Here is a 57,671-nt window from a genome sequence, read left to right on the forward strand (position 1 = left end):
ATAGACATTTAAAATATCGCCATAGAACAAGAAGAAACCATGTAAAAGTCCAAATACGAGTAATGCTGCCATCCTTCTATATAACACTGGAATAAAGTTACCACCACGACCTTTAATATTTTCGGCCATTATGGCTAAACCGAAGCCAAATAAAAACGCGAATATCGGATAAAATGAGTTATGAATAAAAATAATATTTAACTTATATAACCACTGATCAAGCGGCGATTTAAAATACACTAAAGGATTCGTATAAACTTCATTCATATGGAAGCCCACGATATTCATAAATAATATCCCGATAATACTCATACCTCGAAGTATATCAAGGCTATCGATACGCTTATTCATTTAACTTTTTCACAACTTCACTTTTTAAGTTTAACTGACCAAAGCCATCCACTTTACCATCAATGTCATGACCATTTTCTGGTTCGATAATACGGATACTTTTTACTTTCGTACCTTTCTTAATGACGGATGAAGTCCCTTTAACCTTTAAATCTTTTATAATAGTAGCACTATCTCCATCATTTAAAATATTTCCTACACTATCCTTTATAACCGCTGTCTCTTCAACTTCAGGATTAATCGGCCATTCATGTGCGCACATTGGACATACATAATTTAAGCCATCCTCGTATGTATATTCTGAACCACATTTCGGACAATTTGGTAAACTCATTATTTTTCCTCCTATTAATTAACGTATGGTATACCTTCAATAACTAATAATTCTATCTTCATATCTAAACCACCACTGAAACCAGTGAGCTTACCGCTCTTTCCAATTACACGATGGCAAGGTACTACAATCATAACAGGATTTGCACCAATTGCACCACCGACAGCACGAATCGCTTTCGGGTTATCAATCATCTCACTGATATCACTGTAACTTCTTGATTCACCGAATGGAATTTGTAGCAATGCATCCCAGATTGATTTCTGAAATTCAGTACCATGCAGATCAAGCGGCCAGTTAAAGTGCTTTAACTCACCTTGAAAATAACGTTCGATATCTCTTATATACTCATTATTTTTCTCATCAGCAGGGTAACCTGTTACACGCTCTGCATCAGGAATAAATCGCTTGATATGATGATCAACATATTCTGTCGTGTCATCATTTGCAAAGAAGATAACACCTAAGTCGCTTGATGCTAATACGTAACCGCGTTCATTAATATCAAACTGACTAATATAAATATTCATATTACGCTCCTTTTAACGGTGAATTCGAACCAAAAGCAGGACGCTCCATATCAACATGTGGAATTAAATCGACAAAGTAGACGTCAGATACTGTGTTAAATCCGAAACTACCGTAAAATCTTTCTAAATGTGCCTGGCCTTGGAGATGCATGTTTAAATAATGATGATGTGTATCAATATATTGTAACGCCTGATTCAATAGTTCTTTAGCAAGACCCGTACCACGGAAATCAGGATGCACGATAACACGACCAATATGCACCGTATCCGCTTCAGGAATAATTCGCGCATACGCAGCAATTACACCATCAACCTCTTTATACATATGTACGCATGATAAATCCTTCTCATCGATTTCTTCATAATAGCACTGCTGCTCTACGATAAAAGTATCTACCCTAAGTTTATATATCTTGTAAATCTCCAAAGGTTTAAGCTCTTCGTATAATTTATAATGCCACATATCCCTCAACCCCTTTATATGTTTATTTGATTGTATTATAAGGAAAGAAAATAATAAAGTTTAAATAGAAAAAGTCCGATAATTTTAGTATATCGGACTTGTTTTTTGAATTTACTCGATTATGGTGTACGTCTTGTCCGATTTAAGTCATATATCGGACTTGTTTTTTGAATTTACGCGATTATGGTGTGCGTCTTGTCCGATTTAAGTCATATATCGGACTTGTTTTTCCCATTTTAAGACTTTGCGTTCTTATATAATAAAAAACCTATCCCATAAATGAAAAATACCAAACATAAAACGATTGAAAATGACATGACCGAAAACATTTCTATTCTCATTGCGATAGCGTATAAAATAAATGCGATTGGTACATAAAATAATAATATAGGCAGCATTAACGAGTTATATTGATTTGCAATTAATTCGTCTCTCTCATCAGTAATCTTAGTATCTAGACCACCAGGATTCTTCTTATACTGAATATAAAACATGACACCCCATCCAATAAAAGCTCCTAAAAGTGATGGCCAATATTGTTCTATATTATATAATTGATCTGGTCTTTTGAAATAGTTGATGAACATCGTTGTAAGTACCAATATTACAAGATACAAAAGAAAATAATGAATCTGTTTACGAAGCGTAATACCTTTTTTCATTTTAATCCTCCTCCAGTTTAAATAGCGCATCAATTGGTACATCGAAGTACTGCATAAGCTTTAAAGCAAGTTCTAAACTTGGATTATACTTATGATTTTCTATTGCGTTAATCGTTTGGCGTGTAATATCTAGATCCTTGGCCATTTGAACCTGAGAAATATTACGTGACGTCCGATGTTCTTTAATATAATTGATAACGATGGTGATCACCTACTTAAGTGTAAAGATATCTTTACAGATAATATACAATAATTAACATCATATGTAAAGATATCTTTACACAAATTTTCCAAAAAAAATATCCCTCACTAATATTCAAGTGAGAGATAATTGAAATTAATATTAAGTTCTAATTAGAATCTGTAGTATCCATCAACTGATCCTGAGATGTATGATACTGCACGTTGACCGATTCCTGCTGATGGGTTTAAAGCATCAACCATTTGTCCACCACCGATATAAACTCCTACGTGGCTGTAGTTGTTGAAGAATACTAAGTCACCTGGTTGTGGATTTGATACTTGTGTACCAGCTGCTGCTTGAGCATAAGTTGTACGTGGAATTGATTTACCCATTGCTGCTAATACTTGTTGTGCAAATGATGAACAGTCAACTGCTGATGCAGAGTTTGCACCATATACATATGATTTTCCTGCTGCAATTGATAATGCTACTGAAGCTACATCATTATTTACAGCTACTGAAGTTGGTGCTTTTTGTACTACTCGTGTGCTTTCAGTTACTGCGCTTGTAGAAATGTTTGAAATTGTATTATTTGTGTTATAAGTATTAAAAGTGTTATTTACTGTTGATGTTTGTGCAACTGGTGCATCGTAAGTGTTTGTAGGTGCAGAGTATGTTGATGTTTGAACTGGTGCTGAATATGTAGAAGTTGTAGAGATATCAGTTCTTAGTTCTGCTGCTGCATCTGCTGAATTCGTCGGTGCTAATGTTGCTACTGTCGCTGCTGTCGTTAATGTTAATAAAGTTTTCTTCATAATGTTTAATTCCTCCAAGAATTGTTTATATATTAGTATAGTATTTAATTAAATGATTTAATTCGTGATTTTGTCGAACTCGATACAAAATTTCAACTCGTCGTAATCACATGTCCAACTATAACATGGATAAACATGAAAAAGTGCGATGTAAATGTTTTGTTAACGAAGTGATATAATTTTTCAAACCTTGTAATATTATTAACTTTGTCGAAAATCCCATACCTATAGTATAGAAAGAAGCTATTTAAATATAGAATTTGTAAACTTTATCCAAGAATATTACGAAACTTTAATTCAAAAAAGCGCACTGTAACATTGTTGTTACAGTACGCTTTTACACGTTTCTTGTATCATTACTTATTACATTAATATTCTAGACCCTATTATTTAGTTCAAAGTTTATCAGATTTTCTTACATTTACTGAAATGCTTCTGCATAAATAACAGTTCCTTGTATACCTTTTTCTTTAACTTCTTCTGATGCTCTTACCATAAATACATCATCTGGCACTTCAAACGGGGCTTTAATATGATAAGTTGATGCTTTTATAAAACCAAATTTAGTGTAATAACTAGGATGACCTAATATTACGACGGGAACTGATAACGGGATCTTTGATAATGTATAATGCATCAAAGCAGTCCCTATACCTTGTTTTTGATAATCAGGATGAACTGATAATGGTGCCATCGCCAAACCATCATATTCATCTATTTTTATTTTTGAGTACATAATATGTCCAACTATCTTATTATCTATTGTTGATACTAATGTTAATTCTGGTATATAACTATCTGATTGCATTAATTCTTCAACCAATGTATGTTCCTGATTATCACTCATCGGTTCATTTTCAAAGGCTAGTTCTGTTGTATACATGATATCTTTTAAATCTTGCAAAGTAGCCTGTCTTATTTTCATATTATTACTTCCTATACTTTTTATTTAATACGATCAAAATAATAATCATTGTAAAAGGCATAATAAATTCATATTGTGGTGCTGTCATACGTGTAATACATGAAATAGCTGCAAATATTATAAATGTATACCCCATATACAAATATAACTTTCTATAATTCTCTTTTTTGTATTTCGTATTCACATTCGCATTAACAATTTGTTTACTGAGATATATCAAATATCCTCCCATCGCTAACATTAATATGTACATTAAATAATTTAAAATCATTGTGAAAATCTCCTTTCCTTCTATTATAATGCAATAATTTTATATAACAAAAAATACACCACATTACGTGATGTATTTTAAACATAAGTTATTAGAATCTGTAATATCCTGTAACTGTTCCGTAGAATCCTCTGATTGAACGTTCACCAACACCAGCTCTAGGGTTAAGTGCGTCAACCATACGTCCGTTACCGATGTAAACTCCTACGTGGCTTCCACCGTTGAAGTAAACTAAATCACCAGGTCTTGGATTGTAAACACGTTTCCCTGCTGCCATTTGTGCATAAGTTGTACGAGGGATTGATTTGCCCATTGCACGCATAACTTGTTGTGCAAAAGCTGAACAATCTACTGCGTAACGGTTGTTTGCACCGTATACGTATACTCTGTTCGCTGCGATTGAACGTGCTACTGATGCTACATTATATGAATTGTATTTTTTGTATTTTTTATAAGTTGTCTTTTTAGTTGCTGCGTCTGCGTCATGCGTTGGTACCGATGTGAATACTACTGCTGATGTAACTGCTGCTAATAATAATTTTTTCATTATATATATTTCCTCCAGAATTTTCTTTTATAAGTTTGATTGTCTGTGTGACTTCTTGAGATAATCATAACACCGTAAATTATCGAAATGTGCATTGTAATAGACTTGTTACATAACTTATACGTTTTATGACACAATGTTACAAAATTGCATTAGACTTTGTAACATTCGTAAAAGCCTGATATGACAAGCTTTAATGGCATTTACTAATTAAGATTGATTCATTTTCTGAGATTAAATATTACAAAATGTAATATAAATATGATGTTTATTTAGATTGATTTCAATGTCCAAACTGATTTTTTGCAATATTTAATTACTATCGTTTATAATTATGTAAGCACTATCATTAAAATAACTGTTAAATATGGGAGGAAAAAACATGAGTAACATATTAAAAGAACAATATGGTTTATTTATTAACGGAGAATTTGTTGATGCAGAAAACAAAGAAACGTTAGAAGTTAAGAGTCCTGCAACAGGTGAAGTTTTAGCGCATATTGCAAAAGCGACTACAGGAGATGTAGATAAAGCTGTTAAAGCAGCTGGTGAAGCTTTTAAAACATGGAGACATACAACAAGCACAGAGCGTGCTGCTTTATTAAATAAGATTGCAGATATTATGTATGAAAATAAAGATGATTTAGCAATGATCGAATCTATGAACTCTGGTAAAGCGATTCGTGAGTCAGCAAATATCGATATTCCAATGGCTGCCGATCACTTCCGTTACTTTGCGGGTGTAATTTTAGCAGATGAAGGTACAAATAAAGACTTAGCTGAAAATACTTTAAGTATTATTCGACATGAACCTATCGGTGTTGTCGGGGCAGTTGTAGCATGGAACTTCCCAATGTTACTTGCTGCTTGGAAACTTGCACCTGCATTAGCTGCTGGTAACGCTGTTGTTATTCAGCCATCTTCATCTACACCACTTTCTTTATTACATTTAGCAGAGTTAATTAAAGATGTATTACCTAAAGGTGTATTAAACGTATTAAGTGGTAAAGGTTCAGAATCAGGTGATGCAATCTTCAATCATGAAGACGTTGCAAAAGTTTCATTCACTGGATCTACTGAAGTTGGTTACGGTGTAGCAAAAGCTGCAGCTGAACGTTTAGTACCTGCTACTTTAGAGTTAGGTGGTAAATCAGCGAACATTATCTTTGATGACGCTAATATTGAGCAAGCCATTGAAGGTGCACAATTAGGTATTTTATTCAACCAAGGTGAAGTATGTTCAGCTGGTTCAAGACTTTATGTTCAAGAAGGCATCTATGATGAATTTGTTGGTAAATTAAAAGACGCTTTCGAGAAAATCAATGTCGGTGATCCATTAGATCCAAACAATCACTACGGTTCTCAAACTGGACAAGCTCAAATCGATAAAATCGAAGAATACATTGAAATTGCGAAGCAAGAAGGATTAAACATCGTTACTGGTGGAGAACGTTTAATGGATAATGGACGCGATAAAGGTTTCTTCTTCCCTCCAACAATCATTGAATTCGACGACAACAAATCACGTTTAGTTCAAGAAGAAATTTTTGGACCAGTAGTTGTTGTTTCTAAATTCAAAACTCAAGAAGAAGTGATCGAGAAAGCAAATGATTCAATCTACGGTTTAGCTGGTGGTATCTTTACTTCTAACATTAACCGTGCATTACAAGTTGCAAATCAAATGGATACTGGTCGTATCTGGATCAACACTTACAACCAAATTCAAGCTGGCTCACCATTCGGTGGATACAAAAAATCAGGTATCGGTCGTGAAACATATAAAGAAACTTTACGTCACTATCAACAAGTTAAAAATCTATACATCGATTATTCTGATGCAGCAAAAGGTATCTATAAATAAGTTAGTTTAAAATGAAATGTCCCGCTACAAATTTGTAGCAGGACATTTTTTCATTTTATTTAGTAGTAAAGATTTGTACAGCGTAATAGTAGTTACGTTGTTTGTTAGTGTCATATGCAACTTTCATTGCGATCGAACTTCTTTTGAAAGTTGGACGTAACATATTTGCTCTATGATCTTTAGATTGTTTCCATTGATTAAACATTAACTGCGCTAAATATTTTTCATTCGTTGATGGCGTTTTAGTACTTTTAATGCTACGTTTCATAACATTCTCACCTTTAATGATCGGTTGAACAGATTTAGGAAACGCTGTTTTAAAAAGTGTACCATCTGGACGGTAATGAGAGAATACTTTTGTTACTTCTTCTGCTCTTTTATTCGTACCAGTTTTAATCTTTTTATCGCTGATGTATTTAATAGGCGCAACACCGTTTGCTTTTCTTTCTTTATTGATAAGCTTTAATAACTCAACATTCAAACGGTAGTTACTTAATTTGTTACTCGTATTAAATTCTGAATTTGTCGCAGCATCTGCTGATTTTGGAGCAACATAAGATACACCCGAGAATAGAATTGCACTTGTAAGTGAAACTGATAATAATTTTTTCATTATAAATCTCCTCTTTTGATATGTATAATCTGAATACATATTATATCCATGAGAATAATATTACTTTAATTAGAGTAAATGTACAATGATAAAGTATATAATTTAAAAATTTATAAAAAAATATCATACAATATTAAATAACGAAAATAATATAGATTAATATATTAGATTATTTTTCATCTTTTCCGGATTCTCCAACTATCCGGAAATGTTGGACTAGATTTTATGTTTATTCCCTTCATCTTTTCTGGATTCTCCAACTATCCGGAAATGTTGGACTATTTTTTATGCTTATGCTTTTCACCTTTTCCGGATTCTCTTAGTATCCGGAAATGTTGGACTAGATTTTATGTTTATTCCCTTCATCTTTTCCGGATTCTCTTAGTATCCGGAAAAGATGAAACGTTAAAATCCTAAAAATCATATTCAATATAACAAGTTGATCTTGCTTCACCTACTTTTTGATAGTGCTTCGATAAAAAATATCGTATCGTCCTTTCATTTAAACCTGTCCATTTGGCAATTTCAGTCGTTTTAGCCCTTCCTTTCTTTATCGCTGCAATGGCATCAAATGTTCTTATCATCACTTCTTTATTCTTCTCTTTATGACCACAACTGCAAATAAAATATTGTTTCTTAAACTTATGAATCATCCCAAGCTTTCCACATTTACAGCATTTTATCCCCGGTTTCATCTGATCAAAATCATAGTAATATATCTCCTCATGTTCAGAATCATTTTTATGCTGTTCGACCAATATATTTGCAAAACGCTGCATCTCTGAATTAATATGCTGATAACGCTTAAGATGATTCACTATTTTATGTACATCAAAATGAAAATTTATATCTTTACTTCCCGGAAAATTCCTTAAATCCAATGTATCATTGATAAATATGATCTTACTAATTACATTAAAGTGAAAACCATTCTCCTTAACGATTTGTTTCAATTTCTTATGTCCCTTCATTAATGAAGAAACAAGATCTTTTTCCACATATCCATTCTCACTCGTAAATATGCCATCTTCATAATCATATCGGCCACTAAAGTTCTTCACATCAAAATGAAATACAGTATCTTCAGTTATAACGATAAAGTCATATTGTATTTCACCAGGCATTTCTATTCTGATATCCCATAAGATAATAATATTTTCTATATCGCTTATTAGATGAAGAAACTTTTCTTCACCTTCTAATCCTTTCCTATAATGTGATAATGCCAGGTAGTCTCTTTTCTTAAAGAATAAGCGCTGATCAACTTCTAATAAATATGATATATACCTCGATGGATGATGTGACTTGAGTAACATTTTAAGCCCTCCTTTCGCTCATCATATAAAGGAAAGAAATTGTGTGCAAATTGCAGCAATTCAATAATTGTGCATCTTTCAACGCAGAAAATGAATTTTGGAACAAATTAAAAAAGAAACTGCAGCACTTTCGTTGCAGTTTCTTAAAATTAGCATTTCATTCAAATTTTTTAATGGCTACATTGTTTATGCATATCAATAACCATACGACCTTGTATTTTACCGTCATGCATTTCTTTAAATACATCGTTCACTTCATGTAGACAACGTGTTTCAACAATCGGTACAACTTTACCTTCTGCACCGAATTCAAATGCTTCACGTAAATCTTCACGTGTTCCTACTAAAGAACCAACGATTTCAATACCGTCTAATACAGTTTTTACGATTGCTAAATCCATTGTTTCTGGAGGTAAACCAACACACACTACTTTACCAGCTGCACGTACACCATTGACTGCCTGATTGAACGCTACTTTAGAAACAGCTGTAACAACTGCTGAATGAGCCCCACCAACTTCATTTTGAATCCATTCACCGGCATCACCATTTGTAGGATTAAAAGTTAAGTCTGCGCCAACTTCTTTCGCTAATAGCAATTTATCATCATTAATATCAATCGCGATTACTTTGGCATTAAATACATTTTTCGCATATTGAATCGCTAAGTTTCCAAGTCCACCACAACCGTAGATTGCAATCCATTGCCCTGGTTTAATGTCAGCTACTTTAATCGCTTTATAACAAGTAACACCTGCACACGTAATACTAGAAGCTTGAGCAGGATCTAATCCTTCCGGTACTTTTACTGCATAGTCAGCTTTAACGATACATTGTTCTGCCATCGCTCCATCTACTGAATATCCGGCATTCTTCACTTCTCGACAGAATGTTTCTTTACCGTTGACACAATACTCACAATGTCCGCATCCTTCATAGAACCAGGCAATCGATACTCGGTCCCCCACTTTAATACTTGTTACATCAGGCGCTACTTCCTTTACAATACCGATACCTTCATGACCCACTACCGTACCAGTAACATCACCAAAATCACCTGCTGCTACGTGTAAATCCGTATGACATACACCACAATATTCAACATCTACTAATGCTTCGCCTGCTTTAATCGGACGTAATTCTTTTTCTACAACATCTACATATCCCTTATTTTCTTTGCTGACTACTGCTGCTTTCATTGAAATCACTCCTTAAATATATTATTATCTAAGTTCATCATATCACTATTTTAATATAGTTGATTGTGATTTAGTGAACAATATGTGAAAGTATATAAGCAATATTAAAGATATATTACTTACAAACAAAATAAAAAGTTTAAATAAATTACTTTCTTCTAAAATCATTTCAAGTATGGTAATTTGATGAAAAGGGAGTGAAAATATGTATAAATTTCAACCAATGACACTTACAGATGCTAAAGAAATATTAACATGGCAATATGATTCACCTTATGATTTCTACAATATCATTAATACTGATGAAAACCCTGCAGAAATATTGAATAATACAATTCGTACTAATCATTTCTATAGTGTGTATCAGCAAAAACTTATCGGACTTATAGAATTACATCACAATAAAAATACCTGTAAACTCGGGCTTGGACTTAAGCCAGAATATACAGGTAAAGGTTATGGTGAAACTTTCGTCAGAGAGGCAATTGCGTTCATTCAAACGACATATCCAGAAACTACTATTATCGAGCTTGCAGTTGCTACTTTCAATGAACGTGCGATTAAAGTGTATGAACGATGTGGTTTCGAAGCACTCGACTATGAACTTATGGTAGCTCACGGTGTATTACATGAATTTCTGAAGATGCGAAAAATATTAAATAACATCTAAATGATGTTCTTTGATCGGTCTTTTCTTCTCAAGCTGGGTACTCACGATGCTTGCTAAAAGTTGCTGAAAAAACATCCCAAATGCAACTGGTAAGGCAACTTTAGGCGGAAAATAAGTTGTCGCAACAATAATTCCAGTAGAAATATTTCGCATGCCACATAAAAATGTAATACTGACATGACGTGCATAACTACATTGCATAAAGTGACTCATCACACTGCTAATCACATAACCGCTCACTACAACAACGAATACAACCGCAATGATAAAAACTAATTCTATCGAGAAATCTTTCATATACGGTGCAATCGCGCCACCATTGACAAAGATAATACCAAACAATGCAAGCCTACTGAAAGGATTTAGGCTGTTACCAATCTTATCAGGCACTTTGCCATGACTCACTTCATTGATGACAATGGCAACTATTGTTGGAACGACAATCATCAATATGAGATCCATGATTAAGTCATTCGTATTAATCTTCACAGTTTCACCTGAAACAATATGCATCGTCAAAGGAATGATCACCGGCGCTAAAAATGTATCAAGCAATACAACAGCTAAACCTAATGGTAAGTCCCCTCGACCAACATTTATCCAGATGATGCTCGTAACACCTGTTGGTACACACATCAACATCACAAAACCAATCACAAGTAAATGATCATCAAAAATTAGATTGGCAATGAGATAACTTAACACTGGCATAATCAAATGCAGAACAATCATACAAAACAATATGTCTTTCGGTGCTTTGTAGAAAATATTTAAATCACTAAATTTCATCTTCATACTGCCGGCAAACGTCATAAAAGCAAATAAATAAGGTACTACTATTAAAAAATGATGCCCAAATTCATCGAAAATGACACCTAAAGATAAACTAATTAATGTAAGCAAAGCGATATTTTTCTGTAAAAATTTATTCATTAAAGCAATCAACGATCTTCTCCTAAAATATTTTTTATTATCTATCATTTATTATAAAAATCTGGGTATGATAAAAATGTAGCACAATATATAAATGAGCTGATAAATATGGTAACATTCGAATACATCTTCTATATTGTTCTTTGCATTATCGGCAACATAATATTTATTAATATCTTTAGAAAATTTATTCGATTTATGAATGACAAACATATTCATTCAAATAATACAATATTTGATGGTTCTGCTAGTGCTTTATCTTAATCAAACGCCATTGATAACGACTGCAATGATTCATCTTTATTCGACGCTGGATATGAATCATGCGGAGGAGATGGTGGTGGGTACTAAAATCATCAACATTAGTATAAGGCAATGCCAAATCTGACATTGCCTTATCTTTATTTATTTCTCTTTTAAACCTAAAGTTTTTGCAGTGTTTGCATTAATTTCTTCAAATAGATCTTTGTGCTCTGCTAATTTCAAGCCATAGGATGGAATCATCTTCTTAATTTGAGGTTCCCATTCAGGTATTCTATCTTTAAAGCATTTTTCGATCACTTGTAACATAACATATACCGCAGTAGAAGCACCAGGAGAAGCACCAAGTAAGGCTGCAACACTGCCATCTTCAGCAGTAATCACTTCAGTACCAAATTGTAGTGTACCTTTACCACCATCTTCAGTTTCTTTAATGACTTGCACACGTTGACCAGCAACAACGATTTCCCAATCTTTCGATTCTGCATTTGGAACAAATTCACGTAACTCTTCCATACGTTGTTCATGTGTTTGTAATACTTGAGAGATTAAGTATTGTGTTAATTTCATCTCTTTACCACCAGCTGACAACATGTTTGTTATGTTTCCTGGATTTACTGATGCTAATAAATCTGTATATTTACCCGTCTTTAAGAACTTTGGACTAAATCCAGCGAATGGTCCAAATAATAACCCGCGTTCACCATCGATATAACGCGTATCTAAATGAGGCACTGACATCGGTGGCGCACCAACTTTAGCTTTACCATATACTTTGGCTAAATGTTGTTCTACGACTTCCTGATTCTTACACACTAAGAATAAACCACTTACCGGGAATCCACCAACGCCACGAGCTTCAGGAATCTTTGTCTTTTGTAATAATGGTAATGAATGACCACCTGCACCGATAAAGACAAATTTAGCATTGTGGATTTCTGTTTGTTTACTATTTTGATCATATACTTTTACATTCCAGCTGCCATCTTCAGCACGCTTAATGTCTTTTACTGTATGTTCGTAGTGTGTCACTGCACCATCAAATGATTTCATCACATCAAATAAATCTTGTGTTAATGCACCGAAGTTTACATCACTTCCTGCTGCCATACGTGTGATAGCAATACGCTCACTCGGATCGCGACCTTCCATCATTAAGGGCACCCATTCACGCATCTTATCATGATCTTCAGTTAACTCCATACCTTGGAATAATGGATTATCTTTAAAAGCTGCTAAACGATTCTTTAAGAAACGAATATCGTCTTCACCTTCTACAAAACTTAAATGCGGTACCGACATAATGAAGTCCTGAGGATTCTTTATTTTACCTTCATTCACTAAATAAGACCAGAATTGTTTAGATAGTTGAAACTGCTCATTAACATTCACAGCTTTATCGATATTGATATTCTTATCTTTATCTTCAGTCGTATAGTTTAATTCACACAATGCAGAGTGACCAGTCCCTGCGTTATTCCATACGTTCGAACTTTCCAAACCAGGTGCTGAAAGTTTTTCAAATACTTTAATATTAATTGCCGGATCAAGTTCTTTAAGTAATACACCTAAAGTCGCACTCATAATCCCACCACCGATTAATATTACGTCAGTTTGTTTAAATACTTTTTTCATTTTATATCCCCCAACACATCTATAATATATTTCCATTATAGACCTTTTTTCATCATTTGTAATACTAGTATAATGAAAATCCAAAAATATTGTAACCGTATTCATTATTTTATTATTATTTCTTCAAATATTATATGTTTGAACCCTTAAAAAAAGACCTCAATCAATGAGGTCTTCAAAAATTATATCTTCTTTCTTAAATCGTCTTTAGGAACTGTAATTTGAATCGCAACAAAAGAAATGATAGCCATTACTGCATTAGCGAGTATTCCGATCATCGCACTCGTTTCTAACCCAAACTTCATACAGAAACTATAGATTGCCATACTAATCGCGATACCAAATGCGCCACCTAAAGCTGACGCCATCTTATAAATACCTGAAGCAACCCCTACTTTTTCTTCTGGAGCTGTTGCAACTGCTGTATCAGTAGAAGGTGTCGCATAAAGACCGAGCCCTAAACCAAATAAACCAAAGCCTATTACACAGCTTATGATATATATATTCTCCGGTAAGAATGTAAGTGAAATCATCACGATACCAACAAATACTATTGCAGAACCAAGTAACATCGGTTTTTTAGCACCCATCTTCTGTAATAACTTCTCACCCACGATAATCATCGACAATACTGTTACCACATATAAAATTGAAAGCATACCAGTCTTACTTGAAGAAAAGCCTAAACCTTCCTGAATATATGTATTCGCAACAATCAATGTGCCTGCAACTGCATTTAATAAAAAGTTTGAAATAACAGCGCCTAAATATGGTTTATTCTTAAATAAATGAAAATCGATCAACGGATTGATTTGACGTTTCTCAATCATTATAAATGCAATAAAGCTCACGATACTTAAAATAATCAGTCCAATAAATAGAGGTGATGTAACACCAAGCGTACCCCCTTGAGTAATCACGATGTTTAAACTTAACAATAGAACGATTAACGTGATTAAACCAATTAAATCAAACTTCATATCGTTCGGTTCATCAGATTTTGTTTCCGGTGTACCATGAATTAAAATCATCGCAATAATTGAGAAGATAATAGAAATGATAAATATCCATTCCCAGCCAAAGTTCTTAGCAATCATTCCACCAAAGAAAGAACATAAACCAGAACCACCCCAAGAACCAAATGACCAGTAACTCAGCGCTCTTTGACGATCTTTATCATCATAATATGCCTTAATAATAGACAACGTTGCCGGCATGATACATGCAGCAGAAATACCTTGAATAATACGACCAATTAATAGAAAAGCTGTCATATGTGTTGCAATCATGATAAATGATCCAATGATACTTAATATTAAACCAATCTGCGTCATCTTTACGCGACCGACTTTATCCGCTAAGCCTCCTGCACCAACGACAAGCATCCCAGAAAATAATGCTGTTAAACTGACAGCAATATTTATAACATCAAGCGTACTGTTAAAATGATGCTTCAAATCTAAAACGACAATAACAAGTGACTGGGCAAATAACCAATATGTTAATATACCAAGTACGATACCTAAAACTAATTTATTACCACCCTTATAAGGTGTATCCATGCGAAAGACTCCCTTTTTACTTTTTATACAGTTAATTTATACCCACATTTTTATTATTTTAGCATAATATCATGAAAATTTTTTCTGAAAATTTAGTTTAAAGGATAATGAAGTCTTATAAAACTTTTATCTATTACAACATATGTTTGAATATATGAAAGAAATAACTTACGATTAAAATAGCGTAGCATAACGATGTATCAAACTCTGAAAGGAGCAAAAAATGAATCCATTAGAACATATTCAGCAACCGCAACACACAGCATATTACGAAAAAGACATTTTACTGAACCTAACCTTCACATTTACAACGAACAACCGTATCTTCTTTCCAAACGGCAAACATAAAGATCTGTTCAATCATAACTACAAGTTTGATATCAGTATTAAAAGCCCAGTTGATGCATATGGACTCGCAATAGACTTCTTTCAAATAGAACGTGACTATAACGAAAAAATTGCACCACTATTAAATGCACCCATCCTCAACGAATCACTACCAGAAATGAATACAACTGTGGAGAATATCGCTTATTTCATATGGGAACAATTTGAGAATATACTCGATCAAACATCTGCAGTTCAAGCTTTGACGTTATACGAAACAGAGAATCACAGTGTCACATTAGACAAAAATTAAAAAAGCACTACGGATATCAAATATTATCCGTAGTACTTTTAAAATTATTTGTCGGCAATGCACAATAATATAATAAAAATATAAATCTTAGACCAAAAAATAAAAAAATGATAGGTAATATTATTTCATCTTTAAATAATTTAATGTCAGAAAAAAAATATAGTAATCCATAAATCATGAAAACTACTCCAAAAAACATATAAAAAATATTGAAGTATTTATATATTTTTGAGTCTTTTCCTACATCAATCATCCTTCTTTGAATAGCACTATATATAGGTATTAATACTACCGGCATTACTATCATAACAAACAGCAATGTTCCAAGTATGTTGTCTCGAATCTTTAGAATCAAAGTCAAATGCATGTTTAATAAATCTCAGATAGGATTGCATCACATTTCACCTCTATATTAATTAATAAATAATAATATTATTTATTTAACTCTTTCAATGAATTATAACCGTTATATCGATTACTAGGCAGTGTGCAATACCACAATATAAAAATGATATAGCTCGAAAATACCATCATCATATAAGCATTGAAATGACTTATTTCTAATAGCTTGATATTAAAAAATATTTTTAATAAATAAATTAAAGCCCCAACTAATAATAATATAGAATATAAAAATCTCATACTCTTAAACAAAGACGAGTTAATCCCAACATCATTCACTCTTCGCATCGCAGCACTTGCTGTTGGCCAGATAATTATCATAAAACCAACTAAAAATAAAAGTAGCCAGACTAAAGAAAGAAAGAATTGATTTGCAAATAAAAATGCAAAGATACTAGTATAAACAACTAGTATTACGAACTGTATTAACATGGAAGACCAAAATTGAAAGCGTGTGTCTCGTTCGTCATTTTCAAAAGTAAGATTCCAAAACCTTCTATATGCTTCTCCCATTTAACCCACCTCTTTTTATTGTATTAACAATATTATACAACGCCTAAAAAAAAAGTAAATACAGTTATCAGAAAAGACTGAAAATAATACAGCTAAAAAAAGACGCACTCTCGCACGCCCTTCATCACAAAAGCTATAAATTAAGTATCTCTTCGAGTACTTTTGCGATACCATCGTTATTATTATCATCCGTTACAATATCAGCAACCTGCTTTAAATCTGGATGCGCATTTCCCATGGCAACACCGATACCTGCATCTCTAACCATTTCCATATCGTTTAGTTGATCGCCAAATGCAATGACATTGTCTTTAGCAATATTTAATCCTTCACAAATATGGTCGAGTGCACTGGATTTATTTACACCTTTAGCAGTAATCTCTAAATAAAATGGTGTCGAACGAATTGCACCAAATGTGTCACCACAGATTTCTAATATTTCTTTATCAATTTCATCTATACGCTCAGAATCTGCTGTAAGTAAAATCTTCATTGGATCAAAATCAAGTGTTTCATGTAAATCATGTGTAAGATTAAAATTAAGTCCATGATCACGATATTCATGAATGACATATTGATTATCTGCATCGTTTGCATATAAATCTGTACCGTTATCAACGATGTGGATAATGTTTAAATGCGCAATCGCTTTTAAGAAATCTTTAGCGTCCTGATTCGTTAATGACTGCTTGTATTTCACTTCATTTGTTTCAATATCTATGACCATACCACCATTGTAAGCGCCGATTATGCCATGATGTTTATCTAACTCTAACTGTTCTATCTCAAATTTAAACCCTGTTCTCGGGCGTCCTGATACAAGGGCTACCTTAATTCCATTTTCCTGCGCTTTCATCAGCACTTTTTTCGTTCTTTCTGTAATTGTTCTATCATCAGCTATTAAGGTCCCATCACAATCTAAAGCAATTAGTTTAATATCTTTAGCCATAAATACACACTCCTATTTGAAAATAAGGATTTTGACAATTGTCAAAACCCTTATTGTTTTAATTATAGTTCTTCACCATTTGTTGCGATCACTTTTTTGTACCAGTCGAATGATTTCTTCTTACTACGTTTCATTGTACCTTTACCTTCGTTGTCACGATCAACATAGATCATTCCGTAACGTTTCTTCATTTCCCCTGTTGTAAATGATACAACGTCAATTATTCCCCAAGGTGTGTATCCTAGTAAGTCTACACCATCTTCTAATACAGCATTTTTAACCGCTTCAATATGTGAACGGAAGTACTCGATACGCGTATCATCATTAATTGAACCATCTGCTTCAACCGCATCAATGGCACCAAATCCATTTTCAACGATAAATAATGGAATTTGATATCGATTATATAGCGTATTTAGTACATAACGTAATCCAACAGGATCAATTGCCCAACCCCAGTCAGATGACTTAATATGTGGATTTTCTACACCATTCGATAATCCTCCATTAACAATATCACCGGTATTATCATTGTGAACATCGTGCTTAACCGTTGTAGACATATAATAACTGAATGCTAAATAGTCCACTGTACCCTGAGCTAAGATTTCTTCATCACCAGCTTCAATCGGTAGCGAAACACCTAATCGTTCTAGTTCTTTTAATGCATAGGCTGGATACTTACCTCTTACATGCACATCCGGGAAGAAGAATCTTTCACGGTTAGCAATTTCAGCAGCCATAATATCTTTCGGATGACATGAATATGGATAAACAGGTACATGCGACACCATTGCGCCAATTTTAAAATCAGGATTGATTTTCTTTCCGATAATCACTGCTTTTGCACTTGCTAATAATTGGTGATGCGCTGATTGATACATGACTGCACGAGCATCTTCTCCTGGTTGTACTTGAATACCAGCATTCGTCCATAAGAAAAGTGGGTTATTAACGTCCATCTGGTTATTGATTTCGTTAAATGTCATCCAGTACTCAACTTTATCTTTGTATCGATTAAACACAACTTCCGCAAATCGTGCAAAGAAGTCTACTACTTCACGACTTCTGAATCCACCATATTCTTTCGCTAGGTGTAAAGGTATTTCAAAATGACTTAATGTAATGACCGGTTTAATATTATGCTTTAATAATTCATCAAAAACGTCATCATAGAATTGAAGCCCTTCTTCATTCGGCTCTAACTCATCGCCTTTAGGGAAAATACGTGTCCATCCAATTGAAGTACGTAATACTTTTAGTCCCATTTCAGCAAACATCGCAATATCTTCTTTATAATTTGAATAGAAATCAATCGCCTCATGGTTCGGGTAAAATTCATTATCTTCAACTTTATCTGTAATTCTACGTGGTACACCATGTGCACCTGCTGTTAATACATCAACAACTGATGGACCTTTGCCACCTTTGTTCCAGCCACCTTCAAATTGATGTGCGGCAAGTGCGCCACCCCATAAAAAGTCTTTGCTTAGTTTCGTCATTTTAAAATCCTCCTATTTAATAATTGTTATCATTCCATTTGAATTTGAAACCGACGTATTTGTATTGTCAATAATGACATCATTGTAGTTCATTGTATTTGTCACAACAACTGGAGTTACAGTTGAATAACCTTTTGATTCAATTGCTTTTTTATCAAAATGAATTAATGGTTGTCCAATTGAAACTTTATCACCTTCGTTTACTAAAAGATCAAAATGTTCACCTTTTAATTCAACAGTATCTAAACCAACATGTATTAAAACTTCAACACCATCATTACTCTTTATACCTATTGCATGTTTTGACGGTGTTGTCATAACAATCGAACCTTCAACTGGCGAAGATACAATACCTTCTGAAGGGTCTATCGCAAAACCTTTACCCATTGCACCACTATTAAATACCGGGTCTTTAACTTCATTCAATGGAATAAATTTACCTGATAACGGAGAAACAACCACTTGTTCTAATGATTCAGTAGTAATAATGTTATCCTCATCCTCATTATCTTCTGGTGTATCTAATTTCGTATCAACAACTTTAGCTGTATCTTCACCATAACCAAACATCATAATTAATACAATCGGTAAAATAATCGCAATTGCAACGCCAATACATATTCCGATAAACGATGATGGGTTATCTTTACTGATACCATTTACAATTGTTAACGGTCCAGGCAATCCAGCATAAACGTAATAGTATGGATTAAAGAAACTTGCTACTACCGCACCAACAGCTCCTGATATACAACCTATAATAAAAGGTTTTTTAAATCTCAAGTTAATACCATAAATAGAAGGTTCAGTGATACCAAAAATACCAGTAATACCTGCTGATAATGCAACTGATTTTGTTTCCTGAACTTTTGATTTTAAGAATACACCTAATACAGCACCAACCTGCGCAATAACAGCGATTGTTTGATAAGCTTGGAAAGAGTCACGACCATAGTTATCGAAGTTAGCAAGTACAACAGGTGTAATACCCCAGTGAACACCAAAGATAACAAACACCTGCCAAAATGCACCAATAATAATTGCAGCTACTATTGGTAAATTCTCTGCTAAATAGTTATATCCATCAGCTACACCATTTGCAAATAATGTTGATAATGGTCCGATTAATAGTATTGTTAAAGGAACCATAATTACCATACACATTAACGGAACAAATAAAGATCTTACAACCTCTGGGAAAACTTTATTAAAGAACCTTTCAACATAAGATAAAATCCAAACTAAGAATAATGGAGGTAATACTGAAGAAGTATACACTGTTTGTGAAAGTGCAATCCCCATAAATGTTATCTTTTCTCCTTCAGCAATACGTCCTGCAATTTCAGCCCAAGTAGGACTTACTAAAGCCATAGCACAAACAACAGCAATATAAGTATTGACTTTAAAATGTTTAGAAGCAGTTAAAGCAATGAAAATTGGTAAGAATGTGAATGGTGACCATGAAATAAAGCTAAATACTTCATAAGTTCCCGTCTTCGCAAAAGCTGGCCATGCTAAGTTAATTAATATTAAGATACCTTGTAAAATCCCCGCTGCTGCTAAGATATAGATGAAAGGTGCAAATACTGCAGACATTGTAGCAATGACTCTGTTAAGAATCGATCCTTTTTGCATGTTTTCCTCTGTATTATCTTCTACATTTGTAATGTTAGTAAATGCATCATATACTTCACCAACATGTTGTCCGATTACGATTTGAAATTGTCCGCCGTTCTCAACTACCGTTATAACTCCAGGCATTTCTGACACTTTCTTTTTAAATTCAGGATTCGAACGCTTTAATACCAATCTTAAACGTGTAGCACATCTGGCCACATTTACAATGTTTTCTTCTCCACCCACTGCACCTAAAATATCATGAGCGAGTTGTTCATAGTTTCTCACTTGTTTTGCCATAATATCATCTCCATTTGATTACGTTCTAATTTATTATACATTTTCATTTTAATTGAACCGGTTCAATTAAACAAGTGCGAAATAATATAAATAATGTATAATTAGTGACAAGTAGATATTTAGGAGTGTTAGATTTGAACAAATATGAAATTATCGCAGAAACTATTCAACAAAGTATATATGACCAGAAATTAGAACAAGGGACTAAATTACCAAACGTTGAATCACTCATGAAACAGCATAACGTTTCAAAAAGCACCATCACAAAAGCGCTCGATACACTTGAGAAACGTGGCGCAATATTTCAGCAGCGTGGAAGCGGGATATTTGTAAGACGTCAACGTCGTGAAGGATATGTCAGCTTGCTTACAAATAGAGGATTTACTGCAGATTTAAAGGAATTCAATATTACATCTGAAGTTCTGAAATTAGAAAGAATGAAAGCAGATGACGAAGTAAAGTTGAATCTGCATCTGGAGGAGAATGAAGAAGTTTATTACGTAGAACGTTTGCGAAGAATTAATAACGATATTTTATGTATTGAAGTCTCTTACTTCCCGGTCAAACTTGTTCCATATTTGAACAATGAAATTGCTGAAGGATCAATCTTTAATTACTTAACAGATGCTTTAAAGTTTAATATTAGTTTTGCTGATATTTATATGCATATTGATGAACTCAATGACATTGATGCTATGAAACTTGAACTGAAAAAAGGTAATCCTGCGCTGTTTTTAGAACAAGTTGTCTATCTTGCAACAGGTGAGCCATTTGATTTCTCAAAGATTACGTACCACTATAAACATTCGAAGTTTTTTGTACAGGCTACAAACTACTAAATATACATTTTATGTTATAATGGAATAAAAATGTAGAAGGTGGTAATGTTATGGCTTGGTTTGAAGCATTGGTATCCATCGTAATTAGTCTTGTTCCTATTCTCATAGTCTTTCTTATCCTAATGGATGGATACAGAACGAAATTAAATTCAGAGAAGATTATTGCACAAAACGAAGAAATCATCGCTTTATTGAAGCAAAATAATAAAGGTGGAGGACAAACATTATGATGAGTATAACAGGATTAGTCTTTTCCTTGTTAACAATTCTTCTCCCTATAGTATGTATTATCCTAATTGTGAAGTATATCTATAAAAATTATCAGAATACATCACAGTTAATTAAACAAAACGAAGAAATCATCGCTCTACTGAAGCAAAACAGACAGGATAAATACTAATGAAGTGGATTGGAGTACCTGTAATGTCTATCCTATACATCCTTATGTATTTATTGCCTGCTCTTATCATCGGCTTCGTATTATCACATATTTATAACACGCGTCAGAATACGAAGTATATCATTAGACAAAATCAAGAAATGATTGAACTGCTTAAAGACATTAAAAATCAATCAAATATAAAATAAACACGCACAACCACGATGGTTGTGCGTGTCTTCATTATTGGATTGATATTAATATTCGCTCCCCTTTTTAAATGAAAATACACATAACATATAAAAGAAATAAATAATCGGCAGCAGTAAAATAACGTAGAATATTATTTCTACCCATATCACATCCTCAGGTAAACCTTGCCCCATAATCGCAATTAACAGAATATAGAACATATAAAATAATGGAAAAAATCCAATAAGTACTGCATGAATACCCTCAATCTTTAAATCATTACATCTACGTATCATTAATGAGATGAGCGGAATTAAAAACACGACTACAATCAAAAGATGATAAAACTGCCAGTTTAAATCGAATAACATCTCAAACAAAGGTGTCTTCAAATTAAATCCCAGTTTCGGTAATCCAAGCATCGGACCAATCGTAAATACTAAGATGATACATAAGATGTGTGGCCAGAATCCCATATTAAATTCAGTTCTGTTTGAACGACCTTTGAAATTAAAAGTATTTTTCCAGAAGTTGATATAAGCATCCACGGTATCACTCCTCTATTTCAATTTTTCACGAGACTATATTAGTCTATGTATTTCGGATCTTCACCATATTTATTCGGACCACGGGTACCTTCAATACAAGCCATAATAAATAATACAATTGCAAAAATAATTATAAGAACGTTCAGAACGAGAATAGATATAGCCAAAGGTCCATTGAACGAGAATAATTGTTCAACCGAATAAAAGTAACCTAAGATGGTTAAAGGTATTGATAATACTGAAAAAATGATGCAGTAAATACCATTAACATTAATATCTTGTAATCTGCGACAACCTAGTGCCATACCTGGAATGAATGCTACCCAGTAAAATAAATCGCCTATAATAAAATTATAAATATCAGCAAGATTGAATTTTTCTTGAGTAATAATATCTAAAATTAAAAATATCGCACCTACTAATAAAAATATTAATAAGTGTCCTAAACCAGATAACCAATACTCTCTTCGACGTGAACGTCCATTAAATTTAAATCCATTCACCCAGAAACTGATGACAGCATCTTTCATCGACATTGCTCTTTCCATAAATAACCACTCCTTTTATATTATTCTAGCATTGAAAAGAAGCAGTGAACCTTAAATTTACCTTAAAAAAACCTCTACCGAAATTGGTAGAGGTAAGAATAATTTTGTTATTTAGTTAATTGCATTGGTAATTATTCAGTAAGTTTATTGTTCTTGCTCTATCAGCTTAATATACATCTTCTCTTTATTTTCTTTCTTGTTACCTGAATATACTTCAAATTCCGCTTCTAATCCTTTATCAATTTCCTTAATATCCTTTAGTTTCATCACACCGTCTTTATAAATCGGATTACCAGCAAGTTTTATGGACATCTCTTGCTCATCATAAGTCACTGTTCCTTTGCGCGTTACTTTACTTTCATCGGATGAAAAGATCACTTTTTCATCGTTGAATGTCACATATCCCATTGTAACGAAATCACCTTTTGAACCGACCTTGGCAACATATCGATTACCATCTACTTCCTGCTTTAACCCACCACATGCAGCAAGTAAGATGGTTAGTATGACCAATAACATTATTAATACTTTCTTCATCTATTTTTCCTCAAATCTCAAAACTTTATTTAGATGTATTTACCCTTACTGACGTAATACAAACAGTAAAAAATCATCCTATAAAACCTTAAATTTACCTTAAATTTCAAGTGATTCTCTATATTTTTACAGTTTTTCGTCTTATACTAAAAGAAAAAAGAAAGAAGAAAGAAGGAATATTTTATGAAAAATTTATTAAAAGTCGGAATTGCTTCAACACTTCTACTAGGTCTAACACCTGCAGTCGCTGATGCTAAGACCCCTGTGAAGTCATCAACGAAGGCTGTTGAACCTTATTACAAATGGAATGGTTACACAGGTTACAGCCACAAATTCGTACTGGATAAAGATTTCAAACGTGCGTTACTGAACTCTAACGTAACGGTAAATGGTATGAAAGTAACTAAGAGTGTCACTGCTAAACAAGCTGATCCTGCGCTAATGGCCTTAGCAAAATACAATGAACATAAAAAGTTCAACAGCAAATTATTAACAAAGAAATATGACACACTTGGTCTTAAAGCAGGAAAAGAATATTTCGTTATTCAGATGCCTGTACAAAAAGGAAAAGTTTCATTAGCACAAATCAAGAAGTTATACGGAAAATGTGAAATCGGGGAAGGTCAGCTAAAAGATAGTAAGACTAAAAAATTCTATACTGAATCTTATGTTATCAGAACAAAATCTGGTTCAGCAGAATTCCATTTCGATAAAAATGAAAAATTAAATAAAGTATATATCCTTTCTACAACTACGATTAATTTTGGATATTAATTTTTAACAGCTGCTATTTGGCAGCTGTATTTTTTTGATAAGATAATGTTCAAAGTGAATTCATATTTGCCATATCAACAAAATCGCTGTATACTTTAAATATTCAGAAAATTCTAACAAAGAGGTGATTATTATGTTTCACATACTACCAAAGCGCACAAAACTCAGCCTATGGACCTCTACTGCACTATTACTTGTATTTGTAATTTACTTAATCGGATTTTTCTTTCACGATCATGTATCATTAGCACTTTATTATATCGCTTTAGTACCAATTCTTATTTATACAGATTATGTCGCTTCTGTTTCGAAATATTTAATAAAGATCAATGACACTGCAAATATTATTACATGGGAGCATAGAAAGTTACTGTGGTTTACAGTGCTCACTGCTTCATTTGTGTTAGGAATTTTTCTTTATCAACTTGAACATTATAATGGCTTTGGTCAAGTTATACATGCTTTCGTTGCAATCATTTTAGCGCTTATAAATATCTATGAAATCATTAAATTTTTCAAAGCACAGCACCGATACAGTTAAAAACACCTATCCTTTTGGATAAGTGTTTTTAATTTATATAATAGTTATACGATGAAGAAAAATTTTTTATTTCTTTTTATTTAATGCTTTCTCTATCTCAATAATCCTATCTATCATCAGCTGTGCCGCTTCTGTATCACTGATATGTTTTGGAATGATGGTAAATTTATCTTTCGGGATTTCACTTTCGTAACCCTGAACATATTGCTCCTCTATAAAACAATGAGACATAAGCTGCAATGCTTCCTTACTAATAAATAATTTATTGATATACAATACACTTTTACAATCATAATTATTACCGAAGCTTGCCATCCTCTCAATCGTGTCATTTTCAACATTTAAGAAGAATACTAAAGTATCCGTATCATAGGCATCAAAAATGTAATCAAGGTCCCAGTCATCTAACGTATATGTATCATAGTCATCAAATTGATTGAAAAAGATATCTTATTCTGCCAGATAATCTTAAATAAAAATAATGATATTTACACTCTTTATTCATGGCCGATATTTTCGTTTTATCGGCCATCATTTTATCAAATCGACTGAAAATCAAAATTCATGGCCGATAAATTCAATTTATCGGCCATGATTCACTCAATCACTATATTTAAAATTATTCAATTATCCGCTGACGGCACTCTTAACAATTCATAACGTTCACTCACTAACTCGTACCCTTGTCTTTGATACATTTCTCTCGGTGAGTCATTACCGTCAGCAATTAAGATAACCCGCTTATCAACTTGTTCTGCATAATGCCATATTGCTTGTTGTAATGCTGTTCCAACGCCCTGCTTACGCATTGCATCCAGCACGTAGAAGTCATCTATTTCCACATACTGTCCACTTTCCACCGCTTCAACTTTACCTGCCGGAAATCCATGCTGATACCCAACAAACTGCAGGATTTGCGAATTTAATAAATCACGTCGATGTGTGCGCTCTTTCAGATCAGCAAATTCCTCACCATACTCTAAGTCCCCTTCACGACATATTTGAAGAAAGTCCAGGAATACATCATCATCGTTTAATACTTGAACAACTTCAATCTCTGTATCCTTTGATTTCGGCATCTCTTTCAATAAATAAAGCTCCATCTTTTCAACAGTAAATCCTAAAGCCATTGCTTTCTCTTTTAACTTATCATCAAGCACTTTATTCTCAGGAAATATAAACAGTGCATGTTTTTGTCCACGTTGTTCATGAAATGTCTTTTGCGTTTCATAGTCTGTCAAAAATATATCAACATCCGGCATCACTTTATATTGAAAGTAATTGGCATAATATTTAACAAGCTGGCTCGGTGTGTGGTAATGAATATATCTTTCGTTTTCTTCAAATACGTCAGCGTCATTATGCGTATTTGCAAAACTAGGTTGAATGACGTCTTTGTTTATATTTTGATCTCCCATGTTATTCTCCCTTTATCATTTTATATTTATCATACTAAAATATACTAAAAAAGACCCGTATCATCTGCGATACGGATCATTTTGCTGATAAGGATTATAGTATCTATCTTGCCCTATTGCTTTCGGATTTGGTCCCCATTTATTTGTTCCAGGTTCAGAATCTTGAGCACACCACACGATGCACCATATAGCGAGTACTAAATTTACAACAAATGCAAAAAGTTGAAAAACAAATGATAAAACAGATGGGTCTTGTTGGTTTCCAAAGTTATTAATGATCATACTAATCCAGCTTAAAATCATCGGAACTAAATAAAATAATAATGCCCATTTACCACTTCTACCGGTATCATGTAAGCGTCGTACGAGTAAAGATAAGTTGGGTATTATTAATACAAGACAAATAAGTAGGAAGAACATTAATCCCATAAAACCAAACACACTTAAAATACCAAGTGAAGTATAAGCATCATCAGGTGCTGCGGCAACTGCTGCTGTACCAATAATAATTGTAAATACAACAAAAGCAATAAAGAAAAAGAAATACAAAACAAGTTGCGTAAAGAAAGGCACCCAGTACTCTTTTCTACGTGATCGTCCAGAAAAATTGAAATAATTTGACCAGAAAAGTGCAGTCGCTTTCCAAAAAGACATCGGTTGTTCGTACATCGTTATCCCCCTTTAATAAGAATAACTTAAGTATAATTAAAAAATACAATTTTTTGAAGTATGAAGACTTCAACAGGACTCTTCCTTTTATAACCATTTCAAGATATAATATACATAAAAAGTAAACGAGGTGCGTTATGACTAAGAAGATTTCTTTTAAAATCCTCATGTTCACATTATTCTATCTCGTCTTAATGATATGGATGATTAATATCGAAATATATAAAGATCTCATATTACTTTCATTTATGATTCTTTATTACTTTACTTCAGTAAGACAATTAATTGCTGAGTATAAAACTAAAATGATAGATCCTGCCAACAAAATAGCAATTCATAAAGCAAATATGGTTAATTTTCGTAATAATATTATAGAAAGTACCATAATCTTTATTATTTACGGAACAATCATTTATTTTAGACATGAACCAGATTTATTTCTCAGTCCATATTTCATGATCATCTTTTATCCTGCAGCTAACGTATTTGCTCAAGGTGTGCGCTACTTTATGGAGAAAGAAGAACTTCAAATTGCACTGAACAAAAGAAAAACCACTTCATAATAGAAGTGGTTGATGTTATTTATCCTGATCTTCTTTACTAACCTTCTTCTCACCAGGCTGTAATTCAAGCTGATCTTTAACCTTTTCGTTCATCTCACCATCAATAACTGATTCTGGCATGACTTCACGTCTGTTACTTGTAGTATCTTTATCAACGTTTGACATCTTCATCGCCTCCATATTTTGATAGTTAACTATACCCTTTAACTGTTAACTTATGCTTAATATATTTAATAAATCTATTATTGATATTTCCTTAAAATCTCCTGCCATTTAGCTTGTGCAGCACTATCGCCTGAAATTTTGAATTGTACTCCAGGAGGGTATTCTCCTCTTGTCCCATTATCATCATACTCACCAAATCCTCATGAGAAACATGCTTTCTCATAAGGTAAGATCAGTTCATAAACCTTTCCATTATCAGCAAGTAAGTATTTATGAATATTTGTTCCTTCTTTCGCATCTTCACTATAACCAACAGCTGTAATTGTACTATCCAATTCACGTCCACCTGTTTCACCATCTTTTCTCGTATAGAAGGCTACACCGCTAACTGCATGAATTTTGAATCCATCGAATCCAGGATTATCATTATTTTGAGTAAGTATCTCTCCATCAGGTGAGTCTGCATACCAATCACCACGACCAGCAGTGCCAACACTTTGTAAACAAATTCAAATATCACAAATGTTATAATATGAATATCATTAACTACGGAGGTCACTCAAATGGATTTTAAACAGCGCGCGGTAGAGATGTTACATGAAACATACGGAGCTGAAGCTAACTTTCGAGAGGGTCAACTGGAAGCGATATTAGCGGTAGTAAATAAACAGAAGACGCTGGTGATTCAAAAGACTGGCTGGGGGAAATCGATTGTATACTTCATCGCTACTAAGTTATTAAGAGAAAATGGTAGTGGTCCTGCTGTTATCATCAGTCCATTGTTAGCATTAATGCACAATCAGATCGATGCAGCAGCTAAACTTGGTTTAGATGTCGTAACAATCAATAGTAATAACAGAGATGAATGGGATGATATTTATGCACGTCTTAGTGCGGTTGATGCCATTATTGTTTCTCCTGAGAAATTATCTGATGCAAGATTTATTGAAGCATTATCACAAGTGAATGATATCGAGCTTATTGTAGTAGACGAAGCACACTCTATTTCAGACTGGGGTCATGACTTCAGACCTGATTATCAGCGTATTGTGAACCTCGTTAAAGATTTACCCGACTCAATCGCAATTCTTGGCACAACTGCAACAGCAAACGACCGTGTCATTGAAGATATTAAATCGCAACTCGGAAATCTCCAGGTATTCCGTGGTGATTTAATCCGTTCAAATATTTCGATTCAAGTGAATCCAGCACAATCGAAAGCAGAGCGACTTGCGTTCTTAGCAGCATCACTCACAGAGCATCCTTTTCTGAACAAAGAACAAGGTATCATCTATTGTCTTACGAAGAAAGAGTGTGTTTCTGTTGCACAGTTCTTAATTGAACAAGGAACCTCGGCCGCACCTTATTATTCAGGTATGCAGAACGAATTTGGAGAAGATACTAGCGTAGCTACGCTTGAAGCATTTCATAACGGGGAAGTTCGAGTGATTGTTGCGACAGTGAAGCTTGGTATGGGATACGATAAATCAAATATCGGTTTCGTCGTTCATTTCCAGCTGCCACAAAACTTAATCTCATATTATCAGCAGATTGGACGTGCAGGACGCAACGGTAAACCAGCGCTTGCAATGCTACTTCATGGTGATGAAGATGAAGCGATCATCAACTCATTTATAGAAAGTGCGAATAAAGATCCGAAATTACTATCAGAAATATTAACGCTCATTAGCCAGCATCCTGAAGGTATGTCCAGAAACGATATTCTGCCACACTTCAATATGAATGTCACAAAGCTTGGATCAGTACTTAAATACTTATTCGTCCATGAATATATATTAATGGATAAGCGAAAGTACGTCATCAATCCAGATAAACACTTTGATGCTGAAATGAATGCACAATTACAGCAGCAGTTGAACGTAACGCGTTTACAGGAACTCGATAATTTAAAGCAATTTATCAATTACGACGGTTGTTATATGAAATATATCGCTGACGAACTTGATGCACCGGATAAACAGGAAAAGTGTGGTATTTGTGCACATTGTAGAAATCGTGAATTCATAACGATGGATACAAATCATCCAATGATATCTATCGCAAGCCAGTATAAGAATAAATTACACGGGGAAATCTCACCGCGTAAACGCTGGTCGAATAATAAAAAGATTGATGAATCATTACAATTTAAAACAGGATGGACGTATACTACCGATGCATATTCACCTGTCGGTCGTAAATTTATGTATGAACGCGATATTAATCAGTTCTCAGAACAGACGACAACACAAATCAGTCAATTTCTTAAAGACATGATACAAGAACATCATATCGACGCTGTCGTAGCAGTTCCAAGTTTGAGAAGACCTCACCTTACAAACAAACTTGCACAAGCTGTAGCTGAGTATAACAATATCGAATATATCGATGCAATCGTAAAAATAAAGCCTGGTAACAAGCAAAGCGAAATGCATAACTCAATCATGCAGGAACGAAATATAGAGGAAACCATTGCTATTCAAAACGAAGATTTATTAAAAGACAAAAATATACTACTCATTGACGATACCGTAAATTCACGCTGGACAATGACGATTATCGCATCAAAACTTTTAGCTCATGCAAAAGTAGTTTATCCATTTGCACTAGTGAATACCGGTTCTGGCGAATAAAAAACTGCCTTCAAGATGATTATCTTGAAGGCAATTTATATTTAAATACAGGTTTACCTAAACTATTTTCAAATACGTCTGCAGCTTTTATCTTTTTAACAAAATCATCATTGATACGATAATAATACGTTGGAACACCAGGTTTTTCAGCGAACCCTTGATAACCTGTAATCATGATGCCATTGTCATAAGCAGTTTTGTAACCCATGTGGATGATCTGATTCTTATTCAGAATGACACCCGTATGACCTAATGCACCGCGACTATTCACTTTACTACCTAATACGAATATATCTCCGTAGCGCACATCTTTTTTCTTTATTGGTATAAACAGACGATTCTCCTGAGCAAACATCGTTGTGGTGTCACCAAGAACTGTCTGCTTTGGTAAATAACCCGCTTCAATCATCGCTGCGTAAACAGCACTCGAACAATCCCATGTATCTTTACCCCATCGCCCTGCATAAGATTGATAACGTGTCTTACCCATGCGATCGTAGAACCATTGAACCATTACACCTTTGCTTGGCACACTGCGTTTATAAATAGGTTTAGTATTATTCGGATTTGAAGTAACCAAGTGATCTCCAGGATACGTTGCATCAAGCACTAATGCGTTCCACTTCTTAAAGTTTTCAGGCGTAATATTATATTTCTTAGCAATTGAAGTAACAGTATCATTCGACTGCACAGTATGCACTCTTATCGTCTTGTAACGCTTTGCATCCGCATCGTTCATCGGAGTTAAAAGTAATGCACCCACAGCTATTGCACAAATTAATTTTTTCATAGAAATCCCCTTTTGGAAATATGTTATTAGTAATAGAAAAAAATACATTTTGTAATTCATTACAACTAAACGATACTCTATTTTACAGAAAATAACATTGTATTTTCAATTTTATCTTCTCAAAGATTGTCGAAGCTCTACGTATATTCCATCTTCCAAATGCACACCATTCACACCGACCACTTTACTCGATACTAGATTTGCAAAATCAATGGCTTCATGTAGTGTTTTCCCGACGCTTAATGCTGCCATTACGCCACCGGTATGACTATCACCAGCACCAATTGTATCTACGACCGCAGCTTTATATCCTGTTACACTGTGTAGCTTACCATCATAGTAAATTGCACCATCTGCACCAGTCGTCACAATGACTGTATTATGTGTCCAGTCATACATTTTTTGTACTGCTTCTTCTATATTTTCTAATCCGGTCAATTCTTTTATTTCCTGTTCATTTAAATGGATGATCGGAGACAACGCATAAAGTGCTTCCATCTTCCTCTGTTCAATTAACTTACCTCGTGGACCCGGACAGAAAATAATCTGACCTGAAACTTCTTTCAACATTTCTATAATCTTATCGCCATCTGTTTCTTCAATCTCCAATCCACACACATAAATATAATCAAATGATGCCATATCTATATCCGTTAGCCATTCCGGATTAAATGAATACTCCACACCGTGATGGGACAAGAATGTTCTATCTCCATTTTCTTCAACGAAACAATAACAACATCCATTCGCACCACTCAGATGTATTTCACTTTGTATACCTAAACGATTCAATTCTTTCTTCACAAAATCACCATACATACCTGTTCCTACTGGGGATATAAAAGTATAATCTACACCTATCTGATGCAATACATTCACAACGTTAAACGCACACCCACCTACTGCCATCATCTGCTTTTTAATATGTTCATCACCTTGACTCGTCGGTAATCTATCCATGTAAATCATAATATCAGCAACAGTTGATCCAATTACTAAACACTTCATAAGCACACCTACCTTTATTAAATTCATTTTATAACAGTTCCATCAATTAATCATAAAATATTTCAAAAAAATATACCATTTTCTTCAACTTTCCTAATTTGTGGTTTATAATAAGTATATTGAACAAAAGGGGTGGCGACATGATATCGTGGTATATTAAACACAATAAAAAATTTTATATTACGAGTATGGTTGGTCTTATCATTGTAGCTTGTGCATTTTTCTTTATATACTATCCGAAGTTTACTTTATTCGCGGTATATGCATTTACAATGATGTTATTGATTTGCTATGCAGATACGATTACACAAATTAAAAGATATCTGGAAACCAACAAAGCTAAAGACTGGTTCGTTGCACAGTGGTATTTAAAGGACTGCATTACATACAGCATTGTATTATCTATTATTATTGGTCTAGGCTATATTGTAATCCATCTCTCACCACCAAATATTCCAGGGAGCAATATGCACTACACAACTATAATTATGTTTATTTTGTATGTTATGTTTAAATGGCTGCGCTACTATGAGTTACGTCGTGAAATGAAAGAAGGAAAGATTATATAGATTTATTTATCATAATTTAGGTCTTTTTTACAGTAAACTTTAAAACACCAGTGAAAGATAATCAATTACTTTCACTGGTGTTTTTTATTTACATTCTATTTCATGTCTATAAGGCATACCACCTTGTGCACCTAATCCTCCAATTGAAAGAGCAGCTGCCTGATTCGCAAATTGTACAGCATCATTCAATGACATACCTTCACTTATGCCTACAGCAAGTGCACCGTTGAATGTATCACCTGCACCTGTCGTATCTATAACTTCTGCTTTCATAGCTGGAATATTAATCAACTCACTATCGAAATACGTCGCTCCTTGTTCTCCAAGCGTCACGATCATTTGTTTTGGATATTCTTCAATCACATCGTTAAATTCCTCACCAAACATCGCCTTTACTTCAGTTTCGTTCGGTGTAAAGTATGTGACTTTCTTCAACAACTCAGGATTAATTTCAATGAACGGAGCTGGATTATAGATTGTCGTTATATTCTTTTTATAACTTTCTTCAATAACATATTCAATGATGGATTTCGGAATTTCATTTTGCAGTAGTATAATGCTATCTTTATCCATACCATTTAGTGCTTCATCTACTAATTCAATTGAAACTTCACTATTTGCACTCGGTACAACAATAATCGAATTATCATTATCCGCTAATGTGATATGCGCAGTGCCACTTGCACAGTCATCAATCTTCTCTAGATATTCAACGTTTACATTGTTGACTTTCAAATTCGATACAATCATCTCACCGAAATTATCATCACCAACACATCCTACCATATAAACATTTGCACCAAGGCGTGCAGCACTGACAGCCTGATTTGCACCTTTACCACCTTCAGTCATAAAGAAAGCATCTCCTAGGATTGTTTCACCTTTCTTTGGTAACCTGTTTGCCTGCACAACTAAATCTACAGACATACTTCCGATAACATATATCATATACTCACCTCTTAAAATTATCATAACGAAATAAATAGAAAATAACACGTTACATACATAATTTATTTGTTATACTATCAAAAATGAGGTGACTAGATGGATACAGTGATATTAAGAGAAGAAGACAAAGCAACGCTGAGAAAATATAATATAGATCCGGAAAAGTTTGAAGAAGATTTTGAAGATATTTTTAGAATGATCGGCTATGAATATGATGAACTATTATTTAGTGAATTTGGCTATGAATTCGATCCTGATGAGATAGAACAAATCCCTAGAATTGCAGCAATGAAAAAAGATTTCCTACAAATTTACGACCATATTGCGCAGGATGAAGGCTATTTGAATTATAACCATCATTACATATCATCTTATAGTGATGTATCGTGCGAAATAAAGTTAAAAGACGGGACGATCATCAAAGGCAAAAGTACAGATACGCATTGGGAGAATAAAGAAATCAATATTGAAGTAAAACATCTATTCAGTAAACAAATCGTGAAAATCAATCTAGATGAAATAGAATACATTAACATAAAAAACAGCACAATTTAAATGCTGTTTTTTGTGTGCTTTGCTTTTTTCCAGACAGATTCTTTTAAATACATGATAGTCCATTGATAAAGGTTTACCATAAACTTGATGAATCTTCTTACGAGACACTGCTTTAATATTATCTGCATTCACCTGCGTAATCGTACGCTTCATAAATGGTACGTTCTCCTGGAAGTTTGTAAATGCTAATGCGTTGGGTGAACGTACTGAATCATAACCCGGTTTGTTACCTACTAAGAAGTCTTCATAGTGAATACCTTTTTTATGCTTATAGTAATTCACCTTTTGCCCAGCTTTTAACCCATTGATTGTCAATTTACCGCTCTTACCAATGTCATGCAGACGACGTACAAGTAAAGAAATGTTGGGGATTAACAAGATTAAACTAATCAAACATAGGAATACAATCATTACAGCAATTGAAATAGTAGTAAATGCAAAAGCCTCATGATTACCATCAGTTGAAGATGTGTCTATCGCAGATAATCCTGATATCATAATAAAAAGATAAATCACTACACTAATAATATAAAATAAAACTTGTGTGAATACCGGTACCCAAAATTCTTTTCTTCGTGAATGTCCACTAAAATCAAATGTTCTCGTCCAAAATAACTTCGGTGCTTCCCAAAAAGACATTGATCTAGTCAGCATAAGTCCTCCGAAGTGTGTAATTTGTTACTTTAATTATAAAATTTTTTATGTTTTGTATAACAAAAGCACAGGAGAATAATTAATAATTACTCTCCCGCGCCAGACATTTTGTACCAATTCGATGCTTCATTTTATGAATGAATATTTCCTTTCCCTAAGTTTAAAGCTATAGCAGGGATTCGGAAAGTTTTTATCTATTCTTTGGGCCATGGATTGATAAAATCATCTTTAAACTCAAGTGCTCTTTCATCATATTTACCTAATCTATCATACACTTTTTCAGCAGCTGCTCTCACATCTGGATAACCTGAAAAACTACCTGGAGAAGAACCTCTAATCATTAAATTCCACGCAATCGTTTGAGATTCTTTGTCAGATGGATTTTTTTCAAAATCATCTAAACATTTATTTGCGATAGCTATTGTGCGTAATTTTTGTTGTCTTTCATTTGATACTTCCGGAGAATTATCATAACTACAAGATACCTCACTTTTATTAGCTTGTGTTTCGTTTGCACTCGGAGCATCATCATCACTTACGATCAATTCTCCAGTCATTTGATATGTTTCAGGTTGTTGTTCCATTGCGATAAAATTATCATTCTTATCAAAGTGGAGAATAAGCTGAAAACCGTTTGAATGATTATTGTTATAAACTAATGAAATCACTTCTCCATCATCACTTTTCCAAGCTTCAGTAGCAACACCATATTTAGCAAGAATCTCTTCACGTGTATGAGGCGTTGAGGAATTAATATAAATCTGAGAAACTTTATAATCTGTATTTTCTATCGCAATATCACCAAAACGCTCATGATTACTACCGACTCTACTCTTACCATCATGAGTTGGTTTACCATACATCTTTTCAACTTCAGCAACATCCATACCTTGCTTTATACCTGCAAACTCTGAAATACGATTTTGTCTCGTGTATGCATTGATAAACGCATCAGACAAAATATCAATATGACCATCTTTATCCATATAAGGATACTTACCACTCAAGTTTTTCTCTTCCGCAGCATCTTTTTTCTCTACTACTTTTTTTATCTCTTTCGCTTTTTCTTCAGTGCTTACTTCTTTCTTCTCTTCAGTAGATGCAGATGTTTCTGTCTCTACTTTTGACGCACCTTTTTCTTTCGTATCTTCTTCGTTGCCACATGCCGCCATCAACATTGCAGTCATAGATAATAGTAATAACTTTTTCATAGTAAGCCCCTTTAAAATTTATTCATTACTTCTATTATCTACTAATTTTGCGTACGAATAAATATTATTTTTAATAATTTACTTATTTTTAATATAAAAAATCCGCATATGTAATTACATATACGGAGAATTATACTTTTATTTATTTTAGCTCGTCTTCTGTCATCCATTTATGATCTTTAACCGTCTTACCTGTTTTTGTATCTTTATAATCCACAACATAGACATCTGTCTTATGAACATCATCAATTGTTGCCTCTGCACCCTTCATACCATCCATATGATTAGCAGTCATCTCAGCTTTATCGCCTTTTTTCAAGCCAGACTTCGGTGCATCTTTTAACTCTTCGTTTACCACCCATTTATGATGACTTACTTTTTTATCACCATTCTTCGGTTGATAACTCACTTCATACACATGTGTTGTATAAACCTCTTTTACAACACCCTCTGCATCCTTCATGCCTGGCATATGACCTTCAGTTAATGTGACTTTGTCACCTTTTTTATATTTCGGATTCTCTGCAACTTTCATGTTTGCTGGTGTAGCTTCACTATTGTGATTCATATGTGCATGCTCGTCATGTTTCGCTTCTTCATTTGCACCACATCCACTTAACAAAATACCTGCACTCGCAACTACTGCAATTAATCTTTTCATGTGTTCCACTCCTTCAGGTTTATTGATTCTACTCCATTTTATACCCTATAGGGGTATAAGTCAAATTTTAAAGTTTTATATCCTCTCAAGTAAATATCCATTTAATATAGGTATTATAGGTTAAAACAAAAAAGAGACTCTAGCCTAAGCCAGAATCTCTATGTGGTACCTATTTACTTAAATAAAAAATTACTTCTTAATCTCTTCTTTAATAATATACTTTACATTTCCTTTAAAACTATCTAACCCGACATGCACTTTATAACCATAGTCTGATTTATCATAAGATAAGATGTGCTCTAATACTGTTTTATTTGAGAATGCTGTTTCTTTCGGTTGACCGTATTTATTGATAATCTGATCATACGTCACAGTTTTACTTGGCACATAAATTAATTTATTTACTTTACCAGTTTTCTCATCCACAGAGAAACCAGCGTTTCTTCCATACTGGAATACACCTAAGTATGTTACCATGAAATCACTAACTTTATAATCTTTATTAACATCAGTCGCTTTTTCTCCAACTTTATGACCACGAACAATATTATTTTTATTATTAATAAAGTCACTTATAAATTGATCCGATAAAATATCAACCTTCGCTGTATCTTTCGGCTGCGGATTCAATTTAATTTTCGGCATTTTACGCTTAACCCATTCAGCATAAGTGATTAAGTCACGCCCCTCACCGGTAATAGATACATTTTGACCAACTAAGCTTAGTAACATCATGTTTTCTTTGCCGTTCATCCAGTTTTGATAATCTTTATCTAATACTGTTAAGAAAGATTTATATTGTTTCGCATATTTTTTCTTAGCACTTTGTTTCAGTAAATATTTCGCACGGTTTGTTAAATGTGCTTTATCATAATCAATATTTGACTTTAACGCCTCATTGATTTCAATTAAACTATCGTCTGCAGGAATATAACGATTACCTTTGAGCACTAAGAAATTATAACCTTTAACTAACTTATGCTTTGTAACAACAACTTTCGTACCTGCTTTTAATTGTGTCTTCTGTTTACTTGCTGGTAAGTTATAAGTTTCACGGTTAAATGCTACAGTATCCTTTAATATCGTTGCATTATAATCCTGATTACCAACCTTTAATTCAGAAACTTTCGTTGCCGCCTGAGCATTCGCTGTTGGTAATAACATTCCTAAAGCTAGTAAAGCTAATCCAGTCTTTTTCATAATTTACCTCTTTTACAGTTTTTTCTTTTAGTTTAATCGTTTTAAATAGGAAATACAATCTAAATAAAATAAAGATAATATTTATTCGATTAATTAGTGATACTTTAGGTAATCATAATATTTTGTTTAATAATAAATAATTGTCAGCTTATATATTAATATTTACAATTATAAACAAGAAAGCAAGATGATAATATGGAACCAAAATTTATTGCGTACCGTGAGAAAGATCGTGAATTTTTAAATGAACATGATATATATGACTTAAAAGATTTAATCGGAGAAGACTTATATTTAGCTAAAAGGACGCTGGACTATAACTTTGAACATATACTCGAAGAACAATTTGGCTATGAATATGATTTAGAAGCATTACTTAAAATAGATTGGGTGAATCATCTTTATACAAATATCAAACGTATCCAACATAATATCGATATCGATCATAGCGTAGACGAGAATCATATTTCACTTTGGCATCATGGAGACAGTCTTGTAAAAGTTACTGTAGCACATAACAAAGAATTCATCGGTCGCATGCATGATTTTAATGAAGAAGATCCGTCATATCCATGGCTAACATTGAAATTAATGGATGGAAAATTAGAAGTGATAGATTATAATAAGATATCGAAAGTTTTAAAGATAAATGGAGCATAAACCACTCTTTTTAATAAAGTGTGACAGATTATATCTTTCAGTATATCAATAAAATTAATTTTCTATTATCTAAAAAATGATTAAATTAAATGTTACGCGTTAAATATTTAATAAGAATACTTTTTAGAGGTTTGAATACTCTAGTTTAATCACGGAATTCTCTTCTTAAACCATTTTATTGGCACATCATAACTTATTTAAATATGTCAAACAAAAAAATAACCACACCAATTCTGTAGTGAACCCCTAAAGCTTTAAGACAAAAACTCAAGTCATGATCGACTTGAGTTTCACTAAGTAGTATTAATAGATTTTTACGCATTTCTTATTATATTTTCCAATTTTTCAATACTACTTACCAATCTATCTTCTTTACCATCTTTAACTATAAAGACATTATCTTTATAGTTATAAGTAATTATAATATTGCTTTCTTTCACTGCTAAATATGATTTTCCTTCTTTATTTAGCCAATAGGTATCGTCTTCTAAATAATGCTTGTTTCTTAAATATATTGCATATAATGGAATGTCGTAAATCTTACTTGTAAACCTATTTTGACTCCAATCAATTCCTGCTAGATAATCTTTTCCATCATAATATTTCTCTTTAATCTTACCAATTATTTCAATTAAATTCTCAGATAAAATAAACCATTTAAATTTTAATTCTTCGTTTTCATTCATAAAATTATCTTGTTGTTTTTCCTCAAATAATAAAGTTCTCATCGCATTTAAATACTGTTCATCATCTGATATAACTTTTCTAAAAAACTTCTTCCATGATTTATCACGAAGCATATTTTCTGCGATATCACCATTATTATGAGGAAAATGATCGCTTAAAAGTATATTATATTTATGAATCAATCTAAGCATATCCTTTTTATTGATTATGCCATTTTCATTAAATCTAGACTTAAATAATTGATATGTATACTTTAATTGTTTCTCTAGATGTATTGTATATTCAATTTCAGATAATGATTTAGCATCTTTAGCTGCTAGTAATAACAAAAAGCCAATCATTCCAGATAGATATGGATGTTTTTCAATTTCATATATTGTCTTAGCAATTTCGTTATTCTCGGTAATCAATTTTGCTTTTAATCTTTCTTCTGCAACTTGCTCAGCTGAATGACTACCAAATTTCAAATCTTTTAAATCAGTGCTTTTGAAATATTCGAGAATGTTGCCACTATTTATAGCTTTCGTCATCCCTTTAATTGATTCAATCATGATATCATTTTGATTTCTATACGACTCTTGTATATTTCGTATAATTCTTAAACATTGTACGAGATTAACCATGTCATCTTTATTTAAAGGTTTTTTATAAATTGCAAAATGATAATATATATTCAACAGTTCTTTTTCAGATGACTCTAAATCTTTTTCTTTTATAAGTATATCTAATAAATCCTTAATACTACTTTCTACAATAAATTGATTTTCTATTAAATCTTTTTCAATTTCTTCCTCTTTATTTTTTATGAACTCAATTAAGGATTTTGCATTGTTGAATACTGTAATAATATCGATATTATTTCCTTTTTTCGACTGATTTATTTCTTCTAGTTCTATAATATTTTTAAAAAATCTATAAAGTATACCTTCAAATCTATTACTTTCATCGACTTCATAAGTCTTTGAATTAATTTTAAACATAAAATCAGTAAAATTTTGATCCAACCATAGACCAACCGCTTCTTTATCTTCTGCATTTTCTATAATTTCAGACTTTAATATATCCCAATCAGATAATGGTTTTCCTCTTGAATTCATCTTTATATACAATTCTTCAGGCGAACCTAAATTATCAACATCCAAAAACGTAAAAGTGATTCTTTCTAATCTTTCAGTGGCCATAGAAAAATCAATACCAAAAAGCTCGTCTTGTAAACTGATAATAAACTGCACCATACCTCGAATTGTAGAATCTTTTTTCCAATTTGAATAAAACCAAGGTTGTTTAAAAATATTATCATTAACCCAATGCTCATCTATTAACTTATGACAGAAATCTCTTGAACTCATTCTTGTGTTGTAACTAAATCTTCTTAGACGTTCAAAAGTTTGTACATCATTATTCTGTTTGGCGATATACAAATGTATTAGAAATAACATCGTCAATCTTTGCTGACCATCTAGCGGCACAAATATTTGATGATCAATTGTTTTTCCATATATAAAATCAAGATGAAGTATTTCTTCATCAGATACAAGTATATTTTTTATGCTCTTAATAAATTTGATTCTTTTCTCTTTGGTTTTCGTATCTTCTCTTCCAAAAGCAAAATCTCTCTGTAAAGCAGGAATTTCAATGAGATGATAATTATTTAATAACGTAAGAAATGTCATTTTATTATTTTTCATACTGTCACCTCATAAAAAAAATTATTAAAAGCTTCAATTATTTTTTCTTCTCTATTATTCGTATCACTTTCCGTCCATTTATATATATCACCTAAAGTCTTCGAATAATATTTTGAGAATGTATTCTTTGTATCTAATGGCATAAATCGGCCTTCATTTTCATCTTTTAATACACATTTTCTTTTTAATATAAACGGCATATTCCCAATCGCTCTGTTAGAACTTTCATTTAATAATGTTAAATTACCTATGTTGTTTAACCACATTTCCGAATTGTTATTTTCCTTTTTATAATTCAAAGCATTTATTTTATCAATAAAATTACTATTTCTATTGAAATCTTGGTTAAATAACGCTTCCTCATATTCGTCAATGAGTAATTCAATTTTTTTCTTTACAGCTTTTGATAGTTCTTCAGGGTTAGACGCTGGATATATATGTTCAATGTCCCAATTGGTTGACCTGAATATATTAAAGGGAAACTTATAAATAAAATCATCATTATTATTTTTTTGATTCGCTTGAATAGATAAAATAACATTAAACAACAATAAGATTTCTCTAATTTTTGGTTTATTCTCATATTGTTGATCTGATATTACTTGTTTGAAATCAATTTCTATTCTTTGTGAACGATTCCTTTTTTCGTTAAACACTAATTCAATAATATCTAACTTAAAATCATGATAAGATTCTGTTATATATTTTTCTAAATTCTCTGTAACTGATTTTTGTGATACGTTCAGGATATAACCTAATAAATGATATTTATTACTGTCATTAAACCAGTCTTCCAATTGCATAAATACTTCTTTAATGTTCATCCATATCCTACTGACAACAAAATGTATTGGTTCAATACTTTTATCTATATAATTTTGATAACTGATAAATAAATCATTCTGACCTAATTTATTGAAATCTTTAATTTTGTACCTGGCTAAATCTAAGATTAAATCCATTCTCGTTGAAAAAGTAGGATCATTTCCTAGAAATGACCAAAAATTATTTTCCTGCAGTGCACTTTCCATTCTATCCCATTCATTACTAATTTCAAATTGTAATTGATGAATATTTTGGCGTTGGCGCACATTACTATTGTCATTTTCAAAATTACTCGATTTAAGTAGTAATGCTTTAATTAATTCCGAATCAGTAAGAGGTATTTTGCCTGCATTGACATTTGTAAATATCTCTGTTTCTAAACGCTTATCACCTACTAAATCAATATAATATGCAATAAAGAAACATCCAGTAGTTTCATCAGTTAATACATCCATCCATTGATTTTTCATTTCTTCACAATTTCTGAATATATTAATAGCTGTTTGGTATGCATTGTACATATGCATAAAATCTATATTATGCTGTGCTTCTTCTATAGTTTTATCTTCTAATGCATTCAAAAATGCCTCACTGTCTTGTCTCGTTTGGTACGTAATAGTATAATTAGCAACTTTATTATCATTATTTAAAGTATGAAGTGCTTTACTGATTATTAGTAATGTCGTTAATCGTTGTTGACCATCAATGACACTGACGCTATCACCCATTTTATTGAGTACTAGTGGCTGCAAACAATATTCATTACCATTATTTATATTTCTCCATTGCCAAACATCATCAATCAAATCTTTAACTTCTTTAGAAGTCCATCGATAACCTCGCTGATAATTAGGAATATAGTATTTAGTGTTTTCTTTAAAGAGTGAAGATACTTTTCTTTTACTAATACCTTGTACAGGTTTAAAAGTTCCAACGACTGAACCATCTTTTATTATTTCAAACGGTTCTGAATAATTTATGCTATTTTGAAATTCTTGTAGTTCGATTCTTTTCATATGAGTTCCTTTCGATATATGATTTGATTTAAATTGCAACATCATCAATAATATCTTTAACTGCATCAATCGTAATTATTTCTTTATTCAATATACAATAAAATAACTTTAATACCTTCAATGATTTAGTCATATATCATCTCACCTGCTGCATAGGTTGATTATTATTATATTCGTTATTCCAAATTTCTAGGTAACCCATTAAATATGAATTCTTTAACACTAATATCTTTCTGTCCTGATTAAATATATTAAATATATACTGCCCGTTAAGTTCCACAAAAGAGAACAGACAATCTGTCTTCTTATAGCTCTTCGCCAACCTAGGTTCTGAAACACTATATTGATTATGACTGACATGCTTAAATACTTGTGTGTTATATAAATATAAACGGTGAATCATACTTTCTTTATCTTCCAGTAAAAAGACTTTCGAATCATATACATTAAGTATTACATTAGGATTTTGAGTAAATGTATCGAGACTTAGTATATTGGAGTTAAAGATATCAACAAAAAATCTATCAGAATAAAAAAAGCAGTTTTTATTGAAAGAAATAATATCACAAAAAATAAATGTCATCTTCCAATCATTCATCAGTATTCTGCCTTTCTCACCTAAAATGACGACACAATTTTCAAAAGTAATATTGCGATTAAGTTCTATCGGTTTGTTGATTAGGACATATTCATCACTGATATAAATTTTCCCAAATTTTAATGCGATCGTTTCTTCTAAGTCATATGTTTTATTATAAATTGCAGTTTGAATGCCTGAATAAACTTTCTTCATTTTAATCCCCTCCTATTTGATAAAAGTATATCAAACGGAGTGGACAAAAATTGGTTATTAAATGTGAAGATAAATTGTTACTACTCACTAATGCTTATTTAAATCCTTTATCCATCTTATTGCCTTCAGGATCTAATTTAACTAATCCTGAATTTGCTGACTTATATGTTGCTACTTTTTCTAAATCTTGATTTCTTAAAATAAGCGTGAACTCCCCTGTATCTTCATTTACTCTTACATCATCAGAAATCAACCCTAAATCTTCAAAATACTCGACACCTTCAAATGCTAATACTTCATTAATCATATTTTGCTTAGCTGTTAACATAGCAGAAGCACTTTCATGTAAATCAAACTCTGATTTTGTTGCTTCATTTTGCATAGGATTTAAATCCGTAATTTCAATTTTTTCAGCCAATTCTTTTAGTGCAGAGTTATTCTTATACTTTTCATACAAATCTTTTGTACTGACTAAGACTCCATTTGATGAATCGTGAATATCAATAAGATTAATATCATTCTGCGTACCGGCAACAAAAATTTCTTCATCACTAACTCCTACAACAGATTTAAACATCCCCTTACTCGGATATACGGTATAAAACTTCATGTCGTTAGCATCACTCGGACCTTGTTCTTCTCTTAATAATATTCTATAAACTCTTTTAGCTTCTTCACCCTGTGGTCCTTGTTTCACATATTTACCAGTCAGTAGCTCTTCAGCATTTAAACTATAATTTTCAATACCATCAGCAAAGAAAGCTAAGGCGATTTTAGTTTTTTCATCTAAATTTATATCACCTTCAGCATCTTTTGTCTTATCTTCCTCTTTTACTGCACTATTACTATCTTCTGTTGATTCCACTTTTTCTTCAGTTTCTGTACTGTTATCTGTAACTTCTTTTGTTTCAACACTAGAATTCTCTACTGTTTTTTCAACTTTCGGTTTAGTATCTTCATTTTTTTTAGCTTCATCAGCTGATTCATTTGAACAACCTGCTAATAGAATAAAAGTACTCGCTACAATACTCACGATTTTCTTCATGTCTATACTCCTATTGTTTAATTTGTATTTAAATGTAATACACGTTTATATATAAAATTATATCAATTAAAGTTAAAATGTTACATATTATATTATTATTAATTAAATTTTTTTACAGAAAAAAAGCCCAGATTTTTTTCTGGACTTCTATTTATTAAAACAATCTACTCTCTTATAAACTTCGCATCATGTTCTCCTAATTCATCAGAAACATAGCGCTCAACTTTCATACGTAAATCATATTTCTCACGCAGCTCTGTTATTTCCGCCATCATTTCAGAAGCATGATGTTTATCAATTGCTTCCTGGTTCTCCCAGCTATCAATTAATAAGATTGTTTCAGTATCATCAACTGGTATAAAATATTCATAACGCGTATTCCCTGGCTGTGCTTTAATTCTGTCTACTATCCCTGTACGCTTCATTTCCTCTGCAAACTTTCGTGCATTGCCGTTAGTTCCTGTGTAATAAATATTTACTGTAATCACACTATCACTCCTTTTATTTATTTTATCAGATATTAAACCTCATCTTAAAGATAATAGAACTACATTCTGTCGTGAGATCATCATAAATAATATATATCTATATTTGTTAGTAAAATAAGTTTTTTAATATAAAATGCTTAAGAAATTTATTACAGGTTATATATAAATTGAATATAATTTTTGGGAGGTTTCGACATGTGGACAATGAAAGATTATCCTAATAACTGGAAGAACTTTGATGAACTCGAGCGTAAGAAAGCCATCGATATCGGTAACGCAATGTTGAAACAAGGTTACAAAGAAGAAGATTTAATCCCTATCGCCACGAAACAAGCTCAAGACTGGTATAAAGATGCGACAAAAGACGAACTGGATGAATTAAAAAATAAAAAGATCACTCAGCATAAAAAAGACGATTCAGTGAATGTTGATTTAATGGATAATGATGTTGAAGTGTATTACGAAGATGAATCATGGAAAGTAAAAACAAAAGGTTCTAAACGTGCATCTCAAACATTTGATACGAAAAAAGAGGCAGTTGCCCGTGCTAAAGAGATTGCTGAGAATAAAGGTAGTAAAGTAATTGAGCATAAGAAGGGTGAATAGCTTCCTCAATATATAGTAAAAAATCCCTTGAAGACTCAAGGGATTTTCTTTATTTCACATAATATACTCTAGCCTCAAATGGTTTTAATGATAATGATGTGTCAATGTGTGCTTCAATTGCATAGTTATTTAAAACGATATCTTCTGAGTTATATTGAATATTTTCTGATTGTAATGTCACTTCCTGATCAGATAAATTTCCGATAACATATAACTTTTCATTATCCAGCGTTCGCTCATATGCAAATACATGTTCATCTTCTGCATATATTAATTTGAAATCACCATAAGTAACAATATCATGTGATTTTTTAAATTGAATCATTTTTTTGTAGAAGTTTAATACTGAATGCTCATTTCTTTCTTCTTCCTGAACGTTAATCGTAGTATAATTCGGATTAACTTTCATCCATGGGTTACCTTCTGAAAATCCAGCATTTTCACTATCGTCCCATTGCATCGGTGTTCTAGAATTATCTCTAGAATTGAATTGCAGGTCAGCAATAATGTCTTCTGCTTTTCTACCCATAACAAGATCCATATTATAGATATTTTTCGCATGTACATCATCAAACTCATTAATATCGGTAAACGGATAATTCGTCATACCGATTTCCTGGCCTTGATAGATGAATGGTGTGCCCTGTTGTAAGAAATATACTGCACCATGTGCTGTTGCACTTTCCATACGATAGTCCTCTGAACCCCATGTAGAAGGTATTCTTGGTCGATCATGGTTTTCTATAAAAAGCGCATTCCATCCTCTGTTATGAAGTCCTACTTGCCAGTTATTCAATACATTCTTGTATTTTAAGATGTTGAGTTTCTTGTCATGAACCTCCCAAAGTTTAAGATGTTCAAACTGGAAGACCATATTGAACTTGCCATCTTCTTCTCCAACCCATTCATTTGAGTCTTCAATCGTAACTCCATTTGCTTCACCAACAGTCATGATGTCGTACTTCTCAAATGTTTCTCTCTTTAATTCTTCAAGGTACGTCTGTATGCCAGGCTGATTCATGTGTCGCGTAAATGATGGTACATAATCTAATCCTTCTGGGTTTTCAATATCACCTTTATCAAATGATTTCTTAATATGACTAATCGCATCTACTCTGAACCCGTCAATTCCTTTATCCAGCCACCAGTTAATCATATTATAAATTGCATGACGCATGTCTTGATTATCCCAGTTTAAATCGGGTTGTTTTTTACTGAACGTATGGAAATAATATTGTTCAGATACCGGCTCATATTCCCATGCAGATCCTTCAAAGATACTTGCCCAGTTATTCGGTTCTTTTCCCTCTTTACTATCCTGCCAAATATACCAGTCTCTATACTCTGAGTTTTCTGATGTCTTTGCTTCTATAAACCAAGGATGCTCATCACTTGTATGATTAATGACAAGATCCATAATGAGTTTCATGCCACGTTGATGCGTTTCAAGTAATAATCGATCAAAGTCTTCCATCGTTCCAAAGTCACTCATAATATTTTGATAATCACTAATATCATAACCATTATCATCATTAGGTGAATCATAGATTGGAGATACCCAAATAACGTCGATCCCTAATTCTTTTAAGTAATCTAGTTTTTCTGTAATCCCATTAATATCGCCAATACCATCACCATTTGAATCTTTAAAACTTCTCGGATATACCTGATAACAAACTGCTTCTTTCCACCATTGTCTTTTCATTGCTTTCTCCTTAGTGCATTTTTACTCGTTTACATTTTTAATTCTTGCTGTTGTTTCTGCATCAAAGAAATGTGCTTTGTTCATATCAAATGCTAATGTAATCTTATCTCCTGCATATAAATCATTACGTGCATCTACTTTAGAAATAAATTCCTGTCCTTCTAATTGAGAGTAGATCATCACCTCTGAACCAAGTAACTCACTTACTGTCACTGTTGAATCAAATGAAGTTTTTAATGAGGCATTGATAAATAAAGTCTCATCATGAATATCTTCAGGGCGGATACCGAATTTAATATTTTTGCCTACATATCCACGTGATTTTAAAGATTTCATAATACCACCAGGAACTTCAAATGTTTTATTGCCGATAACTACACCATTTTCAGTAAGTGTCGCATCAAAGATATTCATTGGTGGGGAGCCGATAAACTCCGCTACAAATATATTTTCTGGATGATCATATACTTCACGCGGTGTTCCAACTTGCATAATATCTCCATCTTTTAATACGACAATACGTGATGCCATCGTTAACGCTTCTGTCTGGTCATGTGTTACATAGATAGTCGTTGTCTGAATTCTTTCATGTAATTTTGAAATCTCCGCTCTCATTTGAACACGTAATTTAGCATCCAGGTTAGATAATGGTTCATCCATTAAGAACACTTTTGCATCACGGACAATTGCACGACCTAATGCAACCCTTTGACGTTGTCCACCAGATAATGCTTTTGGTTTACGATTTAAATATTCTGTAAGTCCTAATATTTCAGCTGCTTCATGTACACGGCGCTTAATCTCATCTTTTGGTAACTTTCTTAATTTTAAACCGAATGCCATATTATCAAATACCGTCATATGTGGATATAACGCATAATTTTGGAATACCATTGCGATATCACGATTCTTCGGTGCAACGTCATTCATTCTTACACCATCAATTGTAAATTCACCTGAAGTAATATCTTCTAGTCCTGCAATCATTCTTAATGTTGTTGATTTACCACACCCTGAAGGTCCAACAAATACGATAAATTCTTTATCCTGGATCTCAAGATTGAAATCTTTAACGACTGTATTGCCACCTGGATATGTCTTTTTAATATGTTCTAATTTAATATTTGCCATGATATCACTCCTATGCCCACCACATGTTTGCAGGCGTTTCTTTTATTAGTACTTCTTTTAAGTTCTTAACTGCTGTGCTAAACCCTTCATCGACACTCATCAATGGGTCTTCATGTTCAATGCTGACTACATAATCATAGCCATAAGTTCTTAATGCACTCATCATATTTGACCAGACAAATTTGTCATGTCCACAACCCACACTTCTAAACGTCCAGCTGCGTGTTAGAACATCTCCATACGGCTGCATATCTAACAATCCATACATATTGACATTATCCTGATCAATATATGTATCTTTAGCATGGAAATGATGAATCGCATTCTCTTTACCTAAAATTTTGATTGCTGCTACGGGATCAATACCTTGCCACCACATATGACTCGGATCTAGATTTGCACCAATATATTCATTTGTAGCTTCACGTAATTTCAACATAGTATAAGGTGAATGCACTAAGAATCCACCATGTAACTCAATACCAATCTTTACATTATGCTCTTTTGCAAGTTCCGCTATTTCTTTCCAATATGGAATAAGTTTTTGTTCCCATTGCCATTCATAAATATCTTTATACTCGGTTGGCCATGCTACTACTGGCCAGTTTGGATATTTACTATTATCATCTGCACCACTTGTACCACTAAAGCAGTTCACAACTTGAACATTCATCAATGATGCTAGTTTAATTGATTTTCTTAAAGCATTATCTGAATCAACGCGTTCAGCTTCATTTGGTGAAATCGGATTACCGTGACAACTAAATGCACTGATCATCAATCCTCTTTTAGAGAATTCTGCTAAATATTCCTCACGTGCACTTTCTGATGCCAGCAATAAATCTACATCAATATGTGCACTACCAGGATTTCCTCCTGTTCCTACTTCAACCGCTTCTAAACCTGCTTTATGTGCATAATCTAACATTTCTGTAAATGATAAATCATTAAATAAAGGATTGAATACGCCTAATTTCATCGTGATCTTCTCCTAACTATTTTGAATTTTTATTGCTTTGTTTTGTGCACTGCTTAAGTAAATTGCTTCAATAATTTTAGATACGTTACGTGCTTCAACAGATTTCACTTTTAATACTGAATCATGCAAGATTGTTCTAATAAAATTGCTAGCCTGTAAATACTCGAAAGTATTTTTCTCCTGCACGTAATCTATCGTAGTTGTCGTCATCAAACCTTCTGAAGCTGTATTGTATTTCATATCAAATACATTAATGCCGCCTTTAGTACCTGCTATACTAATGAATTCTTCATCATGTTCAATATTTGCTGCCCAACTTGTTTCAAATAACATTGAAGCCTGATTATCAAACTTAACATATGCTGTAACATGGTCATCAACTTCAAAAGTGGATGCATCAAAATTTCCCCATTCATTGACGATGTCATGGTTGTCTTTACTTAAACGATTATATGTCGTTCCATTTACTTCAATAGGTTTAATATCTCCTGCTAGCCACATCGCTAAATCTAGTAGATGACATCCATAATCAATCAATGAACCGCCACCTTGCAGATCTTTATTCGTAAACACACCCCAACCAGGTACTTTACGACGTCGCATTGCTTTAACGTTAATTACAAGAGGTTCACCGATACCGCCTTGATCAATGATTTGTTTGGCTGCTATTGCTTCTTTCATGAAACGATAATGATATGCGATATGTAATACGCCTTCACTATGTTCCTCTGCTTCAATCATCGCATCACACTCTTCACTCGTTAATGCCATCGGTTTTTCACACATCACATGGACATCTCGATTGAGTGCCTGGATTGTATAAGGTGCATGAAACTTGTTCGGAGTAGTAATGATTACTGCGTCTACTGCTTCAAGCATTTCTTCATACGTATCACAAACATGTGCTATACCAAACTCAGTTGCCACAATCTTTGCTTTCTCAGCATCGATATCATAAATATGACTTACACTAACTTCCTGGAACTGCTGGAATGTAGGGATGTGTCTACCTGTTGCGATTCCTCCTGCTCCAACGATACCAATCTTTAATAGTTCCATTTAAATCTTCACCACTTTTTTCTCTTGTGCTGATTGTAAAGCTTTTACGATTACATTTAATGATGCTAATCCATCCTGCCCATCAACTGGTACTGGTTGACCACCTTGAATCGCTTCAATAAATCGCTCTATCGTACCTGTTGACGTTTGTGCGTCATTTGTTTGTATCTTGCCTAATTTATATGCTTCTTTATTGCCTTCTTCATCAATAAAGATATAGTTAAATTCAGAATCTGTGTTAAGTTTTAATATGCCTTTTTCACCATAAATTATTGTACTGTTATCTTCTTCACCCTTGTACACCCATGCAGCACTCATTGTTCCAATTGCACCACTTTTAGTTTTCAAAATAAAGACTGCATTATCATCAACAGTACCTTCTTTTTCACTTGTTTCGATCATCGCACCAACTTCTGTGAACGTTTCATTCAATAAATAATGCATTAAGTCAATTTTATGAACACCTAGATCTCCCATAGCTCCAATAAAAGCGCGTCTTTTGTCAAAGAACCAGCTATTTGCACCGTCCACACTCCATGACTCTGGACCAGCATGTCCAAAAGTTGTTTTGAATGAATAAATTTTGCCTAGCTTACCTTGTGAAAGTGTTTCGCGAGCTAGTTCATGTGCTTCTGTAAATCGTTGATTTTGAGCAATCATTAATTGTTTTCCTGAGTTTGTTGCTGCTTCGATCATACGCTCTGCATCTTCAATCGTTGTTGCCATCGGTTTTTCACATAAGACATGCTTTCCTGCTGTTAAAGCTTCTATCGCAATCTCAGCATGTAAATAGTTTGGTGTACAGATACTAACTGCATCAATCGAATCATCTTGTAGTAATGCTTTATAGTTATCGTAACTTTTGCCACCAAATTGTTCTGCATATTCAGAAGCACGCTCCTGTACAATATCACAATATGCAACGATATTTACATCTTCTAAAAGCTGATATTCAGGGATATGTCTATGTGTAGCAATGCTACCTACTCCAATAATACCTACATTTAATTGTGCCATATTATTCACCTTTCTGTAACGATTCTATCGGTTGATGATTACCATACGTTGGATATGTTGATCGAGTTGGTTTCACCCAATTTACTGCATTCTTAATGACTTTTTGAACATATTCGTTATGGTATGTCGGATACGTTTCATGACCAGGTCGAAAGTAGAAAATCTTGCCGTTACCACGTGTAAAAGTAGCACCACTTCTAAATACTTCTCCACCTTCAAACCAACTTAAGAATAATAATTCATCTGGTGCCGGAATATCAAAATGTTCACCGTACATCTCTTCTTCTTCCAGTTCAAAGTATTCTGGCAGACCTTCGGCGATAGGATGTGCAGGATTGATTACCCAGATTCTTTCTTTTTCTCCTGCTTCTCTCCACTTTAAATCACAGCCTGTACCCATGAGTTTCTTAAATACTTTTGAGAAATGTGCACTATGCAAGGCGATAAACCCCATACCTTCTAAAATTCTTTGATGCACTTTCTCAACAATTTCATCACTGACTTCATCATGTGCTTTATGTCCCCACCAAATTAATACATCTGTTCGATTTAAGACTTCTTCTGTTAAACCATGTTCAGGCATATCAAGTGTTGCGGTCGTTACATTACCTTCCAGAAAGTCTGCAATCACTTTATGAATGCCTTCTGGATAATGAAGTCTCACTTTTTCTGATTCTTTTTCGTGTCTATATTCATTCCATACTGTAATATTCATCTTCTCGCTCCAATCATTTGTGTTGAGTTTCTTTCAATTATTGTTGTAGGAATAATCACGTTATATATCGGAAATGCTTTATCTGATAATAGTTCAATTAAATTCGTTGCTGCTACTTTGCCAAGTGATTCCGGATAAATATTGACGACAGTTTGTGATGGACATGCAGTTTCACTTAAAAATGAGTCATTAAATGTTGCGGTCTGCATTGTTTCAGGTACATTAATTTTCATCTGATAAAGTATATTTAATACTAACAAGTTCATCATACTGTCAGATGTAATCAAACCACTAAATCTTTCAATATTAATTTCTTTAAATATAAATTCAGCTTCTTTTAATTCAAGCGTGCCTTCTAATACTCCATAATCAATACCGTGTTTTCTGCAAACATTGATGAATCCCAATTCTCTATCTTTACTTACTTCATAATCACCTTGTTCACGAATAAATAGTAGGTTTTTGTGACCAAGCTCTACCATATATTCCGTTAACTGTTCGCTTGCCTTTACGTTATCATTATCGATATACATAACAGGATAATTATCATCAAGCGCTTTACCGATCACTACAAACGGAAAAGATTTCGACTTTAGATAATCTGTTACTTTGTCTTGTTTTGAGTATAGTAAAATAACACCGTCAATCATACGACTATCTATATAATTCTTAACTTCTTTAAATAGTGCTTGCTCATCGATACTTGTTGTCGTAATCGTTGAATATCCATTCTCTTTACAGACCTTTGAAACACTGATTAATACGTCAGTGAAAAATGGGTTCTGTCTCATTTCAATCGAAGCAGTCTTTAACACGAGTAATATTGTTTTTGTCTGTTTCGTTACAAGATAACGTGCAGATAAATTTGGTGTATAACCTATTTCGTCCATTACTTTCTGTACTTTCTTCTTTGTTTCACTACTGATACCGCTATGATTACTAATCACACGCGATACAGTAGAAGGTGATACACTCGCTCTTTTAGCTACATCCTTAATTGTTACCAACTATTTCACAGCCCCATCCGATACACCTTTAATAATATGTTTCTGTGCAAAGAAGTAACCGATAATAACCGGTATGATTGATAAAGTTAATCCTGCTAAAGCTAAGTGCCACTGTTTCGTATATTGTCCAAAGAAGAAGAATAATTTAAGTGGAATCGTTTCCTGACCAGCACCTAATACTAAACTTGGTAATAGGTAGTCATTCCAAATCCAAATAATATTTAAAATACCTACTGTAACTGAAATTGGTTTTAACATCGGGAATATGATATACCAGAAAACCTGCCATTTACTTGCACCATCAATCATAGCTGCTTCATCTAATGATTTCGGGATACTTTGCAGTGCCCCGTGATATAAGAAAATAGATAAACTTGCACCGAAACCTAAGTACATAAAGATTAATCCACTGATATTTAAGCTTTGTAAATCACCAAATATCTTAACAAGTGGAATCATTACTGATTGGAAAGGTATCAGCATCGCTGCAACGAATAAGAAGAATATGATGCCTGAAACCTTACTTTTATTACGATTTAAAGCGTATGCTGCCATACTTGAGAAAATGATAATTAATGTTACTGCTATCACTGATACAAGCACTGAATTAAAGAATGTACGTAAAAACGATAACTGTTCAAAAGCATCTTTAAAATTCTGGAAAGTAACGTTTGCCGGAAGTTTTAAAGTATTATCAAAGATTTCTAACTTTGTCTTAAAAGCATTTACAATCATCAGGTAAAACGGTGATAACCAAATTAAACCTAAAATAATTGCTAATATTTCCAATCCCCATCTTCTGACTTTAGCCATTACATTTCCACCTCACGTTTCTTGTTATAGTATACTTGCGTTAAACTAATCACTGTTACGATAAGGAAGAATACAACCGCTTTCGCTTGTGCTTCACCCATGTGATTCATCTTAAATGCTGTATCTACAATATCCATCGCTAACATTTTCGTAGAGTTACCTGGACCACCATTTGTTAAAGATAAGTTCTGATCATAAATTTTAAATGCACCTGATAACGTTAAGAACATACATACTGTAAATGCAGGTGCTACCATTGGGAAGGTAATATTTTTGAAACGTTGCCAAGCATTCGCACCATCAATTTCTGCCGCTTCCAGTAAATCATCTGGTACATTTTCTAAATATGCGATGTAGATAATCATAATGTAACCTGCCATTTGCCATGTTGAAAGGATGACCATTCCCCAGAAACCTGTATGTGTATCACTTAACCAACCTTGCAGTGCAGTAGAACCAATTGCTTCACCGATCATTGCAAATACTTTCGTAAATATAAACTGCCAGATAAACCCTAGAATTAATCCACCGATTAAGTTGGGCATGAAAAATACTGTTCTTAGTAAATTCTTTGATTTAATCTTGCTTGTTACAATTAATGCTAAACTTAAACCGATAAAGTTAATAACGAAAATCGCCGCAATCGAATATTTAAATGTAAACATTAATGCATTGATAAATGTATCGTCTTTTAATAAATCAACATAGTTCTGAAACCCTACAAATCCAGGTGTTTGACTAACATCTCCATTCCAATTGGTAAATGAATAGTAAATACCATATATAAACGGAATAATAATTACCATAAATAAAGCTACTAATACAGGTAATAAAAATAACCAGAAAGCTAAACTTTTCGTCTTCATATGCTCACTCCTTTGTTTAAAAAAGGGAGAACCACCGAAGCGTTCTCCCTTAAGTTTTTATTTACGCGCTTTTGCCCAAGCATCTTGTGATTTTTTGACTGCTTCATCAAATGATAATTTACCTGTTAAATAATCTTGTAAATAAGCACCTAAAGCATCGTCAGTGTATCCAGTTGGATAACCTTTGAATACCCAAGCAGAAGTTTTACCTTCTTGTGAATATTTGTAGATTTCTTTTGATAATGGATCTGAAATTTTATCAGTATCATAGTCTTTATAAGCAGGAATAAATTTAAAATCTTCTACAACGATTTTCTTACCTTCTTCAGAAGTGTATAACCAGTCTAAGAAATCTTTTGCTGCTTTTTGAACTTTTTCATCTGATTTTTTGTTAACTGCCCAGTTGTTTGCAACCCCTACAGGCATTGTAACTTCTTTATCACCAGTTGGAACTGCGATTAAACCAACATTTTTCGCAAGCTCTGGGTTTACACCTTCAACTGTAGGATAAGCCCAGTTACCTTGTTGAATCATTGCAACTTTACCAGTTGAGAATAATTCTTCAACTTGTTGAGAGTAATCTAAAGATGCAACAGGTTGTTTTGAATATTTGTTTTGAATATCTAAGTATTGTTTTAATTGATCCGCTTTAGAGAATTTTAAAGTTTTTGCTTCAGAAGCTTTTTTAATATCATTATCAAAGTCAGTTGCTAAGAACATGCTTGAAGCATGGTCACTTAATACCCATTTCTCTTTTGCAGGTAAAGCGAATACACCAGAAAGTTTTAACTCTGATTTTTTAGCATCGATTTTTTCCGCAACTTTTTCTAGATCATCTAAAGTTTTAATGTCTTCAGCTTTAACACCAGCTTTTTCGAAGATTTCTTTGTTGTAGATTAAACCATATCCTTCCTGGTTCATTGGGATACCGTAAGTTTTACCATCTTTTTGAACAGGTGCTAATAAATCTTCGTTAATTACTGCTTTAGTAGCTTTCATATCTGATAAATCAGCTAAACGATTTTTGTGTACTTCTAAATCTTCTGGACCACCGATATTGAAAATATCCGGTTCATTTTTTGAAGCGATTTTTGCTTTTAAAGCTTGACCGTAGTCGTTACCACCACCAACAGTATCGATATTAATTTGAACATCAGGATGTTCAGCCATGTATTTTTTCGCCATATCTTCAAACTGTTGTTTGAATTCTACTTTGAACTGGAATACATTTACTGTTGTTTTGTCTCCATCTTTTGCAGTACCTCCGCCTGAGCCTGAGTTACCACAAGCCGCTAATACAAGTGTTAATACAATTAATGCTACCCACGATAAATACGTCTTTTTCTTCATCGTCAATCTCCTTTTGTATAGTTTTTGGGAAAACGTTTTCATTTAATACATCTAAAGATTATCACATTATTTTTGACAATGCAATATTTTTTTGCAAACGATTGCATAACTTTTTTTTTAAAAAAAAGCTCTTGTGAATTAGAGCTTTTTTAACATACGAACTATATAACACGCCTAATCAACACTTAAATAAACTTACTGCTTTTTTCGTATCATTGATCATCTTCATATTTGAGTCATAATGGCGAACTAAATAAGTATAGAAGATAACATCAATTGTAAATAACTGAGACATTAATGAACTCGTTGCGGCATATCTTAAACTTTCTTCTGTACTTGCATCATGTAAAACCATAATATCACTGTAGTCTTTAAACGCACTTTCAGCATTACTTGTAATAATTGCAGTCTTAGCATTATAATGTTTACTCATCTTAAGTAACTTCTGTATTTCTTCACTTTGACCGCCACTTGAAATACCGATGAATAACGTATTGTCTTTGTGTGTCGCGATGTTACCTGAAATTAAATGCGTATCTAATATACATTGCACATTAATACCTAGTCTCAAAAATTTCTGATAGAAATCCTGAGCGACTAAATAAGAAGCACCTATGCCATATACTATAATACATTTTGCTTCTTCAATCGCTGATACTAAACTTTCGATATCTGTTTCATCAAGTAATTTTGATGTCATTTCCATAGAATATTGAGCTCTTGATAGTAACTTATTCTTTAAAGATGCTATCGTCTCATCTTTT

Annotated in this window: 65 protein-coding genes (2 of these 65 cut by a window edge); 14 read left to right on the top strand and 51 right to left on the bottom strand. The window is 33.1% G+C overall.

All coding sequences use genetic code 11. The features are described from left to right. The 10 genes from BFS35_RS09075 to BFS35_RS09120 all read right to left on the bottom strand — a co-directional run. A protein-coding gene (locus tag BFS35_RS09075) for a DUF418 domain-containing protein (RefSeq protein WP_099581196.1) crosses the window boundary here: on the bottom strand, nucleotides 1–351 show its start. Its footprint begins 792 nt before the window's first position; the window shows 351 of its 1,143 coding nt (coding positions 1–351); its start codon is at nucleotides 349–351; its stop codon lies off the left edge, out of view. After that, the gene (locus BFS35_RS09080; RefSeq protein WP_146608854.1) at nucleotides 344–688 is read right to left on the bottom strand and encodes a zinc ribbon domain-containing protein YjdM; all 345 of its coding nucleotides are present in this window, start codon (nucleotides 686–688) and stop codon (nucleotides 344–346) included. The genes BFS35_RS09075 and BFS35_RS09080 overlap by 8 nt, the downstream gene beginning before the upstream one ends. Nucleotides 689–699: 11 nt before the next feature. Further along, nucleotides 700–1,215 carry a methylated-DNA--[protein]-cysteine S-methyltransferase gene (locus BFS35_RS09085; protein WP_099581200.1) on the bottom strand — a complete coding sequence of 172 codons (516 nt, stop codon included), beginning with the start codon at nucleotides 1,213–1,215 and terminating at the stop codon, nucleotides 700–702. A 1-nt stretch (nucleotide 1,216) separates the two neighbouring features. Continuing rightward, nucleotides 1,217–1,678, bottom strand: coding sequence for a GNAT family N-acetyltransferase (locus BFS35_RS09090; protein WP_099581202.1), 462 nt, complete (start codon nucleotides 1,676–1,678; stop codon nucleotides 1,217–1,219). Nucleotides 1,679–1,914: 236 nt separating this feature from the next. Continuing rightward, nucleotides 1,915–2,340: a DUF2178 domain-containing protein gene (locus tag BFS35_RS09095; RefSeq protein ID WP_099581204.1), complete on the bottom strand. Its 426-nt coding sequence runs from the start codon at nucleotides 2,338–2,340 to the stop codon at nucleotides 1,915–1,917. Nucleotide 2,341: 1 nt separating this feature from the next. Further along, on the bottom strand, nucleotides 2,342–2,551 hold the full coding sequence (locus tag BFS35_RS09100; protein WP_232508185.1) for a helix-turn-helix transcriptional regulator: 210 nt from the start codon (nucleotides 2,549–2,551) through the stop codon (nucleotides 2,342–2,344). Between the two features lie 143 nt (nucleotides 2,552–2,694). Further along, nucleotides 2,695–3,339 carry a C40 family peptidase gene (locus BFS35_RS09105; protein ID WP_099581206.1) on the bottom strand — a complete coding sequence of 215 codons (645 nt, stop codon included), beginning with the start codon at nucleotides 3,337–3,339 and terminating at the stop codon, nucleotides 2,695–2,697. Nucleotides 3,340–3,760: 421 nt separating this feature from the next. Continuing rightward, a complete protein-coding gene (locus tag BFS35_RS09110; RefSeq protein WP_099581208.1) occupies nucleotides 3,761–4,264 on the bottom strand; it encodes a GNAT family N-acetyltransferase in 504 nt (167 codons plus the stop codon). A 4-nt stretch (nucleotides 4,265–4,268) separates the two neighbouring features. Further along, complete coding sequence (locus BFS35_RS09115) at nucleotides 4,269–4,535, bottom strand: hypothetical protein (protein ID WP_099581210.1); 267 nt, start codon at nucleotides 4,533–4,535, stop codon at nucleotides 4,269–4,271. Between the two features lie 91 nt (nucleotides 4,536–4,626). Beyond that, nucleotides 4,627–5,082, bottom strand: a complete 456-nt coding sequence (locus BFS35_RS09120; protein ID WP_099581212.1) for a C40 family peptidase — start codon at nucleotides 5,080–5,082, stop codon at nucleotides 4,627–4,629. Between the two features lie 367 nt (nucleotides 5,083–5,449). Here BFS35_RS09120 and BFS35_RS09125 point away from each other — a divergent pair, with 367 nt between their 5' ends. Further along, nucleotides 5,450–6,943: an aldehyde dehydrogenase family protein gene (locus BFS35_RS09125; protein ID WP_099581214.1), complete on the top strand. Its 1,494-nt coding sequence runs from the start codon at nucleotides 5,450–5,452 to the stop codon at nucleotides 6,941–6,943. 55 nt (nucleotides 6,944–6,998) lie between these two features. On the opposite strand, the gene BFS35_RS09130 is transcribed toward BFS35_RS09125, so the two are convergent. The 3 genes from BFS35_RS09130 to adhP all read right to left on the bottom strand — a co-directional run bounded on the left by BFS35_RS09130 (nucleotide 6,999) and on the right by adhP (nucleotide 10,071). After that, on the bottom strand, nucleotides 6,999–7,556 hold the full coding sequence (locus BFS35_RS09130; RefSeq protein ID WP_158554291.1) for a CAP domain-containing protein: 558 nt from the start codon (nucleotides 7,554–7,556) through the stop codon (nucleotides 6,999–7,001). Nucleotides 7,557–7,969: 413 nt separating this feature from the next. Then, complete coding sequence (locus BFS35_RS09135; RefSeq protein WP_099581218.1) at nucleotides 7,970–8,872, bottom strand: nuclease-related domain-containing protein; 903 nt, start codon at nucleotides 8,870–8,872, stop codon at nucleotides 7,970–7,972. A gap of 170 nt (nucleotides 8,873–9,042) precedes the next feature. Further along, a complete protein-coding gene (adhP, locus tag BFS35_RS09140; protein WP_099581220.1) occupies nucleotides 9,043–10,071 on the bottom strand; it encodes an alcohol dehydrogenase AdhP in 1,029 nt (342 codons plus the stop codon). A 205-nt stretch (nucleotides 10,072–10,276) separates the two neighbouring features. Between adhP and BFS35_RS09145 the strand changes: the two genes are divergently transcribed. Beyond that, nucleotides 10,277–10,741, top strand: coding sequence for a GNAT family N-acetyltransferase (locus tag BFS35_RS09145; protein WP_099581222.1), 465 nt, complete (start codon nucleotides 10,277–10,279; stop codon nucleotides 10,739–10,741). Here the strand turns inward: BFS35_RS09145 and BFS35_RS09150 are convergent. The 3 genes from BFS35_RS09150 to BFS35_RS09160 all read right to left on the bottom strand — a co-directional run bounded on the left by BFS35_RS09150 (nucleotide 10,727) and on the right by BFS35_RS09160 (nucleotide 15,132). Continuing rightward, nucleotides 10,727–11,686 (bottom strand): bile acid:sodium symporter family protein, encoded by a 960-nt coding sequence (locus BFS35_RS09150; RefSeq protein WP_099581224.1) that lies wholly within the window; start codon nucleotides 11,684–11,686, stop codon nucleotides 10,727–10,729. The genes BFS35_RS09145 and BFS35_RS09150 overlap by 15 nt on opposite strands. Nucleotides 11,687–12,079: 393 nt before the next feature. After that, nucleotides 12,080–13,570, bottom strand: a complete 1,491-nt coding sequence (gene mqo / locus BFS35_RS09155; RefSeq protein WP_099581226.1) for a malate dehydrogenase (quinone) — start codon at nucleotides 13,568–13,570, stop codon at nucleotides 12,080–12,082. Between the two features lie 182 nt (nucleotides 13,571–13,752). After that, nucleotides 13,753–15,132: an MFS transporter gene (locus BFS35_RS09160; RefSeq protein ID WP_099581228.1), complete on the bottom strand. Its 1,380-nt coding sequence runs from the start codon at nucleotides 15,130–15,132 to the stop codon at nucleotides 13,753–13,755. Nucleotides 15,133–15,355: 223 nt separating this feature from the next. Here BFS35_RS09160 and BFS35_RS09165 point away from each other — a divergent pair, with 223 nt between their 5' ends. After that, on the top strand, nucleotides 15,356–15,772 hold the full coding sequence (locus BFS35_RS09165; protein ID WP_099581230.1) for a 6-pyruvoyl trahydropterin synthase family protein: 417 nt from the start codon (nucleotides 15,356–15,358) through the stop codon (nucleotides 15,770–15,772). A gap of 432 nt (nucleotides 15,773–16,204) precedes the next feature. Here BFS35_RS09165 and BFS35_RS09175 read toward each other — a convergent pair whose 3' ends face one another. The 4 genes from BFS35_RS09175 to BFS35_RS09190 all read right to left on the bottom strand — a co-directional run bounded on the left by BFS35_RS09175 (nucleotide 16,205) and on the right by BFS35_RS09190 (nucleotide 21,055). Beyond that, complete coding sequence (locus BFS35_RS09175) at nucleotides 16,205–16,687, bottom strand: hypothetical protein (protein WP_099581234.1); 483 nt, start codon at nucleotides 16,685–16,687, stop codon at nucleotides 16,205–16,207. A 133-nt stretch (nucleotides 16,688–16,820) separates the two neighbouring features. Beyond that, nucleotides 16,821–17,636, bottom strand: a complete 816-nt coding sequence (locus BFS35_RS09180; protein WP_099581236.1) for a Cof-type HAD-IIB family hydrolase — start codon at nucleotides 17,634–17,636, stop codon at nucleotides 16,821–16,823. 62 nt (nucleotides 17,637–17,698) lie between these two features. Beyond that, entirely contained in the window at nucleotides 17,699–19,138 is a 1,440-nt protein-coding gene (locus BFS35_RS09185) for a 6-phospho-beta-glucosidase (RefSeq protein WP_099581238.1), read from the bottom strand. A gap of 12 nt (nucleotides 19,139–19,150) precedes the next feature. Further along, nucleotides 19,151–21,055 carry a beta-glucoside-specific PTS transporter subunit IIABC gene (locus BFS35_RS09190; protein WP_099581240.1) on the bottom strand — a complete coding sequence of 635 codons (1,905 nt, stop codon included), beginning with the start codon at nucleotides 21,053–21,055 and terminating at the stop codon, nucleotides 19,151–19,153. Nucleotides 21,056–21,189: 134 nt separating this feature from the next. Between BFS35_RS09190 and BFS35_RS09195 the strand changes: the two genes are divergently transcribed. The 3 genes from BFS35_RS09195 (at nucleotide 21,190) to BFS35_RS09205 (ending at nucleotide 22,482) form a co-directional block, all read left to right on the top strand. Beyond that, nucleotides 21,190–21,894, top strand: a complete 705-nt coding sequence (locus BFS35_RS09195; protein WP_099581242.1) for a GntR family transcriptional regulator — start codon at nucleotides 21,190–21,192, stop codon at nucleotides 21,892–21,894. A 50-nt stretch (nucleotides 21,895–21,944) separates the two neighbouring features. After that, on the top strand, nucleotides 21,945–22,124 hold the full coding sequence (locus tag BFS35_RS09200; RefSeq protein WP_099581244.1) for a hypothetical protein: 180 nt from the start codon (nucleotides 21,945–21,947) through the stop codon (nucleotides 22,122–22,124). Nucleotides 22,125–22,293: 169 nt separating this feature from the next. Next, nucleotides 22,294–22,482 carry a hypothetical protein gene (locus BFS35_RS09205; protein WP_099581246.1) on the top strand — a complete coding sequence of 63 codons (189 nt, stop codon included), beginning with the start codon at nucleotides 22,294–22,296 and terminating at the stop codon, nucleotides 22,480–22,482. A gap of 48 nt (nucleotides 22,483–22,530) precedes the next feature. Here the strand turns inward: BFS35_RS09205 and BFS35_RS09210 are convergent, their stop codons facing one another. The 3 genes from BFS35_RS09210 to BFS35_RS09220 form a co-directional block, all read right to left on the bottom strand. After that, nucleotides 22,531–23,013, bottom strand: a complete 483-nt coding sequence (locus BFS35_RS09210; RefSeq protein WP_099581248.1) for a DUF805 domain-containing protein — start codon at nucleotides 23,011–23,013, stop codon at nucleotides 22,531–22,533. 38 nt (nucleotides 23,014–23,051) lie between these two features. Next, nucleotides 23,052–23,561 (bottom strand): DUF805 domain-containing protein, encoded by a 510-nt coding sequence (locus BFS35_RS09215; RefSeq protein WP_099581250.1) that lies wholly within the window; start codon nucleotides 23,559–23,561, stop codon nucleotides 23,052–23,054. Between the two features lie 144 nt (nucleotides 23,562–23,705). Then, on the bottom strand, nucleotides 23,706–24,098 hold the full coding sequence (locus BFS35_RS09220; RefSeq protein ID WP_099581252.1) for a hypothetical protein: 393 nt from the start codon (nucleotides 24,096–24,098) through the stop codon (nucleotides 23,706–23,708). 183 nt (nucleotides 24,099–24,281) lie between these two features. On the opposite strand from BFS35_RS09220, the gene isaB reads away from it, so the two are divergent. After that, the gene (gene isaB, locus BFS35_RS09225) at nucleotides 24,282–24,872 is read left to right on the top strand and encodes an immunodominant staphylococcal antigen IsaB family protein (protein ID WP_099581254.1); all 591 of its coding nucleotides are present in this window, start codon (nucleotides 24,282–24,284) and stop codon (nucleotides 24,870–24,872) included. 133 nt (nucleotides 24,873–25,005) lie between these two features. Further along, complete coding sequence (locus BFS35_RS09230) at nucleotides 25,006–25,413, top strand: hypothetical protein (RefSeq protein WP_099581256.1); 408 nt, start codon at nucleotides 25,006–25,008, stop codon at nucleotides 25,411–25,413. Between the two features lie 66 nt (nucleotides 25,414–25,479). Here the strand turns inward: BFS35_RS09230 and BFS35_RS09235 are convergent, their stop codons facing one another. The 3 genes from BFS35_RS09235 to BFS35_RS09245 form a co-directional block, all read right to left on the bottom strand. After that, nucleotides 25,480–25,728, bottom strand: a complete 249-nt coding sequence (locus BFS35_RS09235; RefSeq protein ID WP_099581258.1) for a hypothetical protein — start codon at nucleotides 25,726–25,728, stop codon at nucleotides 25,480–25,482. Between the two features lie 308 nt (nucleotides 25,729–26,036). After that, entirely contained in the window at nucleotides 26,037–26,831 is a 795-nt protein-coding gene (locus BFS35_RS09240; RefSeq protein WP_099581260.1) for a GNAT family N-acetyltransferase, read from the bottom strand. A gap of 60 nt (nucleotides 26,832–26,891) precedes the next feature. Further along, complete coding sequence (locus BFS35_RS09245) at nucleotides 26,892–27,500, bottom strand: DUF805 domain-containing protein (RefSeq protein WP_099581262.1); 609 nt, start codon at nucleotides 27,498–27,500, stop codon at nucleotides 26,892–26,894. 137 nt (nucleotides 27,501–27,637) lie between these two features. Between BFS35_RS09245 and BFS35_RS09250 the strand changes: the two genes are divergently transcribed. Further along, nucleotides 27,638–28,063 carry a hypothetical protein gene (locus tag BFS35_RS09250; protein ID WP_099581264.1) on the top strand — a complete coding sequence of 142 codons (426 nt, stop codon included), beginning with the start codon at nucleotides 27,638–27,640 and terminating at the stop codon, nucleotides 28,061–28,063. 15 nt (nucleotides 28,064–28,078) lie between these two features. Here BFS35_RS09250 and BFS35_RS13810 read toward each other — a convergent pair whose 3' ends face one another. Together BFS35_RS13810 and BFS35_RS14130 are read right to left on the bottom strand one after the other, a co-directional pair. After that, the gene (locus tag BFS35_RS13810) at nucleotides 28,079–28,228 is read right to left on the bottom strand and encodes a hypothetical protein (RefSeq protein WP_157742209.1); all 150 of its coding nucleotides are present in this window, start codon (nucleotides 28,226–28,228) and stop codon (nucleotides 28,079–28,081) included. 200 nt (nucleotides 28,229–28,428) lie between these two features. Then, a complete protein-coding gene (locus BFS35_RS14130) occupies nucleotides 28,429–28,563 on the bottom strand; it encodes a hypothetical protein (protein ID WP_275068225.1) in 135 nt (44 codons plus the stop codon). Nucleotides 28,564–28,791: 228 nt separating this feature from the next. Between BFS35_RS14130 and BFS35_RS09255 the strand changes: the two genes are divergently transcribed. Then, entirely contained in the window at nucleotides 28,792–30,861 is a 2,070-nt protein-coding gene (locus BFS35_RS09255; protein ID WP_099581266.1) for a RecQ family ATP-dependent DNA helicase, read from the top strand. A gap of 19 nt (nucleotides 30,862–30,880) precedes the next feature. On the opposite strand, the gene BFS35_RS09260 is transcribed toward BFS35_RS09255, so the two are convergent. Together BFS35_RS09260 and BFS35_RS09265 are read right to left on the bottom strand one after the other, a co-directional pair. Continuing rightward, nucleotides 30,881–31,651 carry a C40 family peptidase gene (locus tag BFS35_RS09260; protein ID WP_158554292.1) on the bottom strand — a complete coding sequence of 257 codons (771 nt, stop codon included), beginning with the start codon at nucleotides 31,649–31,651 and terminating at the stop codon, nucleotides 30,881–30,883. Nucleotides 31,652–31,762: 111 nt separating this feature from the next. Next, nucleotides 31,763–32,659, bottom strand: coding sequence for a carbohydrate kinase family protein (locus BFS35_RS09265; protein ID WP_205757155.1), 897 nt, complete (start codon nucleotides 32,657–32,659; stop codon nucleotides 31,763–31,765). A gap of 140 nt (nucleotides 32,660–32,799) precedes the next feature. Between BFS35_RS09265 and BFS35_RS09270 the strand changes: the two genes are divergently transcribed. Then, nucleotides 32,800–33,228, top strand: a complete 429-nt coding sequence (locus tag BFS35_RS09270) for a hypothetical protein (RefSeq protein WP_099581272.1) — start codon at nucleotides 32,800–32,802, stop codon at nucleotides 33,226–33,228. Between the two features lie 84 nt (nucleotides 33,229–33,312). Here the strand turns inward: BFS35_RS09270 and rbsK are convergent, their stop codons facing one another. Beyond that, nucleotides 33,313–34,176 carry a ribokinase gene (rbsK, locus tag BFS35_RS09275; RefSeq protein WP_099581274.1) on the bottom strand — a complete coding sequence of 288 codons (864 nt, stop codon included), beginning with the start codon at nucleotides 34,174–34,176 and terminating at the stop codon, nucleotides 33,313–33,315. A 96-nt stretch (nucleotides 34,177–34,272) separates the two neighbouring features. Between rbsK and BFS35_RS09280 the strand changes: the two genes are divergently transcribed. Next, nucleotides 34,273–34,731 carry a hypothetical protein gene (locus BFS35_RS09280; RefSeq protein WP_099581276.1) on the top strand — a complete coding sequence of 153 codons (459 nt, stop codon included), beginning with the start codon at nucleotides 34,273–34,275 and terminating at the stop codon, nucleotides 34,729–34,731. On the opposite strand, the gene BFS35_RS09285 is transcribed toward BFS35_RS09280, so the two are convergent. The 4 genes from BFS35_RS09285 to BFS35_RS09300 all read right to left on the bottom strand — a co-directional run bounded on the left by BFS35_RS09285 (nucleotide 34,687) and on the right by BFS35_RS09300 (nucleotide 38,457). After that, on the bottom strand, nucleotides 34,687–35,385 hold the full coding sequence (locus BFS35_RS09285) for a DUF805 domain-containing protein (RefSeq protein WP_099581278.1): 699 nt from the start codon (nucleotides 35,383–35,385) through the stop codon (nucleotides 34,687–34,689). The genes BFS35_RS09280 and BFS35_RS09285 overlap by 45 nt on opposite strands. Before the next feature lie 194 nt (nucleotides 35,386–35,579). Then, nucleotides 35,580–36,596: a hypothetical protein gene (locus BFS35_RS09290; protein ID WP_099581280.1), complete on the bottom strand. Its 1,017-nt coding sequence runs from the start codon at nucleotides 36,594–36,596 to the stop codon at nucleotides 35,580–35,582. A 142-nt stretch (nucleotides 36,597–36,738) separates the two neighbouring features. Then, the gene (locus BFS35_RS09295; protein WP_099581282.1) at nucleotides 36,739–37,257 is read right to left on the bottom strand and encodes a YdhK family protein; all 519 of its coding nucleotides are present in this window, start codon (nucleotides 37,255–37,257) and stop codon (nucleotides 36,739–36,741) included. 189 nt (nucleotides 37,258–37,446) lie between these two features. Beyond that, the gene (locus BFS35_RS09300; protein WP_099581284.1) at nucleotides 37,447–38,457 is read right to left on the bottom strand and encodes a hypothetical protein; all 1,011 of its coding nucleotides are present in this window, start codon (nucleotides 38,455–38,457) and stop codon (nucleotides 37,447–37,449) included. A gap of 195 nt (nucleotides 38,458–38,652) precedes the next feature. On the opposite strand from BFS35_RS09300, the gene BFS35_RS09305 reads away from it, so the two are divergent. Then, nucleotides 38,653–39,117: a hypothetical protein gene (locus tag BFS35_RS09305; protein ID WP_099581286.1), complete on the top strand. Its 465-nt coding sequence runs from the start codon at nucleotides 38,653–38,655 to the stop codon at nucleotides 39,115–39,117. Nucleotides 39,118–39,431: 314 nt separating this feature from the next. On the opposite strand, the gene BFS35_RS09310 is transcribed toward BFS35_RS09305, so the two are convergent. The 5 genes from BFS35_RS09310 to BFS35_RS09330 all read right to left on the bottom strand — a co-directional run bounded on the left by BFS35_RS09310 (nucleotide 39,432) and on the right by BFS35_RS09330 (nucleotide 45,659). Further along, the gene (locus tag BFS35_RS09310) at nucleotides 39,432–41,492 is read right to left on the bottom strand and encodes a DUF262 domain-containing protein (protein ID WP_099581288.1); all 2,061 of its coding nucleotides are present in this window, start codon (nucleotides 41,490–41,492) and stop codon (nucleotides 39,432–39,434) included. Continuing rightward, nucleotides 41,489–43,333 (bottom strand): DUF262 domain-containing protein, encoded by a 1,845-nt coding sequence (locus BFS35_RS09315; RefSeq protein WP_158554293.1) that lies wholly within the window; start codon nucleotides 43,331–43,333, stop codon nucleotides 41,489–41,491. Before BFS35_RS09315 ends, BFS35_RS09310 begins: the two co-directional genes overlap by 4 nt. A gap of 136 nt (nucleotides 43,334–43,469) precedes the next feature. Further along, nucleotides 43,470–44,126 (bottom strand): hypothetical protein, encoded by a 657-nt coding sequence (locus tag BFS35_RS09320; RefSeq protein WP_099581292.1) that lies wholly within the window; start codon nucleotides 44,124–44,126, stop codon nucleotides 43,470–43,472. Nucleotides 44,127–44,220: 94 nt separating this feature from the next. Beyond that, the gene (locus tag BFS35_RS09325; protein WP_099581294.1) at nucleotides 44,221–45,171 is read right to left on the bottom strand and encodes a hypothetical protein; all 951 of its coding nucleotides are present in this window, start codon (nucleotides 45,169–45,171) and stop codon (nucleotides 44,221–44,223) included. Between the two features lie 164 nt (nucleotides 45,172–45,335). Beyond that, on the bottom strand, nucleotides 45,336–45,659 hold the full coding sequence (locus BFS35_RS09330) for an antibiotic biosynthesis monooxygenase family protein (RefSeq protein WP_099581296.1): 324 nt from the start codon (nucleotides 45,657–45,659) through the stop codon (nucleotides 45,336–45,338). Between the two features lie 195 nt (nucleotides 45,660–45,854). On the opposite strand from BFS35_RS09330, the gene BFS35_RS09335 reads away from it, so the two are divergent. After that, on the top strand, nucleotides 45,855–46,265 hold the full coding sequence (locus BFS35_RS09335; protein WP_099581298.1) for a DUF2188 domain-containing protein: 411 nt from the start codon (nucleotides 45,855–45,857) through the stop codon (nucleotides 46,263–46,265). Between the two features lie 49 nt (nucleotides 46,266–46,314). Here BFS35_RS09335 and BFS35_RS09340 read toward each other — a convergent pair whose 3' ends face one another. The 11 genes from BFS35_RS09340 to BFS35_RS09390 form a co-directional block, all read right to left on the bottom strand. Then, nucleotides 46,315–47,970: a glycoside hydrolase family 13 protein gene (locus BFS35_RS09340; RefSeq protein ID WP_099581300.1), complete on the bottom strand. Its 1,656-nt coding sequence runs from the start codon at nucleotides 47,968–47,970 to the stop codon at nucleotides 46,315–46,317. A gap of 21 nt (nucleotides 47,971–47,991) precedes the next feature. Further along, entirely contained in the window at nucleotides 47,992–49,101 is a 1,110-nt protein-coding gene (locus tag BFS35_RS09345; protein ID WP_099581301.1) for an ABC transporter ATP-binding protein, read from the bottom strand. Between the two features lie 10 nt (nucleotides 49,102–49,111). After that, entirely contained in the window at nucleotides 49,112–50,080 is a 969-nt protein-coding gene (locus tag BFS35_RS09350; protein ID WP_099581303.1) for a sugar phosphate isomerase/epimerase family protein, read from the bottom strand. A 12-nt stretch (nucleotides 50,081–50,092) separates the two neighbouring features. After that, nucleotides 50,093–51,139, bottom strand: coding sequence for a Gfo/Idh/MocA family protein (locus tag BFS35_RS09355; protein WP_099581305.1), 1,047 nt, complete (start codon nucleotides 51,137–51,139; stop codon nucleotides 50,093–50,095). Further along, nucleotides 51,140–52,156 carry a Gfo/Idh/MocA family protein gene (locus BFS35_RS09360; RefSeq protein WP_099581307.1) on the bottom strand — a complete coding sequence of 339 codons (1,017 nt, stop codon included), beginning with the start codon at nucleotides 52,154–52,156 and terminating at the stop codon, nucleotides 51,140–51,142. It abuts the gene before it with no gap. Between the two features lies 1 nt (nucleotide 52,157). Next, nucleotides 52,158–52,871, bottom strand: coding sequence for a ThuA domain-containing protein (locus BFS35_RS09365; protein ID WP_099581309.1), 714 nt, complete (start codon nucleotides 52,869–52,871; stop codon nucleotides 52,158–52,160). After that, the gene (locus BFS35_RS09370; protein ID WP_099581311.1) at nucleotides 52,868–53,878 is read right to left on the bottom strand and encodes a LacI family DNA-binding transcriptional regulator; all 1,011 of its coding nucleotides are present in this window, start codon (nucleotides 53,876–53,878) and stop codon (nucleotides 52,868–52,870) included. Before BFS35_RS09370 ends, BFS35_RS09365 begins: the two co-directional genes overlap by 4 nt. After that, entirely contained in the window at nucleotides 53,879–54,691 is an 813-nt protein-coding gene (locus BFS35_RS09375) for a carbohydrate ABC transporter permease (RefSeq protein WP_099581313.1), read from the bottom strand. After that, nucleotides 54,691–55,557 carry a carbohydrate ABC transporter permease gene (locus tag BFS35_RS09380; protein ID WP_099581315.1) on the bottom strand — a complete coding sequence of 289 codons (867 nt, stop codon included), beginning with the start codon at nucleotides 55,555–55,557 and terminating at the stop codon, nucleotides 54,691–54,693. The genes BFS35_RS09375 and BFS35_RS09380 overlap by 1 nt, the downstream gene beginning before the upstream one ends. 57 nt (nucleotides 55,558–55,614) lie before the next feature. Then, a complete protein-coding gene (locus tag BFS35_RS09385) occupies nucleotides 55,615–56,907 on the bottom strand; it encodes an ABC transporter substrate-binding protein (RefSeq protein ID WP_099581317.1) in 1,293 nt (430 codons plus the stop codon). Nucleotides 56,908–57,085: 178 nt separating this feature from the next. Further along, on the bottom strand, nucleotides 57,086–57,671 hold the 3' portion of the coding sequence (locus BFS35_RS09390) for a MurR/RpiR family transcriptional regulator (protein ID WP_099581319.1). 257 nt of this gene lie beyond the right edge of the window; only the last 586 of its 843 coding nucleotides appear in the window; the start codon falls outside the window, past its right edge; it ends in the stop codon at nucleotides 57,086–57,088.

It is taken from the genome of Macrococcoides goetzii (genome assembly GCF_002742385.2).
Taxonomy (GTDB): Bacteria; Bacillota; Bacilli; order Staphylococcales; family Staphylococcaceae; genus Macrococcoides; species Macrococcoides goetzii.

Excerpts from the sequence above, each read along its gene's own strand:
- BFS35_RS09255 (WP_099581266.1), top strand. The coding sequence starts at position 28,792 with ATGGATTTTAAACAGCGCGCGGTAGAGATGTTACATGAAACATACGGA.
- BFS35_RS09300 (WP_099581284.1), bottom strand. The coding sequence starts at position 38,457 with ATGAAAAAGACTGGATTAGCTTTACTAGCTTTAGGAATGTTATTACCA.
- BFS35_RS09315 (WP_158554293.1), bottom strand. The coding sequence starts at position 43,333 with ATGAAAAGAATCGAACTACAAGAATTTCAAAATAGCATAAATTATTCA.
- BFS35_RS09355 (WP_099581305.1), bottom strand. The coding sequence starts at position 51,139 with ATGGAACTATTAAAGATTGGTATCGTTGGAGCAGGAGGAATCGCAACA.
- BFS35_RS09125 (WP_099581214.1), top strand. The coding sequence starts at position 5,450 with ATGGGAGGAAAAAACATGAGTAACATATTAAAAGAACAATATGGTTTA.
- BFS35_RS09200 (WP_099581244.1), top strand. The coding sequence starts at position 21,945 with ATGGCTTGGTTTGAAGCATTGGTATCCATCGTAATTAGTCTTGTTCCT.
- BFS35_RS09135 (WP_099581218.1), bottom strand. The coding sequence starts at position 8,872 with ATGTTACTCAAGTCACATCATCCATCGAGGTATATATCATATTTATTA.
- BFS35_RS09380 (WP_099581315.1), bottom strand. The coding sequence starts at position 55,557 with ATGAAGACGAAAAGTTTAGCTTTCTGGTTATTTTTATTACCTGTATTA.
- BFS35_RS09375 (WP_099581313.1), bottom strand. The coding sequence starts at position 54,691 with ATGGCTAAAGTCAGAAGATGGGGATTGGAAATATTAGCAATTATTTTA.
- BFS35_RS09325 (WP_099581294.1), bottom strand. The coding sequence starts at position 45,171 with ATGAAGAAAATCGTGAGTATTGTAGCGAGTACTTTTATTCTATTAGCA.
- BFS35_RS09220 (WP_099581252.1), bottom strand. The coding sequence starts at position 24,098 with ATGAAGAAAGTATTAATAATGTTATTGGTCATACTAACCATCTTACTT.
- BFS35_RS09250 (WP_099581264.1), top strand. The coding sequence starts at position 27,638 with ATGACTAAGAAGATTTCTTTTAAAATCCTCATGTTCACATTATTCTAT.
- BFS35_RS09270 (WP_099581272.1), top strand. The coding sequence starts at position 32,800 with ATGATATCGTGGTATATTAAACACAATAAAAAATTTTATATTACGAGT.
- isaB (WP_099581254.1), top strand. The coding sequence starts at position 24,282 with ATGAAAAATTTATTAAAAGTCGGAATTGCTTCAACACTTCTACTAGGT.
- BFS35_RS09190 (WP_099581240.1), bottom strand. The coding sequence starts at position 21,055 with ATGGCAAAACAAGTGAGAAACTATGAACAACTCGCTCATGATATTTTA.
- BFS35_RS09130 (WP_158554291.1), bottom strand. The coding sequence starts at position 7,556 with ATGAAAAAATTATTATCAGTTTCACTTACAAGTGCAATTCTATTCTCG.
- BFS35_RS09345 (WP_099581301.1), bottom strand. The coding sequence starts at position 49,101 with ATGGCAAATATTAAATTAGAACATATTAAAAAGACATATCCAGGTGGC.
- BFS35_RS09085 (WP_099581200.1), bottom strand. The coding sequence starts at position 1,215 with ATGAATATTTATATTAGTCAGTTTGATATTAATGAACGCGGTTACGTA.
- BFS35_RS09090 (WP_099581202.1), bottom strand. The coding sequence starts at position 1,678 with ATGTGGCATTATAAATTATACGAAGAGCTTAAACCTTTGGAGATTTAC.
- BFS35_RS09280 (WP_099581276.1), top strand. The coding sequence starts at position 34,273 with ATGGATACAGTGATATTAAGAGAAGAAGACAAAGCAACGCTGAGAAAA.
- BFS35_RS09120 (WP_099581212.1), bottom strand. The coding sequence starts at position 5,082 with ATGAAAAAATTATTATTAGCAGCAGTTACATCAGCAGTAGTATTCACA.
- BFS35_RS09175 (WP_099581234.1), bottom strand. The coding sequence starts at position 16,687 with ATGGGAGAAGCATATAGAAGGTTTTGGAATCTTACTTTTGAAAATGAC.
- BFS35_RS09310 (WP_099581288.1), bottom strand. The coding sequence starts at position 41,492 with ATGAAAAATAATAAAATGACATTTCTTACGTTATTAAATAATTATCAT.
- BFS35_RS09245 (WP_099581262.1), bottom strand. The coding sequence starts at position 27,500 with ATGTACGAACAACCGATGTCTTTTTGGAAAGCGACTGCACTTTTCTGG.
- BFS35_RS09385 (WP_099581317.1), bottom strand. The coding sequence starts at position 56,907 with ATGAAGAAAAAGACGTATTTATCGTGGGTAGCATTAATTGTATTAACA.
- BFS35_RS09185 (WP_099581238.1), bottom strand. The coding sequence starts at position 19,138 with ATGACGAAACTAAGCAAAGACTTTTTATGGGGTGGCGCACTTGCCGCA.
- BFS35_RS09230 (WP_099581256.1), top strand. The coding sequence starts at position 25,006 with ATGTTTCACATACTACCAAAGCGCACAAAACTCAGCCTATGGACCTCT.
- BFS35_RS09365 (WP_099581309.1), bottom strand. The coding sequence starts at position 52,871 with ATGAATATTACAGTATGGAATGAATATAGACACGAAAAAGAATCAGAA.
- BFS35_RS09235 (WP_099581258.1), bottom strand. The coding sequence starts at position 25,728 with ATGGCAAGCTTCGGTAATAATTATGATTGTAAAAGTGTATTGTATATC.
- BFS35_RS09305 (WP_099581286.1), top strand. The coding sequence starts at position 38,653 with ATGGAACCAAAATTTATTGCGTACCGTGAGAAAGATCGTGAATTTTTA.
- BFS35_RS09340 (WP_099581300.1), bottom strand. The coding sequence starts at position 47,970 with ATGAAAAGACAATGGTGGAAAGAAGCAGTTTGTTATCAGGTATATCCG.
- BFS35_RS09115 (WP_099581210.1), bottom strand. The coding sequence starts at position 4,535 with ATGATTTTAAATTATTTAATGTACATATTAATGTTAGCGATGGGAGGA.
- BFS35_RS09260 (WP_158554292.1), bottom strand. The coding sequence starts at position 31,651 with ATGAAAAAATTAATTTGTGCAATAGCTGTGGGTGCATTACTTTTAACT.
- BFS35_RS09360 (WP_099581307.1), bottom strand. The coding sequence starts at position 52,156 with ATGGCACAATTAAATGTAGGTATTATTGGAGTAGGTAGCATTGCTACA.
- BFS35_RS09180 (WP_099581236.1), bottom strand. The coding sequence starts at position 17,636 with ATGGCTAAAGATATTAAACTAATTGCTTTAGATTGTGATGGGACCTTA.
- BFS35_RS09320 (WP_099581292.1), bottom strand. The coding sequence starts at position 44,126 with ATGAAGAAAGTTTATTCAGGCATTCAAACTGCAATTTATAATAAAACA.
- BFS35_RS09215 (WP_099581250.1), bottom strand. The coding sequence starts at position 23,561 with ATGGAAAGAGCAATGTCGATGAAAGATGCTGTCATCAGTTTCTGGGTG.
- BFS35_RS09105 (WP_099581206.1), bottom strand. The coding sequence starts at position 3,339 with ATGAAGAAAACTTTATTAACATTAACGACAGCAGCGACAGTAGCAACA.
- BFS35_RS09285 (WP_099581278.1), bottom strand. The coding sequence starts at position 35,385 with ATGCTGACTAGATCAATGTCTTTTTGGGAAGCACCGAAGTTATTTTGG.
- BFS35_RS09110 (WP_099581208.1), bottom strand. The coding sequence starts at position 4,264 with ATGAAAATAAGACAGGCTACTTTGCAAGATTTAAAAGATATCATGTAT.
- BFS35_RS13810 (WP_157742209.1), bottom strand. The coding sequence starts at position 28,228 with ATGTCAAACGTTGATAAAGATACTACAAGTAACAGACGTGAAGTCATG.
- BFS35_RS09335 (WP_099581298.1), top strand. The coding sequence starts at position 45,855 with ATGTGGACAATGAAAGATTATCCTAATAACTGGAAGAACTTTGATGAA.
- mqo (WP_099581226.1), bottom strand. The coding sequence starts at position 13,570 with ATGAAAAAAGTATTTAAACAAACTGACGTAATATTAATCGGTGGTGGG.
- adhP (WP_099581220.1), bottom strand. The coding sequence starts at position 10,071 with ATGAAAGCAGCAGTAGTCAGCAAAGAAAATAAGGGATATGTAGATGTT.
- rbsK (WP_099581274.1), bottom strand. The coding sequence starts at position 34,176 with ATGATATATGTTATCGGAAGTATGTCTGTAGATTTAGTTGTGCAGGCA.
- BFS35_RS09160 (WP_099581228.1), bottom strand. The coding sequence starts at position 15,132 with ATGGATACACCTTATAAGGGTGGTAATAAATTAGTTTTAGGTATCGTA.
- BFS35_RS09350 (WP_099581303.1), bottom strand. The coding sequence starts at position 50,080 with ATGAAATTAGGCGTATTCAATCCTTTATTTAATGATTTATCATTTACA.
- BFS35_RS09205 (WP_099581246.1), top strand. The coding sequence starts at position 22,294 with ATGAAGTGGATTGGAGTACCTGTAATGTCTATCCTATACATCCTTATG.
- BFS35_RS09240 (WP_099581260.1), bottom strand. The coding sequence starts at position 26,831 with ATGGGAGATCAAAATATAAACAAAGACGTCATTCAACCTAGTTTTGCA.
- BFS35_RS09265 (WP_205757155.1), bottom strand. The coding sequence starts at position 32,659 with ATGAAGTGTTTAGTAATTGGATCAACTGTTGCTGATATTATGATTTAC.
- BFS35_RS09145 (WP_099581222.1), top strand. The coding sequence starts at position 10,277 with ATGTATAAATTTCAACCAATGACACTTACAGATGCTAAAGAAATATTA.
- BFS35_RS09165 (WP_099581230.1), top strand. The coding sequence starts at position 15,356 with ATGAATCCATTAGAACATATTCAGCAACCGCAACACACAGCATATTAC.
- BFS35_RS09290 (WP_099581280.1), bottom strand. The coding sequence starts at position 36,596 with ATGAAAAAGTTATTACTATTATCTATGACTGCAATGTTGATGGCGGCA.
- BFS35_RS09095 (WP_099581204.1), bottom strand. The coding sequence starts at position 2,340 with ATGAAAAAAGGTATTACGCTTCGTAAACAGATTCATTATTTTCTTTTG.
- BFS35_RS09295 (WP_099581282.1), bottom strand. The coding sequence starts at position 37,257 with ATGAAAAGATTAATTGCAGTAGTTGCGAGTGCAGGTATTTTGTTAAGT.